This is a genomic window from Verrucomicrobiia bacterium (genome assembly GCA_019634625.1).
In the GTDB taxonomy this organism is placed as follows: Bacteria; Verrucomicrobiota; Verrucomicrobiia; order Limisphaerales; family CAIMTB01; genus CAIMTB01.
Genome location: JAHCBA010000036.1, coordinates 1 through 57,671 on the forward strand (window position 1 = coordinate 1; position 57,671 = coordinate 57,671).

Sequence of the window (57,671 nt, forward strand, 5' to 3'; positions counted from 1 at the left end):
CAATGATCTACCTTCTCGACGCCAACGTGCTGATCGCCCTGATCGATACCACCCACGCCCATCACGCGGCAGCGGTGCGCTTTTTCCCCATCGCGCAGAGAACCGGGTGGGCAACCTGCCCGATCGTCGAGAACGCCTTCATCCGCATCTTCGGTCGTCCGGGCTACCGGAACGGGCCGGGCACCCCGGATCTGGCCCGGACGCTCCTCGCCCAATACTGCGCTGCCCCGGGCCACCGATTCCTACCGGACGACGCCACCCTCCTCGACCTGCCCCGGTTTCCGTCGCTACGGGGATCCATGTCGCTGACCGACCTCTACCTCCTCGGCCTTGCCGTCAAACACGGAGGGCGCTTTGCGACTTTCGACGCCGGCATCGACGCTTCGCTGGTCCCGGGCGGGGAAACGGCACTCTTGAAATTGTGAAGGAGGGACGATCGGGAAAAGGCCGCGCGACATCGCACATCGACGATTGCCGTTCCGATGCCACCGCCCCGGCTCGATCCAAAGTGTCGAATGTGCAGGTTTGACCCCAACTCTGCCCCGGGGTCAGATCTCTGAATTTGACATTCTCCTCGCCCGCCCGATCCCGGGCCTGATTTGTCAAATTCACAGATCTGACCCCGATCACTCCTCGACAACCCGGGGATGCGCCGGGATGGGAGCGATGGATTGCGCATTGGGGCGGCGTATGCGTATCTAGCGGGGCATGCCACGCCCGGAAGCTCCGCACAGCCGCCTGCGCCGCAATCGGTTCTTGCCATTCACCGACGCACCCCTTCCTTTGGGGGGGAACACACGCGACGCCGCCATGGGTACGAAGAGGATTTCGGATTGGTGCTGGAGCCGGGTTTGGAGTCGGGCGTTTCCGGGGTGGGTGGCCGGGGTGCTGGCGGCCGCCGCGGCCGGGTTGTCGCACGGGGCGGCGCATGGGGCAGGTCTGCCCCCCGGGGTTTCGCCCTGCTTCACGTCCTCGATCCCGAGCGGGTACGGAACGTTCGTGTGGGTCAGGGGAGGGTTGTATCAGCAGAGCGGCGACACCGCGCCGGTTCCGGCGGCCAGCGGGGCGGGCTTTGCGAGTCTGGAACTTTTATCTCCCTCGGCGTTCGCCGTATCGAACGTGGTGGTGAGCGGGCCGGGCGGGTTTCAGGCGCCGTTGACGGCGCGACCGGGCGGGATGTCGGAGTGGAACGCCACGTACGAATCGGAGCCGGCCGTGGAGGAGGCGCTCCGGGCGGGATCGTGGATCACGCGGTTTCAGGTGATCTTTCCGGGCGCAGACCCGTTCATCGGCTTTTTTCCGTTTCTCATCGCCTCGAACACCCCGCCGGTGCCGCAGGTGGCCAATCTGGCGGCGGCTCAGGCCATTCCCGCGGGAGGGGCGTTTGCGTTGAATTGGGTGCCCTGGGCCGGATCGGGGGCTGCGGATCGCGTGGCGGTGGCGTTGACGGATGGGGCGGGGAACACGGTGTGGTCGGCGGCGACGGATTGCGGAGGCGAGACGCCCATCGTTCCGGGGGCCACCTCGGTGGAGATTCCGGCCGGGCGCCTGGCGGCGGGGACGACCTACACGGGGCACCTGACGTTCGGGGGCTCCGTGCTGGCCGCTCAGGACGAAAGTTCACTGCTGGTGGAGCGGGGATTCCAGACGCGGACCACGAGGTTCACGGTGCGGACGACGGGATCGGGCGGAGGTCCGCCGGCCAGCCTGGGTGGTGTGAGGGTCGTGGATGGCAGTCTGGTGCTGACCCTGACGGGCGGGCCTGGAACGAGCTACCTGGTGCAGTCGTCGCCCGACTTCACGGCCTGGACGGACGAGACGACCGTGGTTGTTCCGGCGGGCGGGAGCGTGGAAGTCACGCTGCCGCTGGCGGCGGACGGAGGACCGCGCTTCCTGCGGGCGATTGCGCTGGGGGGAGGAGATCCTTCCGGGGGCGAAGCGGCGCAACTGGTGCTGGCGGCGACGGGCGCGGGGGAGTTGGCACTGACGTTGACCGGAACCCCCGGTGCCACGTACACGATCGAGTCCAGCAGCAACTACGTGGCGTGGGCGACCGTTCGCGAAGTCACAGTGCCGGCCGGGCAGTCGAATGTGGTGGTCGCGGTGAGTGTCGTGGCGGGTCGGCCGTTGGAGGTTTTTCGGGCGGTGTCGGCCGCTGGACCGCCACCCCCGCCGCCGCCCACGGGAGAGCAGCCCACGTTGGTGCTGGCGCGCGACGCAGGGGGAGGCTTTCGGTTGACGGCCACGGGGGGGGATGCCAACCGGACGTATGGGATTCAGCGGACGGATGCGACCTTCGGGACATGGACGGATGTGGCGGAGACGCTGACGACCGATGCCAGCGGGACGGGTTCGGTGTTGCTGCCGGCGGCCGGCGAGTTGAGGGAGGGGTTCTTCCGGACGATCGGGCGGTAATGGGGGGCGGAGTTCGGGGGGCCGGCTGAAGCCGGGACACCGAACGCTTGGGGGCGGGGTGTCCACCCTTTGCCATCGCCAGGTGGGGAGGGGTGGATAAAGTCGGGCGCATGCCGAGTTTCGACATTGTTTCGGAAGTGAACTCGATGGAGATCGAGAATGCGGTGAACCAGGCGAAGAAGGAGTTGTTGAACCGGTTCGACTTCAAGGGCAGCCCGGCGGAGATCGTCCTGGAGAAGAACGAGATTCGGTTGAGCGCCCAGGATGCGTTCAAGATCAAGGCGTTGGAGGAGATTGTGATCGGGAAGATGGCCAAGCGATCCATCAGCCTGAAGAACGTGGATCGTCAGGACCCAGAGATCTCGCCGCTGGGGCATGCGCGCCAGACCCTGCGGATCAAGCAGGGGATCGAGGCACCGGTGGCGAAGGAGGTGAGCGGGTTTGTGCGGGGTCTGGGGCGGAAGGTGACGGTGCAGATTCAGGGGGAGGCGTTGCGGGTCACCGGCAAGAGCCGGGACGATTTGCAGGCGGTGATGGCGGCGGTGCGGGCGGGGGATTTTCCGGTCGAATTGAGTTTCACGAACTTCCGGGACTAAGAGAACGAGGGGCGTGGGCGGTGATGGTTTGGAGGCCTGGCAATCCCATGGGGAGGCGCTGTTGGGGATCGTTACACGACGGGTGTCGGAAATCTTGACACTTTTCCGGGTGGCTGTTCTGGATTCATAAGATCCTTGAGTTGAGGAGGATGGAGAAGTGGATCAATGGGTTAGGTGAATTGACTACGTCAGATTTCATTACAACCCTTGGCTTAGGACCTTGGGGGGATTGGTAGATCCACCGAGTTTATAAGGTGTTTGCTGGGAGAGGGTTGGGATGCGGTTTCGGGTTAGTTTTGGCCTTTTGGCATTGATTGTGCTTGCCCGGGCTTGGTCCACAGAAGCGCGGAATTCAACTCCACCCATCTGAACCAAGGCTAGTGCAATGAAATACCTATCCAAACTGATGCTTGTAACGGGCGGATTGGGGATGCTCGGGACGGCGGTTCTCGCCGACTCGATCTCCCCGTCCGTGTTCACCGCCGACCTGAACGTCGGCGAATCGGTCACCGTGCGGAAGACCGTCACGGTGGATGAAGGACGGCCCACCACCTCGAAGGTTGATGTGTACTTCCTGGCGGACACGACAGGGAGCATGGGCGGTGCGATCAACGGGGTGAAGGCCTCGGCGGGAGCGCTGCTGGCTTCGATTTCGGGCCTGGGCGACGTGCAGTTCGCGGTGGGCGAGTACAAGGATTTTGCCATCAGCCCATATGGCAGCCCCGGCGACTTTCCGTACCGCCTGAACACGCCCATGACGGCCAATCAGGCTTCCGCCCAGGCTGGCATCAACATGTGGGGTGCCTCGGGCGGGAACGACTGGCCGGAGAGCAACCTGCATGCGTTGAAGACCCTGGCTGAAGATCCTGCGACCGGATGGCGGGATGGATCCAAGCGCCTGGTGGTCTGGTTCGGGGATGCGTATGGGCATGATTCCGTGGCCCATCCCGGGCCCACGGAGGCGGCCACCATCGCGGCACTGCAGGCTGCCAGCATCCAGGTCGAGGCGATCGATGTCGGCTCGGCCGGGTCCGGGCTGGACGCGACGGGTCAGGCGACCCGCATCACGGCGGCGACCGGCGGACACAAGTACACGGGGCCCAACAACGCGGCGATTGTCGCCGTGATTGCGGATGCCATCGAAGCGGCATTTGCCACGTACAACACGGTGACCCTGGACCTTTCCGAGGTGCCCGCCGGGTTGCTGGCGTCGATCGTGCCCGGTTCGTATGTCGGGGACTACGATCGTGAGGAGACCCGAACCTTCGAGTTCGATCTGACCTTCACCGGGGTCGCGCCGGGCGACTACAGCTTCAACGTGTACGGCCTGGTGGATGGCGGACGCGTGGCGACGGAGTCGGATCGGATCCGGGTGTTCAACGGCACCCCGGTTCCCGAGGGCGGGATGACCCTGCCGCTGCTGGGCATGGCGGCGGTGCTGTTCGGGCTGCTGCGCCGGGCGAAGTAATCCGGGATTGCCCGAGACTCCATCGGGGTCCATGGGAGTCCATTCGAGCGAGGGACAGGGGTTGTGCGGCCCTGTCCCTTTTGCTTTTCTCGGGGACGTTCCGGACAGCGATGACTGTCCGAACGGGGCGCCGAGGGAGGGGTGGCCCGGGCACGGGATGAATCCGTATGCGACCCGACTTCCGCGGCATGGATGCCGGGTGGGGAATCGAGGAACCCTTCGACGTCAACTTGAATCAGGAAACCGCACCATCTGCCGATGCCAACCGGAGCCTCCGAGTGCGGGCGCGCGACCTTTTGATCCACCATGAAACCGACTTCGATCCCTGCGGTGATCTGCCTATCGATCCTGACCTGTTTGCCGGCCTGCCTGCCCGGGGGTGTGGGCGTGGCGGCGCGGGCGGCGGAGATGGACCTGCTGCGTGAGCCATTGAGTGCCGAAGTGGCGGAACCGTCGGCCCTGCCGGAGATCATTGCGGAGCTGGCGACGGCGGCGTTGCGGGAGGCGTATGCGCGGGTGCAGCAGGGGGATTTCGACGGGGCGTTGAGCGCCGCACGGCGGGCGGCATCGGCGGACCCGAGGTCGGCACCGGCGGCGGAGTTGGTCGGGGTGGCCCTGGCCAAGCGGGGGGAGCTGGACGATGCGCTGCGGTGGTTTCAGCGGGCCGTCGAGATCGATGCGAGGCAGGGCACGGCGTGGACCAAGATCGGGGACGTGCAACTCAGTCGTCAGGATGGGGAGGCGGCGCGAGCGGCCTACATTCGGGCCTTGGAGGTCAACCCATCGGATCGGCGGGCGCACCAGCGGTTGGGTCTGCTGCTCGAACAGGATGGGGATGTGGCGGGGGCGATCCGGCACTTTGAGCGGGGGCTGGTGGGCACGCCGGCGGATTACGTGGGGATCAAGGTCAATCTGGGGCGGCTCTACAACCAGGTCCGGGCCTACGACCGCGCGGTGGCGCTGCTGGCGCCGGTGGTGCCGGCCGGGTATCCGAGCGCCACGGCCCACCTGGTGCTTGGAACCGCCTATCTCGCCATGGGTCGGAACGCCGAGGCGATCGCGGCGTTCGAGCGGATGCGCGAGGTTGAACCCGGAACCGCGGTGTCGGAACTGGCATTGTCGATGGCCCACCAGCGTTCCGGCGAATGGCGGCGGGCGCTGGAGACCGTGGAGGGGCTGATCCGGCGGCAGCCGGAACTGGGGGACGCCTACGTGCAGCGCGCGGAGATCCGGCTTTCGATGGGGCAGACCAACCAGGCGATGGCCGACCTGACGAAGGCGATCGAGACTTCGGCCCGGCCGGTGGGCGTCCGCCATCGCCTGGCCGAGGTATGGCTGGCCCAGGATCGGCAGGAGGAGGCGATCGCGATCTACCGGGCGATGGTGACGGATGGCAGCGCCGTGCCGGGGACCTACGATCGACTGGCGTTGCTGCATCAGGTGCGGGGCGAGATCGGGCTGGCGGAGGAGGCGATCGAAGCGGGTTGCCGGGCCTTTCCGAGGAGCGGCCTGCTCCGGCTGCGGCAGGGGCTGCTCTATGGATTCATCCAGCGGTATGATCGATGCCGCGACGCGCTGCTGGAGGCGGAACGATTGTCGCCCGGGGATCCGCGGGTGGGCAAGGCACTGGCCGGCGCCTATCTGCGGCTGGGTGACCGGACGGAAGCGGTTCGCTGGGCGCGGCGGGTGGTGGAGATGGCGCCGGAGAGCGTGGACGACCGGTTCTTCCTGGGCGGGTTGCTGGAGGAGCAGGGGGAGCTTGAAGGCGCGATCCGGGAGTACCGGTGGATTCTGGAGCGGCAACCGAGGCACGTGGCGGCGTTGAACAACCTGGCCTCCGCCCTGGCCGCGGCCGGGCGTATGGAGGAGGCGCTGGGACCGGCGGGGGAAGCGGTGTCGCTGGCACCCGGGAGCGCGACGGTTCTGGATACGCACGGATGGATTCAATTTCGGCTGGGGCGGTATGCGGAGGCGCGACAGACGTTGGAACGGGCGGCCGGACTGGCGGATGTCCGACCGGTGCATCGGTATCATCTGGGGCTGGCGCGGTGGAAGGCGGGGGATCGGGTTGGGGCGATTGAAGCGCTGGAACAGGCACTGGCGGACGGGACAGCGTTTCGCGGGCGGGACGACGCCGAGCGTGTGCTGGGGTCGTTGCGCTGAGGAAGGTCAGATGCGGGCGACGAGGGGTTCGCGGCGGGAGCGGCGGAGTTCCTGGAGACGCTGCATGCCGGCGAGGCGGTTGGAATCATCGAGGTCGGGGCGGGCCACGGTGAGGGTCAGGCGGGCGATTTCGCGGTCGATCCACCTGTTTCGGAGGCTGAGGGCGAGGTCCTGCGGGTGGCGGTCCGGGTCGAAGGTGATGTCCTTCCGGGCGAAGCGGGTGCCATCGAGGTTTTCGCTGAGGGGGCGGACCAGGGCGACGATGCCGAGGCGGCGGCAGGGTTCGTCGTCGAGACCATCGAGGAAGGCATGGGCGCCGGCCCAGTTGCCGGAGGCATGGGACTCGATCAGGGCGGCGAAGATTCTTCGGACCTGGGGGTGGAGGATCCATTCGGGATCGACGTGGAGGCCGAGCCAGCCGACGACGACATCCATGGTGAGGGCCATTTTGAGGAGGAGAAACTCCTCGTCGGGGATGCCCTGACGCGGGTCGGCGTCGGGTTCTGACCGGGAAGAAGCGTCGGGGTCGGGATCGGGTTCGCGAGGGGTGGGGGCGGGGCGTTCGGGGCGGCGCAGGCGGCGATGGAATTCGGCACGGACGGCATCGGGGGACAGCGGGACGCCACCGGAAGCGGCGAGGACCATGGCGGTTCGTTGGGCGTAGCGATCGAGGAGGACCTCGTTGCCGGCCTTGCGAAGCGCGGTGGCCATGGCTTCGAGGAGGCCAAGGCGTCCGCGGTCGGTGCGGACGTCGTGCCGGGTGGTCAGGTGATCGAGGTAGAACTCGAAGAAATCGCGGGCGTTGGCGGCGAGCTGGCGGAAGGCCTCGGGGCCGTGGGCCTTGATGTAGCTGTCGGGATCGTGGGGGGCGGGGATGGCGATGACGCGGAGGGTGAGGCCGCTGGCGAGCAGTTCATCGAGGGCACGGGCGATGGCCTTTTGTCCGGCGGCATCGGAATCGAAGCAGAGGATGATTTCCTTGGCGTAGCGGCGGAGGACGCGGAGGTGCTCTCCGGTCAGTGCGGTTCCCTGGGGGGCGACGACATGGCGGACGCCGGCGGCGAAGCAGGCGATGAGATCGAGCTGGCCTTCGCAGAGGATGACCGAGCCGGCGTCGAGGATGGCGCGTTTGGATTTGTCGAGGCCGTAGAGGACGCGGCTCTTGGAAAAGATCGGGGTTTCGGGGGAGTTGATGTACTTGGCGGTCTTTTCCTCGGGTTTCAGGGTGCGGGCGCTGAAGCCGATGATGCGACCCTGTTCGTCGGCGATGGGAAAGACGAGGCGTCCGCGGAAGCGATCGTAATGGCCGCGGGACGGGTCGTTGGGGTCGCGGGGCAGGACGAGGCCGCCCTGTTCGAGCAGGGGGGTATCCCAGTTCCTGGACCGGGCCCAGCGGAGGGTGTCGTCCCAGGCGTCGGGGGCATAACCGAGGCGGAAGAGGCGTATGGATTCCGCAGTGACGCCGCGTTGGGCGAGGTATTCGCGGGCGGGTTCACCGGCGGCATCGTTGCCGAGGGCCTGCTGCCAGCGCTGGGTGATCTGCTCATGGAGATCGAGAAGCCGGTCGCGGAGGCGTTGCGCATCGCGCTGGCCGGGGGACTCGTCGAACTCGATGCGGATGCCGGAGCGTTCGGCGAGGCGCCGGGCGGCCTCGACGTAGGTAAGGCCCTCGTGTTCCTGGAGGAATCGGAAGACATCGCCGCCCTTGTGGCAGCCGAAGCAGTGGAAGGCCTGGCGGCCGGGGCTGACGTGGAAGCTGGGGGTCTTCTCCTTGTGGAAGGGGCAGAGGGCGACGTAATTGGTGCCCGATCGGCGGAGGGGCACGTACGCGCCGATAACCTCCACGATGTCATTGGCGGCGCGGATCTGTTCACGGACATGGTCTGGGATCATCGCCATCGCCGCGCCATTGCTACCGGCAACGCGTGGAGGGTTCGATTCTTTCTGCGGGAGGGCCACTGCTTTGACCGCTGAGCGTCAACAATTAAGTGACTGACAGACTATTTGGAACCGGGGTCGGGTGTTCTGGAGGCATCAACAATGAAATGCCTGACCTAATATTGAAATCGTCAACAAATGGGGTGCCTGACCGACTATTTGGAAGTGTCAACAATAGAGGGCCTGACCGACTATTTGTGTCGATGTCCCGGCTTCCGTCGGCCACAGACATGACCCAGAGCATTGCTCTCATTGCCGGCCCCGAGACGCTCAAGCGTGGACGCCCCAAATGGGAGATGATCGATCGTTGGAAGACGCATCCGGAAACGCATTTCCCCGATGCTCGCCAAGGATTCAGGGAAGGGTTGCCTTTGCGCTTTGCGGGTGGCGCGGACGCCGCAATGATGGCGCCAGTGCCATTTGCCATCTGCAACGAGATCTATCGGGATTGGTCCCTGGCCGACGCGTGCGCGCATGCGGCGAAGGTGGGGTATGACGCGATCGAACTGGCGCCGTTTACGCTGGCTCCGCGGATCACGGATTTGTCGGCGACGGAGCGGGGAAGGATTCGGGAGACGGTGGAGCGGGCGGGTCTGGAGGTGGCGGGACTGCACTGGTTGCTGGCGCAGACGGAGGGGTTTCATGTGACCCATCCGGACGCGGGGGTGCGGGCGCAGACGGCGGCGTACCTGCGGGCGCTGGTGGTGGCGGGCGGGGAGATGGGGGGGCGGGTGCTGGTGTTCGGGTCGCCGAAGCAGCGGAGTCTGATGCCGGGCGTGAGCCCTGAGCAGGCGTGGGGATGGGCGACGGAGGTGTTTCGGGATGCGGTGCGGGAGGGGGAAGATCGCGGGGTGACGCTTTGCATGGAGCCGCTGGCACCGTCGGAGACGGATTTCATCAACACGGCGGCGGAGGCGCGGCGGTTCGCGGCGCAGTTTGGGAGTCCGGCGATGAAGATCATCCTGGACGTGAAGGCGATGAGTTCGGAGGCGACGCCGCTGGAACAGATTGTGCGGGAGTCGGCGGGGGTCTTCGCGCATTTCCACGCGAACGATCCGAATCTGAAGGGGCCGGGGTTCGGGGAGGTGGATTTCAGGCCGATTGCCTCGGTGCTGAGGGAGGTGGGCTACGGGGGTTATGTGTCGGTGGAGGTGTTCCGCTTCGAGGAGGGGGCGGAGGCGATCGCGGCGCAGAGCCGGGAGAATCTGCGGGCGGCCTTTGGGGAGTGAGGAGGAACGGGCGCCTTACGACGCGATGGCCTCGACCCCACCGGACGATCTGCTGGACCCGCAGGCGCTGGCGCATGCGGAGTTGCTGGGCTTGCATGCGCGGCAGGTGGTGGAGGGGTATCTGGCGGGGGAACACCGGTCGCCGTACTTCGGGTTTGCCACGGAGTTCGCTCAGCACCGGGAGTATTCGCAGGGGGACGATCCGCGTCATCTGGACTGGAAGGTGCTGGGCCGGACCGACCGGTATTATGTGAAGCAGTACGAGCAGGAGACGAACTTCGTGGCGCAGGTGCTGCTCGATGGGAGCGAATCGATGCGGTACGGGTCGGGGGCGGTGACGAAGCTGCATTATGGGAAGCAACTGGCGGCGTGCCTGGCGTACCTGATCTTGTTGCAGCGGGATGCGGTGGCGGTGGGGTTGTTCGATGCGGCGTTGAGGCGCTATCTGCCGCGGAGCAACAACCGGGCGAACATTCATCTGATCATGAGCCAGCTGGCGGCGTTCGACGGGGGCGAACGGACGCAGATCGGGCCGGTGCTGCACGAGATGGCGACGCAGACGCCGCGGAAGGGGATGGTGGTGTTGATCAGCGACCTGTTCGACGAGGAGGCGGCGATTCTGGAGGGGATCCAGCATCTGCGGTTTGTGGGGCACGAGGTGATCGTGTTTCACGTGCTGGACCCGGCGGAGCTGGAGTTCCCGTTTCGGGGGAACATCGAATTTGTGGGGCTGGAGGGGCTGCCACCGCAGCAGACGCGGGCGGCGGAGATACGGAAGAGCTATCGGCGGGAGGTCGAGGCGTTCTGCGGGCGTCTGCGGGAGGGTTGCGAGCGGAACCAGTCGCATTACGTGCTGGTGAACACCGGGGAACCGCTGCGTGAGACCTTGAGCGGGTACCTGGCCTTCCGGAGGAAGACCGGCCGGGTGCGACGGCAGGGGTATTGACGTCGCGATGTCGTTTCTGAATCCAGTTCTGCTTGCGATGACCGCCGCGGTGGCGGTGCCGATCCTGATCCACCTGTTGAACCGGCGCCGTTTTCGCCGGGTGTCGTGGGCGGCGATGCGGTTTCTGCGGGCCAGCATCGAGAAGAACCGGCGCCGGATGGAGCTGGAGGACTGGATCCTGCTGGCGCTGCGGTGCCTGATGGTGCTGTTGCTGGCGCTGGCGCTGGCCCGGCCGGCGTTGCGGTCGGCGGCGGCGTTTCTGGAGACGGGCCGGGCGGCGGCGGTATTGGTGTTGGATCGTTCGGGGAGCATGCAGGCGGGGGATGGGGTCCGGACGCGCTTCGATCTGGCGAAGGAGGCGGCGGAGGCGGCCCTGGAGGCGTATCCGGCGGGATCGACGGTGGCGATGGTGCTGGGGGCGGACCGGTTGGAGGAGCCGGTGGGGGAACCGGCGTTCGATCTGGCGCGGGTCCGGCAGGCGGTACGGGAGGCGACGGTGAGCGAGTTGGGGACGGACCATGCGGTGGGACTGCTGCGGGCGCTGGAGGTATTGGGGGGGCAGACGGCCTTGCGGAAGGAGATCGTGCTGGTGACGGACCGGCAGGGCTGGGGATGGCGTCGGTGGCCTGAGGTGGAGGCGGCGCTGTTGGAGGTGGCGCAGGACACGCGGTTGCGGGTGGTCCTGGTGGGCGCGCCGGTGGAGGAGAACCTGTCGGTGGTGGAACTCAGCCGGTCGGCGGGGTTTGCGACGGCGGGTGAGCCGGTGCGGTTCCAGGCGGAAGTGGCCTACCGCGGGGGGCAACCGATGCGGCAGGTGCGGGCGACGCTTCACGTGAACGGGGGGCCCGCGGTGGACGAGGCGTTGGCGGAGGAGATGATGCCTGGAGAATCGCGGCGGCTGACCTTTTTCGCGCGGCTGCCTTCGCCGGGCTGGCATGCGGTCAGTGTGCGGCTGCCGGCGGATCGGATGCCGGCGGACGATGGGGGGACGCGGATGGTCCGTGCGGTGGAGCGGGTGCGAGTCCTGGTGGTGGACGGGGATGCGGAGTCGAACGGGGCGTTCTTTCTGAGGCAGGCGTTGCAGCCGGTTCCGCGGGAGGTGGCGCCGGAGTATTTCCTGCAGCCGCGGGTGGTGGCGGCGGGGCAACTGGCCTTCACGCGGCTGGGGGATTTCGATGCGGTGATCCTCTCGGATGTGCCGCCGCTGGCGTCCGGGGCTGTGGACGCGCTGGCGCGATATGTCCGGGAAGGCGGGGCGCTGATCGGGTTTGCCGGGCCGCAGGCGCAGGAGGCGTTTTATCACGGGGAGCTTCGTGACCGGACGGGGTTGCTGCCGGCGTCGCTGGGGGGGCTGAAGGGCAATCCCGAGTCGGAAGAGGGGGTGTTGCACTGGGAGCAGGGGCCCTACCGGCACCCGGTGTTGACCCTGTGGAACGAGGCGGGTGCGGGGACGCTGGCGGGGGTGCGATTCCTGGCGGGCTGGGAATGGGTGATGCCGTTGGCGGAGGCGGGGAGGGCGGGAATGGACTCGGAGGTGATTGTGCGCTGGGCGGACGGGACTCCGGCGGTGGTGGAGCGGCGGTTGGGCCGGGGACGGGCGATGTGGTTTGGGAGCACGGCGGGGACGGGGTGGAACGACCTGGCGGTCCGGCCGGCCTTCGTGCCGTTGTTGCACCGGGCGGTGGGGTTGCTGGCGGAGACGGCCGAGGCGCAGCGGAATGGCCGGGTGGGGATGGCGATGGGGGTGCGGATGGCACCGGAATGGACTGGGAGGGACGTGGTGGTGACGGTTCCGGGGGTGCCGGAGCGTCGGGTGACGCGGCTGGTGGGGGCGGGGGAGGACGGGGCACAACTGGTTTTCGAGGAGACGGTTCGGGCGGGGGTGTACGGGGTGGCGGCGCCCGGGGATCCGACGGTGCTGGCGCAGTTCGCGGTGTGGCCCGATCCGGCGGAATCGGATCTGACGGACTGGACGCCGGAGCAGCGTGAGGAGGTGGAGAAGCGGGCCCAGGTGATCGACTGGGAGCCGGGTCAGGATCTGCGTGCGCTGTTCGAGCGGGAGCGGGTCGGGGTGGAGATCTGGTGGCCGTTGATCCTGGGGGTGCTTGTGTTGGGGTGTGTGGAGAGTTGGCTGGCGCAGCGGTTCAGCCGTTCCAAGTGAGGGAGCCCTGGCGATGAACGATTTGTTTTTGCGATGGGCGGGGACGGGGTTGGAACCCGGGGGCGAGGTGGTGGGGATGCAGTTCGGGCTGCACCCGGCGGTGGGCTGGGGCTGGTTTGCGCTGCTGGTGGGGGTGGCCGGGGCGGTGGCCTGGGGGAGCTATCGTCGGCGGGATGTGGAGCTGACGCCTGGCCGGCGCCGGGTGCTGACGGGGTTGCGGGCCCTGGCATTGCTGGCCATCGCGGGAGTGCTGCTGCGTCCGGGGCTGGTGTTGAGCGTCGAGGGGTTGGTGCGGCAGGGGCTGGTGTTGCTGGTGGATCAGAGCGCCAGCATGGCGCTGCAGGATCCGCGGACGGAGGAGCGGGACCGGTTGCGGGCGGCGATGATGGACGGGCGGGTGTCGGCCCGGGGGGGGTGGGAGCAGTCGATCCCGCCGGGGGAGGAGCGAAGGCCGGCGCGGGTGGAAATGGTACGGGCGGCGCTGACCAACCGGGAACTGGCGCTGGTCGAGCGCCTGGGGCGTGGTTTCGAGGTGCGGGCGGCGGGTTTTTCGGGAGCGCTCGAACCGCTGGCGGGCGGCGAGCCGGAGGCGGGGACTCAAGGGACGCCACGCGGAGCGGTGACCGGGGAGGGATTGGCGTTGCAGTTGCGGGCGGACGGCCGCGAGACGGCCCTGGGGACGGCCTTGCGGGAGTTGCTGGAACGGGAGCAGGGACGGCCCTTGGGCGCGGTGGTGATGTTCACGGACGGGATTCGGAATGCCGGGATGGATCCGAGGGAACTGGCGGAACGGATGCGTGAGGCGGGGGTGAGGATCTACCCGGTTGGCGTGGGGACGACGGCGCCGCGGGATTTGCAGGTGGTGGAACTGGGGGCGCCGGAGGTGGCGTTTGCACGGGACGAGGTGCCGGTGACGGTGCGGGTGCTGGGTCGGGGGTATGCGGGCCAGACGACGCCGGTGAGGCTCCTGTTGGACGGGGAGCGGGTGGACGAGCGGGACGTGACCTTCGACGGGGAGGGCGAGGTGGAATTGACGATGAGGCTGGCGCCTGAGTCGGTGGGAGATTTCGAACTGGCGGTGGAGCTTCCGGTGCGGGCCGACGAAATTCTGGGCGAGAACAACCGGGAGGCGCGGCGTCTGCGGGTGGTGGATGACCGGGTGCGGGTGCTGCTGCTCGACCAGTCGCCGCGGTGGGAGTTTCGATATCTCCAGGCGCTGTTGCTGCGGGACCGTCGGGTGACGCTGAAGTGTGTGTTGTTTGACGGGGACCCGGCGATTGCGAGGGGACCGGACACCCCGTACCTCGACGGGTTTCCGAGCCGGCGCGAGGAGTTGTTCGAATACGACCTGGTAGTCTTCGGGGATGTCGATCCGAGGAACTTCACGGCATCGCAGTTGGAGATGGTGGCGGAGTTCGTGTCCCGCACGGGCGGGGGATTCCTGATGGTGGCCGGGCGGCGGTTCAGTCCGTGGTCCTACCGGGACACCCCGATCGAGCGGTTGCTGCCGGTGGAGTTTGACCGGCCGCTGGTGGACCACGCGGGGACGGCGTTGCATGAGCGGCCGGTGATGTTGGGGATGACGGCGGCGGGTCGGGCGAGCCGGTTCTTCCGGGTGAGCGAGGACGAGGAGGAGAACGAGCGGCGGTGGGCGGCGCTGCCCTCATGGTACTGGGTGGCGCCGGTGGGGAGGGCCAAGCCGGCAGCGGAGGTCCTGTTGATCGACGAGGGACGGTCGGGTCCGGGCGCGCCGGCCCCGGTGGTGGCTCGGCAGCAGTATGGGGTGGGGCAGACGATGTTCATCGGGACGGACAACGTGTGGCGGTGGCGTCGGAACGAGGGGGAGGCGTTCTATACGGCCTTCTGGGGGCGGGTGGTGCAGAGGATGTCGATTCAGCATCTGGTGAGCGGGAGCCGGCGCACGCAACTGGCGCTGGACCGGGCGGCGGTGACGCCGGGGGAGAGGGTGGGGGTGACGGCGCGGATGTATTCGAGCGCGTTCGAGCCGCTGACCGAGGATTCGGTGGTGGCGCGGATCGAGCGGGATGGGGAGGACGTCCGGCTGATTTCGGAACTGGTGCTCAGGGCGGTGCCGGATCAGGCGGGGCTTTACCAGGCGGATCTGGTGGCGCCGGGGCCAGGGCGGTACCGGCTCCGGTTGGGGGACGAGGCTCCGGCGGCGGTGGATTTCACGGTGGACGAGCGGCGGATCGAGGCGGGAGAGACGGCGTTGCAGGAGGGATTGCTGCGGGAGCTGGCGGAGATGACCGGGGGGGGGTTCTTCCGGGAGGAGGATCTGCACCGGTTGCCCGATGTGGTGGAGAGCGGGGCGGACCGGGTGCGGTCGCGCCGGGGCGTGGATCTCTGGTCATCGCCGTTGTACTACCTGGCGATCCTGGGGTTGCTGGCCGTGGAGTGGGTGTTGCGGAAGTGGTGGCAGCTCAAGTGAGCGGGGGGCGGTGCATCCCGGAGTTGGGGGGAGGTGCGAGCTCCGCCAAGCGGTGCTTCGGGGGGCCGAGTTCCACGAGGCCGCAACGGAGTGGAGCGTTGGATTGAGGACTCGCGGAGCTCGTCCCTCCGATTTGCTGCCTCCTCACCCACAACTTCGGGATGCACGGGAGCTGGGGGGGGTGACGGGCCGTGTCTTGGCTCCTTGTCGGGGCGGTTGCTAGCATGGGGGGGTGCGGGCGGTGATGCGTCATCCGATTCGGGTCCTTCGGCGGTTGGGGGCGTTCCTATGGATTACGACGGGTGCGGTGATGGGGCAAAGGAAGGAGCGGCGTCGCGTGGAGGGGAGGGACGAACCGGCGCGGCGCGCTGCCTGGATGCACGGGACCAGCCGGCGGGTGTTGCCGGCGATGGGGATGCGGATGGAGCATGCGGGTCGGGTGCCGGGGCGGGGGTTGGTGGTCTGCAATCATCTGGGCTACCTGGACATTCCGGTGCTGGCGGCGACGGGGCCGATGGTGTTTGTGTCGAAGGCGGAGGTGCGGTATTGGCCCGGGCTGGGGACGCTGGCGCGCTGCGGGGGAACGTTGTTTCTGAAGCGGGAGGCGCGGGGGCAGGTGGCGGCGATTGGCCGGGCGATCGAGCCGATGGTGGAGGCGGGCACGGTGGTGACGTTGTTTCCGGAGGGGACGAGCACGGGGGGGGACCGGGTGCTGGCGTTCGGGTCATCGCTGCTGGAACCGGCGGCGGCGCGGGGGTGGCCGGTGACGCCGGCGTGGATTTCGTACGAAGTGGATGAGGGGACCGTGGCGGAGGATGTCGCGTACTGGCGGGACATGACGTTTGTGCCGCACTTTTTGAACCTGCTGGCACGGGGGCGGGTGGTGGGGCGGGTGCGATACGGGGAACCGCTGGTGGGGGCTGGGGACCGGAAGGCATTGAGCCGGGGATTGCACGAGGCGGTTTGCCGGCTGCGGGAGGAGGGTTGGGGCGGGGTGGGGGCGGTTGCGGGCGGGAGCGGCGCCGCGCTCTAAAAACGCCCAAACTTTCGTGCATATGCACGAAAGTTTGGGCGTTGAGGGGGTCCGTTTTTGGGCGGCAGGGGATGGAGACGGGTGGCGATGGCGATTTCGATCAGAGCTGGCGGAGGGTACGGACGCCGACGGCGCGGAGGTATTGGGCGCGTTCGAAGGCGGAGGGGTCGGCGCAGTATTTCTGGCTGAGGCTGCCCTTGAGTTGTTCCACGGAGCTGTATTCGTGTTCGTTCATCCACTCGCGCATTTCCTGTTCGATGACGCGGAGATGTTTGATGCCGTGGCGGAGGAGGGCGGAGCAGAGCATGGCGACGCTGGCGCCGGCCATGAGCATTTTGAGGGCGTCGGTGCCGCGGTGGATGCCGCTGGTGGCGGCGAGGTCGGCGCCGACGCGTTCGTAGAGGATGGCGATCCAGCGCATGGGGAGGCGCATGGCCATGGGGGTGGAGTACATGACGTGGGGGACCACCTCGAGGGATTCGAGTTCGATATCGGGCTGGTAGAAGCGGTTGAAGAGGACGAGGCCGGCGGCGCCGGCGGCATCGAACTGGGCGGCCATGTGGGCGAAGTTGGTGAAGAAGGGGCTGACTTTGACGGCGACGGGGATCTGGACGGCGGCTTTGACGGCGCGGAGGACCTCGACGTACTGGCGTTCGATATCGGCGCCGGGCTGATCGGGTCGGGTGGGGATGTGGTAGAGGTTGAGTTCGATGGCATCGGCGCCGGCCTGCTGGATCTGGCGGGCGAAGTCGGTCCAGCCGCCGAGGGTGGAGCCGTTGAGGCTGGCGATGATGGGGATGACGGTGGCGGCCTTGGCGCGCTGGATGTGGCGGAGGTAGTCCTCGGCGCCGATGAAGAGTTCGGCGGGATCGGGGAAGTAGCTGAGGGCCTCGGGGTAGCTTTCGGTGCCCTGGGTGAGGTGATGATGGAGTTCGTGGCGTTCGAGGCGGATCTGTTCCTCGAAGATGGAGTAGAGGACGATGGCGGCGGCGCCGGCGTCCTCGAGGCGCTTGATGTTGTCGAGGTCCTCGGAGAGCGGGGAGGCACTGGGGACGAGGGGGGATTTGAGGCGGAGCCCGAGGTAGCGCGTGGCGAGGTCCATGTGGGGAGGGGGTTGGCGTTGGAGGGATGGGAAGGGGGGTGGGGGGTTGGGGTTCAGTCGGCGCCGGGTTCCTGGGGGTTGTCGCCGTTGCCATTGCCGGTGCCCTGGGGGGAGGCGGCGTCAGGCCGGACGGGGGTGAACTCGCGGGAGGCGAGCTGGCGGTAGAGGGAGAAGCGGGCGTGGGCATCGGCCTGGGCGCGCTTGAAGAGGTCGCGTGCGGCGTCGGGGTGGCTCTTGGAGAGCATGCGGAAGCGGTTTTCGGACTGGAGGTAGTCGCCGAGGGGGAGGTGGGGTTGGGGGGAGTCGAGGTGGAGGGGGTTGGTGCCGTTGGCGGCGTGGTCGGGGTGATAGCGGTAGAGGAGCCAGTGACCGGTCTGGACGGCGGCTTTCTGGTGGCGGAGGCCGGCGGCCATGTCGATGCCGTGGGCGATGCAATGGCTGTAGGCGATGATGAGGGCGGGTCCGTCGAAGGCCTCGGCTTCGAGGAAGGCGCGGAGGGTGTGTTCGTCCTTGGCGCCCATGGCGACGGAGGCGACGTAGGCGTGACCGTACTGCATGGCGATCATGCCGAGGTCTTTTTTGCCGAGGGGTTTTCCGCCGGCGGCGAACTTGGCCACGGCGCCGCGCGGGGTGGATTTGGACATCTGGCCGCCGGTGTTGGAATAGACCTCGGTATCGAGGACGAGGATCTTGACATTACGACCGCTGGCGAGGACGTGGTCGAGGCCGCCGTAGCCGATGTCGTAGGCCCAGCCGTCGCCGCCGACGACCCAGACGCTTTTGCGGACGAGATGGTCGGCGAGGGCGGCGAGGCGGATGGCCTCGGGGGAGTCGAGGGACGCGAGGACTTGTTTGAGGGCGGCGACGTTCTCGCGTTGGTCGTGGAGGTCGGCTTCGTCCTTCTGGGGGTTGGTGAGGAGGCGGCGGGCGAGGGCGTCGCCGATTTTGGGGGCGAGATGACCGACGAGTTCGAGGGCGAACTCGCGTTGTTTATCGAGGGAGACGCGGAAGCCGAGACCGAACTCGGCATTGTCTTCGAAGAGGGAATTGGACCAGGCGGGGCCGCGTCCTTCGGCGTTGGGGGCGTAGGGGGTGGTGGGGAGGTTGCCACCGTAGATGGAAGAGCAGCCGGTGGCATTGGCGATGATGAGTCGGTCGCCGAAGAGCTGGGTGAGGAGTTTGAGGTAGGGGGTTTCGCCGCAGCCGGAGCAGGCGCCGGAGAACTCGAAGAGGGGTTCGGCGACCTGCATTTCGCGGACGGAGGCGGTGGAGAGGCGGCGCCGGTCGAACTCGGGGAGTTTGAGGAAGTAGTCCCAGTGCCGGTTGCCGGCATCGTGATCGGGATCGAGGGGCGTCATGTGGATGGCTTTTCGCCGGGCCTCGGACTTGCTGCGGGCGGGGCAGATATCGACACAGAGGGCGCAGCCGGTGCAGTCCTCGGGAGAGACCTGGAGGGTGAACTGGAGTCCCTTCCAGATGGGGATGCGGGAGGGGGCGGCGAGGAAGTCGGGCGGGGCATCGGCGAGGCGTGCGGGATTGCAGACTTTGCTGCGGATGACGGCGTGGGGGCAGACGAAGACGCACTTGCCGCACTGGATGCAGATGGAGGGATCCCAGACGGGGATTTCGAGGGCGAGGTTGCGTTTCTCCCAGCGGGCGGTGCCGGTGGGGAAGGTGCCGTCGGCGGGGAGGGCGCTGACGGGGACACGATCGCCGCGGCCGGCGATGATGGGGCCGAGGACATTGCGGACGAAGGGGGGTGCTTCGGGGGGGACGGGGGGGCGCAGGGTGGCGGTGGAGGAGGGGGTGGCGGGGAGGGGGATTTCGAAGAGGTGATCGAGGGTGCTGTCCACGGCGCGTAGGTTCATCTGAACGATCTCCTCGCCTTTGCGGCCGTAGGTATGGCGGATGGAGTCCTTGATGGCGTGGATGGCTTCCTCGCGGGGGAGGACCCCGGAGACGGCGAAGAAGCAGGTCTGCATGATGGTATTGATGCGACCGCCCATGCCGGCATCGCGGGCGACGCGGGTGGCGTCGATGGTATAGAGGCGGGCGCGGCGGGAGATGAGGCCTTCCTGGAGGGGGCGTGGGAGGTGGTTCCAGACGTCCCCGGGGGTCCAGGGGGTATTAAGGAGGAGGGTGCCGCCGGGGGCGAGGGCTTCGGTGAGGTCGAAGCGTTGGAGGAAGACGGGCTGGTGGCAGGCAACGAACTGGGCCTGGGAGATGAGGTAGGTGGAGCGGATGGGGCGGCGTCCGAAGCGGAGGTGGGAGATGGTCACGGCGCCGGACTTCTTGGAGTCATAGACGAAGTAGGCCTGGGCGTAGTGGTCGGTGTTTTCGCCGATGATCTTGATGCTTTCCTTGTTGGCACCGACGGTGCCATCGGCGCCGAGGCCGTAGAAGACGGCGCGGCGGACGTCATCGGGTTCGATGGAGAGGTCGGGATCGACATCGAGGCTGGTATGGGAGACGTCGTCGAGGATGCCGACGGTGAAGGGGTTTTTGGGTTCGGGGTGGGTGAGGTGATCGAGGACGGCATGGACCATGGCGGGAGTGAACTCCTTGGAGGAAAGGCCGTAGCGCCCACCGACGACGCGGGGGAAGGGGGTGGAGCGGGAGGGGTTTTGGAAGAGGGCATGGACGACATCGAGGTAGAGGGGATCGCCGGCGGCGCCGGGTTCCTTGGTACGATCGAGGACGGCGATGGCGCGGGTGGAGGCGGGGAGGGTGGCGAGGAAGGCGGCGGTGTCGAAGGGGCGGTAGAGGCGGACTTTGAGGAGGCCGACTTTCTCGCCGCGGGCGACGAGGTAATCGACGGTTTCGTGGGCGGTTTCGCAGCCCGAGCCCATGAGAATGACGACGCGTTCGGGGTCCGGGGCGCCGACGTATTCGAAGAGGCGGTACTGGCGTCCGGTGAGGCAGGCGAAGCGGTCCATGGCGGCCTGCACGATGCCGGGGCAGCGCTGGTAGAACGGGTTGACGGTTTCGCGGGCCTGGAAATAGACGTCGGGGTTTTGGGCGGTACCGCGGAGGACGGGGCGGTCGGGGGAGAGGGCACGGGCGCGGTGATCGCTGACGAGGGATTCGTCGATCATGGCGCGCAGGACGTCGTCGGGGAGGGTTTCGATTTTGGCGACCTCATGGGAGGTACGGAAGCCATCGAAGAAGTGGAGGAAGGGGATGCGGGATTCGAGGGTGGCGGCGTGGGCGACGAGGGCGAGGTCGTGGGCTTCCTGGACGGAATTGGAGCAGAGCATGGCCCAGCCGGTGGAGCGGGCGGCCATGACATCGGAATGATCGCCGAAGATGGAGAGGCCCTGGGCGGCGAGGGAACGGGCGGCGATGTGGAAGACGGCGGGGGTGAGTTCCCCGGCGATCTTGAACATGTTGGGGAGCATGAGGAGGAGCCCCTGGGAGGCGGTGAAGGTGGTGGCGAGGGTGCCGGTCTGGAGGGCGCCATGGATGGCTCCGGCGGCACCGCCTTCGGACTGCATTTCGATGACGGAAGGGACGGTACCCCAGAGGTTGGGTTGATCGGCGCTGGCCCAGGCATCGGCCCATTCGCCCATGGGGGAGGACGGGGTGATGGGGTAGATGGCGATGACCTCGCTGAGGGGGTAGGCGACGCGGGCGACGGCCTCATTGCCGTCGAGGGTGTAGAAGCGGTTGGGGGTCATATGGGGATGGGCGGTGGGCGGTTGGGTTGGCGGGGACCTTAGAGCGGGAGTTCGGCGAGGCAATCGCTGTCGCCGGGGCGATGGCGGATGCGGAATCCGAGTTTGCGGCAGACGTGCTGCATTTCGCGATTCCCGACGAGGATATGCCCGAAGAGGCGGGGGAGTTTCTCGTCGCGGGCGATCTGGATGAGGAGTTCGAGGAGTTGACGGCCGAGGCCGCGGCCCTGCCAGGCGTCGGAGATGACGATGGCGAATTCGGCCTGGTCGAGGAGGTGTTCCTTGCTGAGGCGGCCGATACCGATGATTTGGGCGGGGGCGGCGGGAGCGGGACGGAACTCGGTGACGAGGGGGATTTCGCGATCGTAGTCGCTGAAGCAGACGCGGACGAGGCGTTCGTGGGCGATGCGTTCGCTGAGCTTGAGGGGGACGAAGTAGCGATTGTAGACGCTGCGGTCCGAGAGGGTCTTATGGAAGGCGACGATGCGGGGTTCGTCCTCGGGGAGGATGGGTCGGATGACGACCGGGGTGCCGTCCTTGAGGGAGCGTTTCAGGACGTATCGGGAGGGGTAGGGGCGGATGGCGGGGCGTGGGAGGGAATCGAGGTCGGTGCCGGGCGGATGAAGGACGATACGGGCATCGGCGGCGGCGAGGGTATCGGCGTCGGCGATGAGGGGATTGATGTCGATTTCGGCGATGCGGGGTTGTTCGAGGACGAGGTAGCTGAAGCGGACGAGGAGGGACTGGAGGGCGGGGAGGTTGACGGGGCGCCGGGTGCGTTGGGCACGGAGGCCTTGGAAGGCGCGGGTTTGTTCGATCCAGCGCAGGGCGAGGGTATGGGTGAGCGGGGGGAGGGCGAGGGCGCGATCGCGGAAGACATCGGTCCAGGGTCCGCCGGTGCCGAAGACGAGGACAGGACCGAAGTCGAGGTCGAGGCGGCTGCCGAGGAGGAGTTCGCAGCCGTTGTGGACGACCATGGGTTGAACGGTGACGCCGAGGAAGTCGTTGCGGTGGGCGCGTTCGATGACGTGGGTTTCGATGGAGCGCCAGGCTTCGCGGACGGCGACGGGATTGCCGAGGTTGAGCTGGACGCCGCCGACCTCGGTTTTGTGGGTGAGGGTTTGGGAGAAGAGTTTAACGACCACGGGGTAACCGATGCGGTTGGCGAGTTTGACGGCGTCACTGGCGCTGAGGGCGACCTGGGTGGGGACGACCGGGATGCCGTAGCTGGCGAGGACGGCCTTGGATTCGACCTCGGTGAGGAGGGTACGGTCGGCATGGAGGGCTTCGTCGAGGATGACGGTGGCGCGACCGCGGTCGGTGGGGGCATCGCCGGGGGCGGCGGGATCCTGGAGGGGCGTTTCGTACAGGGACCGGAGGTGGTAGCTGTAGCGCCACATGTGGCAGAAGGCGGCGGCGGCGGCGTCGGGGTAGTCGGTGGTGGGAAAGCCGGCCTCATTGAGGGCACGGCGGGCGCCTTCGACGGTGCGGCCGCCCATGCAGTTTACGAGGACGGGTTTGGAGGGGGGGCGGGCGGCCTTGCGGATGGCCTTGGCGGTGCCCATCGGGTCGGTTTTCCACTGAGGGGTGAGGATGACGAGGACGCCGTCGTTGCCGGGGTCGGCGGCGACGGTTTCGAGGGCACTGGCGAAGGTTTCGGGGGTGGCGTGATTGCGGAGGTCGATGGGGGAACCGGGTGCATCGAGGGTGGCACCCAGGGATTCGAGGGCGACCAGGCTTTCCGGATTGAGGGCGGCGGGTTCGCCACCGGCGGCGAGGAGGGCATCGTTGGCGAGCACGCCGGGGCAGAGGGCATTGGTGAGGATGGCGAGTCTGGGGCCGGCGGGGCGCGGTTGTTTGCCGAGGGTTTCCGCCATGTCGAAGAGTTCGGCGAGGGTGGGGACGCGGAGGATACCGACGCGGCGAAAGGCGGCATCGAGGACTTCGTCGCCCTGGTGGAGGGTGGGGTACGAGGCGGCGCTGTGGGTGTCGGGAAGGGCGGTGCCCCGGCCGGTCTTGATGGCGATGACGGGTTTGGCGAGGGCGACTTCGCGGGCAGCGGAGAGGAAGCGACGGGCGTCCCCGAGGGGGCCCATGCAGAGGACAATGCTGCGGGTATGAGGATCGTCTCCGAAGTAATCGATGAGGTCACCCCAGCCGACATCGATCATCGAACCCATGGAGACGACACCGCTGAAACCGACGTGTTCCCGCTGGCTCCAGTCGAGCACCGAGGCGCAGAGGGCGGCGCTTTGGGTGAGGAAGGCGACATTACCGGGGCGGGCCTTTCCGGGGAGGAGGGAAGCGTGGTATGAACGGGAGGGGATGAGGATTCCGAGGGCGCTGGGGCCGAGGATCCGCATGCGGGCGGGGCGTGCGGCGCTGCGGATGGCCTCATGCCACTGGGCGGGCGGGACGTGGGGTTTGGGGGATTCCGGGGTGAGGATGAGGGCGGCCCGGACCTGAGTGCGGGCGCAGTCGGCAATGGTCTCCGGGACGGTGCGGGCAGGGGCAACGACGATCGCGAGGTCCACGGGTTGACCGATGGCGGAGACGCGCGGGGCGCAGGGTCTTCCGAAGACGGACCGATGAGCGGGGTGAACGGGGAAGACGGAGCCGGGAAAGGAGGCGAGGTTGTTCCAGAGCGCATGACCGGGGCTATCGGGACGTTCCGACGCGCCGACGAGGGCGATGGTGCGCGGGGCCAGCAGGGCATCGAGGGCGCCACCGTGTCCATTCGGGATCTCGATGGGATGCGGCGCGGGCGATGGGGGGGCGGCCTTCACCTTGGGGGAGGGGTCACGCGGGCCATGCGCGGGATGGGGCGGTTGGGATCGTGGCACCGCCGGGTTGAGGGTGAGTGGCGTGCGCGCATCGGGACGCTCTGGCAACCGTCCGGGTGAGGTCCGACCCTGACGGCGGGAGGAGGATCGGTGTGAAAGCCGGGGCGGGCTCTACCGGGATTGTTCAACCCTGACCGGAACTTGCGGTGCACGGATCGACGGGGCGGGATGAGGGAGGGGTTAGGCTTCAGGTCTTCCGGGCTTCCGGGCTCATCGGTCCGACGTGGTGGAGCACCTGCGTTTGCGGTGGTGCATCCCGGAGTTGTGGGTGGGGCGGCAGCGAATTGGAGGGACGAGCTCATCGAGTCCGCAATCCATTGCACCAACTCCGCAGCGGGCTCGTGGAAGTCGGCCCTCCGAGACGACGTTTCGCGAAATGCGCACCTCTCCCCACAACTTCGGGATGCATGACGTTTGCGGTGACCGATCCCGGCAATCTTGACGCCTCACGGCCGCCCGATTCATGGATGGGGTCATGAGTCCTGCTGCGCTCCGAAGGATGCTTGCGGTCGCGGTCATCACGGTCCTGCCTTCCCTTGCCTCCGGCGCTGTCGAGGCCGGGCGATCGAACGGACTTCCGGCGATGGCGTCGTCCGTGACCGGGGCGATCCACACGTTCGACGCCACGCAATGGCGGCGGATCGATCTTGAAGACGAAGCCGCGAGGCGAGACGCGTGGGACAGCCTGCATGTTCTGGCGGCGCTTCAGGGTCTCGCGAACCGGGGTCGGCCGAGCCTGTATCTGTTCTTCTGCCGCGAATGGGGGATCGAGACCGACCGCTTCTGGTGGGACTGGTATCGCGAGCCCGGCGGCTGGCTGGCGGACGCCGACGTGAGGCCCCTTGCCGATCTCGATGCGGTGCTGGACACGTTTCGAGAGGTGTATGAGGGGCTGGTGGTGTACGACGGCGAGGTTCCGGCGACGTCCAACCTCGCGTCCACGGCTGCGGGCATCGAGGGTCTTCTGCCGGTCCGCTGGGATCCGCATCCCCAGTCCCTGTACCAGCGCCTGACACGGGATCGCGGCCTGCCGGTACGCCGCTGGTTGGTGGAACCGGACGGTTCCCCACGTTTCAAGGGGCCAAGCCCGAAGAATGATGCATACCGATGGGCTCTTGAGACATGGCTTCATCCGCGACATCCCCAGGCGAATGCACTTGGGGCTCATTACCTGGACGCATGGTGGCTGCGCGAGGCCCGTCGAGCCGGGGCCGACATGCATACCCTGTCCAACCACGACTGGTTCATCTCCCGCCAAGCCTTCTTCTTCGATCTATGCCCCTGGGGCGATGAAACGCCCATCGACGAACCGTCGCAGCCGATTGGGTCCGACCGCGAAACCCTGCTGACCATTCTCGGTCGGCTCCACGACCGCGCCGGCGGGGGCATCGTGAAGATCGGCGGGTTTCCTCCATGGCCCTTCAAGTACACGACCCACGGTGGGGCTGGCAGGCACGAGCCGGTTCCCACGGAGTGGGAGTTCACCCGTCTGATCTCCCAGTTCAATGCCTACAAGGAGGCCGACGCCGCCGGGCTGGGAGCCATGGCCAACGCCTCATTCCACACCCACTTCCCTCTGCTCCCCCGGTATCCGCAGCCTGCCCGTCCCCCTTCGGAGGACGATATGCGGAGGCGTGGATGGATCGATGCCGATGGGCGTATGGCTCCCCGCTTTTTTGTCGGCCACTACGTCGGCGACTACGACGCGCCCTCCTGGCTGTACAAGTCCGTGCCTGCCTTCTTCCACGACCCGCACCTTGGCGAGGTTCCGCTGGGCTGGGCCTTCAATCCTGGCCTGGCCGATCGCGCCCCGCAGGCCCTTGCCTACGCCCGCGTCCGTGCCACGACCAACGACTATTTCATCGCGGGCAATTCCGGGGCGGGGTACCTCAACCCCAGGGCTCTGACCCACCGCCCGGACTCCGGGTTGCCCCCAGCACTGGCCGCGTGGGAAGCCTACTGCCAACCCCGTTTTCGACGATGGGATCTCAGCATCACGGGGTTCATTCTGGACGGTTCGGCGGGAGCCTCCACCGACGTCGAGTTCGCCCGCTTCCGATCGTTCAGCCCCGACGGTTTTGGCACGCACTTCGATCCGGGTCCCAGATTGCGCGCAGGTGTCCCTGCGTGTCCCGAGCGGGATCTTCCGGATGGCGTGGACGCCGCCGTCCGCGTTGTTGTCGAGAGCGCGCGCGCCCGCACCCCAGGTCAACCCGGGTTTCTTTGGGCTCGCAGCATTCTCAAGTCGCCGCGCTGGTACGCGGAAGTGTCCCGCCGTCTGCGCGAAGATCATCCGGATCTGCCGATCGATGTCGTCGATCCCTTCTCGTTCTTCGCCCTGATCCGTCACCACGTTGGCTTCGACCGGATGGACCCGACTGGGCGATGAGGGCACAAAAAAAGGGCGCCCTGGGGAAGGGCGCCCTCGATGGGTTGATCGACCCCCGGGGAGGGAACTTCAGTTGATCGCTTCCGTCGCCTTGAAGCCACTCGCCTCGATGGCCGCCATCACTTTCGCCGCCGAGATCTTGTTCGGATCGAAGTCCACCACGGCCTTCTTGCCTTCGTGGGAGACCTTGGATTCCACGACGCCCGTCACCTGGGTGAGGGCCTTGCTGACCTTGGAGGAGCAGGCACCGCAGGCCAGGCCGTTCACGGCGTAGGTGACACGTTGCGCTTCCACCTTGTAGCCGGCGTCCTTCAGCGTGGCCATGATCTTGTCCGTGCAAACCTTCTCCTTGCTGAAGGTGACCTTGGTGAACTTGCTGGAATCGCAGGTGGCCACGTCGCTGACACCGTCGAGGCGGGTCAGGTTCTTCTTCAGGGTCTCCGCGCAGTCAGCCCCTTTGACCTTCAACATCACGTGCTGACCCTTGGAGGCGTCGCAGGTGGCGGCGTCCTTCGCCTGGACGGAGGTTGCCTCGGTGGCAGAGCAGTCGGCCTTGGCTTCGGCGGAGGTTGCCTCGGTGGCGGAGCAGTCGGACTTGGCGGAGGTGGCTTCAGTCTTGGCGCAGTCGGCCTTGGCTTCGGCGGAGGTTGCCTCGGTGGCGGAGCAGTCGGACTTGGCGGAGGTGGCTTCAGTCTTGGCGCAGTCAGCCTTGGCTTCGGTGGAGGTTGCCTCGGTGGCGGAGCACTCGGCCTTGGCGGAGGTGGCTTCGGTCTTGGAGCAGTCGGCCTTGGCTTCGGCGGAGGTTGCCTCGGTGGCGGAGCAGTCGGACTTGGCGGAGGTGGCTTCGGTCTTGGAGCAGTCGGCCTTGGCTTCGGTGGAGGTTGCCTCGGTGGCGGAGCACTCGGTCTTGGCGGAGGTGGCTTCGGTCTTGGAGCAGTCGGCCTTGGCCTCGGCGGAGGTCGCCTCGGTGGCGGCGCAATCGGACTTGGCAGCGCAGTCAGCCTTGGCGGAGGTGGCCTCGGTCTTGGCGCAGTCGGCCTTGGCCTCGGTGGAGGTCGCCTCGGTGGCGGCGCAGTCGGACTTGGCAGCGCAGTCAGCCTTGGCGGAGGTGGCCTCGGTCTTGGCGCAGTCGGCCTTGGCCTCGGTGGAGGTCGCCTCGGTGGCGGCGCAATCGGACTTGGCAGCGCAGTCAGCCTTGGCGGAGGTGGCCTCGGTCTTGGAGCAGTCGGACTTGGCCTCGGCGGAGGTCGCCTCAGTGGCGGCGCAGTCGGACTTGGCCGCGCAGTCAGCCTTGGCGGAGGTGGCCTCGGTCTTGGAGCAGTCGGCCTTGGCCTCGGTGGATGTCGCCTCGGTGGCGGCGCAGTCGGCCTTGGCTTCGGTGGAAGTCGCCTCGGTGGCGGCGCAGTCGGACTTGGCCGCGCAGTCAGCCTTGGCGGAGGTGGCCTCGGTCTTGGCGCAGTCGGCCTTGGCCTCGGTGGAAGTCGCCTCAGTGGCGGCGCAGTCGGACTTGGCCGTACAGTCGGCTTTGACGGAGGTGGCTTCAACGGCCGGCTTGGCATCGGGACACGGAGCCGGATTGGCATGGAGGCTAACCTGGAGGGCCAGGAAGGCCGCCGACGCCAACGCGATCGACAGGGGCTTTTTCATGGTTTGTATCAGAACTGAGTTCAGGACGACCCGTTCGTTGTAGCGTGCGGGTTGGGAGAATCAAGCGGCGTTGTTGGATGTCAGCGGTTTCCTGGTGGGTAGCCGGAGCCGGGAGCTGCAGCGGGGCTGTGGCCGGCTGAAGCCGGGACACCGAACGGGGAGACACGGGACTTGGTCAACGGCCCTCGATCCGGAGCTTCTGGCAAGGACGCGGACCTTCAAACCGTGCATCCCGGACTCGCGGAGCTTGTCCCTCCGAAAGGTGGAGCCGGGTGGGTACATCTGGAGGGCCGGGTTCGAGGAGGCTGAAGGGGGGCGGTGCCGTGGATGGAGGACTCGCGGAGCTCGTCCTTCCGAGAGGTGTGCCTGCGGGTTCGAGGGCGGGGACGAGTACCGTCCTTCGGGCTGGGCACGAGTCCCCACGAGGAATGGCTTGGGCGAGTTCCAAGAACCTGGGATGCGCCCGCCTTCCAAGGGGGGGCAGCATTTTGATGGCAGGTGGGCGGGGCGCAGCGGCAATGTCCGGGCATGGACCGACGCAAATGGATTTCTGGAACCGGACCCGGCAGGAGACTGATTGGGATGGGACTGATCATCGGACTGGGGTTGGGGATGAGTGCGATGTCGGAGGAGCCGCGGGTGGTGACGCCAGGGGCGACGTTCAGTCATGGGGCGCCGCCGCCATCGGACGCCGTGGTGTTGTTCGATGGGCGGGACCTGTCGGCGTGGGTGGGGCCGCGGGGCAGTGCGCCGGCGTGGAAGGTGGAGAACGGATACGCGGAGGTGCGGGGCGGGGGGATCACGACCCGGGAGGAATTCGGCGACATCCAACTGCACATCGAGTGGGCTGCGCCGGCGGAGGTGACGGGGCAGGATCAGGGGAGGGGGAACAGCGGGGTGTACTTCCAGGGGCGGTATGAGATCCAGGTGTTGGATTCCTTTGAGAACCCGACCGCGCCCACGGGGCAGGCGGCGGCGTTCTATGGAATTGCGGCACCGCTGGTGAACGCCTCGAAGCGGCCGGGGGAATGGCAGACGTACGACATTGTATTTCGGGCGCCGAAGGTGGGAGAGGACGGCGCGGTGATTCCCGGATCCTTCACGGTGTTCCACAACGGCGTGCTGGTGCTGGACCGGGTGCCGATCACGGGCGGTGCGACGACGGCGGCACCGGGACGCGGGGTTGTCGCGAAGGGCCCGTTGCATCTGCAGGACCACGGCAACCCGGTCCGGTTCCGGAACATCTGGTTGCGGAAGCTGGAATGAAGGGGTGCCGCCATGGGCCAAGCCGACCTTTTTGCCGCTTCGCCGACACCGGCGCGACCCGCCGGGACAGGGGCGGGGGGCGGGCCGGAGGCTGGGGCATCAGGAGGGTTTGAGGGGGGCGAGCGGCGGACGGCGCGTCCGGCACCCTTGGCGGCACGGATGCGGCCCCGGACGCTGGAGGAGTACGCGGGGCAGCGGCACATCCTGGCGCCGGGCCAGTTGTTGCGACGGGCGATTGAAGCGGACCGGGTGCAGTCGGTGTTGTTCTACGGTCCGCCGGGGACGGGGAAGACGTCGCTGGCGCAGATCATTGCGCGGCAGACGCGGTGCCGGTTCGAGCGGTTGAGCGGGGTGGAATCGAACGTGGCGGACATCCGGCGGATTCTGGCGACGGCATCGAACCGTCTGGCGAATGCGGGCGAATCGACGCTGCTGTTCATCGACGAGATCCACCGGTTCAACAAGGCGCAGCAGGACGTGCTGCTGCCGGATGTCGAAGCGGGAGTGGTACGGCTCATCGGAGCGACGACGCACAATCCTTTCTTCTTCGTGAACGCGCCGCTGGTGTCGCGTTCGCAGATCTTCGAATTGCGGCCGCTGGACGAGGAGGCGATCCGGGGATTGCTGGAGCGGGCCCTTGGGGATGAGGAGAGGGGATTGGGACATCTGCGGGTGCAGGCGGATGCCGGGGCGCTGTCGCACCTGGCGCGGGTATCGGACGGCGACGGCCGCAAGGCGCTGAACTCGCTGGAGATTGCGGTACTGACCACGCCGCCGGACGGGGAGGGGATCATCCGGGTGGATCTGGCGGTGGCGGAGCAGTGCATCCAGCGGAAGGCGGTGGTGTACGACGGGGACGGGGATGCGCATTACGACACCATCTCGGCCTTCATCAAGTCGGTGCGTGGAAGCGACGCGGACGCGGCGCTGTACTGGCTGGCGAAGATGATTCATGCGGGGGAGGACCCGAGGTTCATCACGCGGCGGCTGATGATTCTGGCGGCGGAGGACATCGGGCTGGCGGATCCGATGGGACTGATGGTGACGGTGGCGGCCCATCAGGCGGCGGAGTTTGTGGGGTGGCCGGAGGCGCGGATTCCGGTGGCGGAGGCGACGGTGTACCTGGCGACGGCGCCCAAGAGCAACTCGTCGATCGTGGCGATCGATGCGGCGCTGGAGGACGTGCGGTCGGGCCGGACGCTGCCGGTGCCGGAGCATTTGAGGGACGGGCATTATGCGGGGGCGGAGCGGCTGGGCCATGGGGTGGGGTACGCCTACGCGCACGGGCACGAGGGACATTTCGTGGCGCAGGATTACCTGGGGTCGAGCCGGCGTTACTACGAGCCGACGGAGCAGGGATTCGAGAAGAAGATCCGGGACCGGGTGGCGCAATGGCGCGCGCAGTTCGAGGCGGCGCGGGGGCAGGGGGGGCCGGGTTGAGCGCTGGCGCGATGGGGGGCGTTGCCGAGGCGAAGCGGGCGTTGCGGCAGGCGATGCGGGAGCGTCTGTCGGGGATGGGGTTGGAGGAAAGGCGGGACGGATCCGCGGCGGTCTGCCTGCGGCTGCAGGGATCGGAGGAATGGGCGGGGGCGGGGGTGGTGCTGGGGTATCTGGCGCTGCCTTCGGAGCCGGAGGTCACGGAGGCGATGCGGGCGGCGGTGGCGGGCGGCAGGGTGGTGGGGGTGCCGCGATGGAACCGGGACCGGGGCGAGTACGATGCGGCGCGGTGGACGCCGGACGCGGCGTGGCAGCGGGGTCCGGACGGGGTGATTGAGCCGGCGGCGGAGGCGGAGGCGGTGAACCTTGAACGACTGGACTTGGTGTTGGTTCCGGGCCTAGCCTTCGACTTTGGCGGGCGGCGACTGGGCAGGGGCAGAGGGCATTTCGACCGCCTGTTAATCCGTGCGCGGCGGGCGCGCCGCTGGGGCGTCGGTTTTGACGGACAACTCGTGGCCGAGGTGCCGTCCGAGCCCCATGACGTGAACGTGCAGGTGGTGGTGACCCCCGGGCGATGGTGGACGGTGAAGCCTGGCGGGTGCTGACGAACCATGGATCCGGCGGTATCGGTCAACCTGCTGATAGGCGGCGCCGGGCTTCTGGCGGCGGGCTCGGTGCTTCTCTTCGTGCATCACCGTCGGGAGACGGTGCGACTGCGGCGGGAGATGGAGGAGAAGGCGGAGGGATTGCTGGCGGCGGCGCGCAAGGAGGCGGAATCGATCACGCGGGAGGCGCGGCTGCTGGCGAACGAGGAGGTCCACAAGCTGCGGGAGCAGGCGGATCAGCACCAGGCGCGGCGTCGTCTGGAGCTCGAGGATATTGACCGGCGGATCGGGGAGCGGGAGCGGCTGGTGAACCAGCAGTTGGAACGGCTGGCGGTGGAGGAGGAACGGTTGCGGGGTCGGGCGGAGGAGTTGCACCGGCAGCGTCTGGAACTGGACCGGCGGGCGGAGGATCACGGCCGGCTCTGCGAGCAGTTGAAGGAGGAACTGGGGCGGGTGGCGCGCCTGACGCCCGAGGAGGCGCGGGAGCGGGTGATGGAGCGGGTGCAGAGCGAGGCTGAGCGCGAGGCGGCGGAGCGGGTCCGGCACGTGCTCGAGGAGGCGCAGTTCCGGGCGGAGGAGAAGGCGCGTCGGATTCTGGCGACGGTGGTGCAGCGTTATGCCGGGGAGTACACCTTTGAGAGCACCACGACTTCGGTGGCGATCCACAGCGACGAGGTGAAGGGGCGCATCATCGGGAGGGAAGGCCGGAACATCCGGGCCTTCGAGACGGCGACGGGGGTGACGGTGCTGATCGATGACACGCCGAACGCGGTGGTGATCTCGGGGTTCGATCCGGTGCGGCGGGCGGTGGCGCGGGAATCGATGTCGCGGCTGATCGCCGATGGACGGATTCATCCCACGCGGATCGAGGAGGTGGTGGCGCAGGTCCAGAAGGAGATGGAGGACAGCATTCTCCGGCTGGGGGAGGAGGCGGTCACGCGGGTGGGGCTGGCGCCGCTGCACGTGGAGACGATGCGGTTGCTGGGGCGGCTGCGGTTTCGTCACAGCTACTCGCAGAACATCCTGGATCACTCCATCGAGGTGGCGCACCTGTGCGGATTGCTGGCGGCGGAGCTGGGGGTCGGGGTGGAGGCGGCGAAGCGGTCGGGACTGTTGCACGACATTGGGAAGGCGGTGAGCCACGAGGTCGAGGGTCCGCACGCGCTGGTGGGGGCCGAGTTGCTGCGGCGGCACGGAGAGGATCCCGCGATTGTGAACGCGGTGGCGTCGCATCATCAGGAGGTGGATTCCGAGGGGCCGCTGGGAGTGCTGGTGAGCGCGGCGGATGCCATCAGCGCCTCACGTCCCGGGGCGCGATCGGAGACGATGGCGACCTATTTGAAGCGGGTGGAGCATCTTGAACGGCTGGGCCGGTCGTTTGAGGGCGTGGAGAAGTGCTTTGCGGTCCAGGCGGGTCGGGAATTGCGGGTGATCGTGCGGTCGGAGGTGGTGGACGACACCGCCAGTTTCCAGCTGGCGCGAACGATCTGCCGGAAGATCGAGGACGATTTGCAGTATCCGGGGCAGATACGGGTGACGTTGATCCGGGAGACGCGTTGCGTGGAGTACGCGAAGTAGGCGGGGAGGTGGGTTCGTGGAGGGGGTTGGTGTGGGGAGGTGGGAAGCGGACTCGCGGAGCTCGTCCCTCCGGGGAGGTGGGAAGGTGGGGGGGTCAGGCGAGGAGTTCGGTGATGATATTGCCGTGGACGTCGGTGAGGCGGAAGTCGCGACCCTGGAAGCGGAAGGTCAGCTTGAGGTGATCGAGGCCGAGGAGGTGCAGGAGGGTGGCATGGAGGTCGTGGACATGGACGCGGTCGCGGACGACGCCGAAGCCGAGTTCGTCGGTTTCGCCGTGGACGTGGCCGGCCTTGACGCCGCCGCCGGCCATCCAGGTGGTGAAGGCGTCGATGTGATGGTTGCGGCCGGTTTTCTCGCGGCTTTCGCCCATGGGCGTGCGGCCGAATTCGCCGCCCCAGATGACGAGGGTGTCATCGAGGAGACCGCGGGCCTTGAGGTCGCGGACGAGGGCGGCCTGGCCCTGGTCCACGTCGAGGCAGACTTTTTCGAGATCGTCCTCGAGGTTCTCGCCGGGGCCGCCGTGGCTGTCCCAGTTGGTGTGGTAGAGCTGGACGAAGCGGACGCCGCGTTCGACGAGGCGGCGGGCGAGGAGGCAGTTACGGGCGAAGGAGGGGCGGTCGTCCTGGATGCCGTAGAGGTCGAGGGTGGCCTTGGATTCGCCGGCGAGGTCGGTGGCTTCCGGGGCGCTGGTCTGCATGCGGTAGGCCATTTCGTAGGCGGCGATGCGGGTGGCGATTTCCGGGTCGCCGGTTTCGACGAGGCGCTGGAGGTTGAGGTCGTTGATGGCCTCGATGGCGCGGCGCTGGCGGTCGGGTTCGACGCCGTCGGGGGTGGTGAGGTTGAGGATGGGTTCGCCGCGGCTGCGGAGGGGGACGCCCTGGTAGGCGGTGGGGAGGAAGCCGCTGCCCCAGTTGACGCCGCCGCCGCGGGGCCCGCGTGGACCGCTTTGGAGGACGACGAAGCCGGGGAGGTTGTCGGCCTCGCTGCCGATGCCGTAGGTGATCCAGGAGCCCATGCTGGGGCGGCCGAACTGGGCGGAGCCGGTGTTGAGGAAGAGTTTGGCGGGGGCGTGATTGAAGGCGTCGGTGGCGCAGGAGCGGATCAGGGTGATGTCATCGACGATGCGGGCGGTGTGGGGGAAGAGTTCGGAGACCCACATGCCGGAGTCGCCCCATTGGCGGAAGGCGCGTTTGGTGCCGAGGAGGGTGGACTTGTTCTGGAACGAACTGTCCATGAAGGCGAAGCGTTTGCCTTCGAGATAGGAGTCGGGGATGGCCTGGCCGTTGAGGTCATTGAGGCGGGGTTTGTAGTCGAACAGCTCGAGCTGGGAGGGGCCGCCGGCCATGAACAGGTAGATCACGTTGCGCGCCCGCGCGGGGAAGTGTCCGGGGCGGACGGCGAGCGGATGATCGGCGGCCGGGGGTGCGGCGAGCAGGGAACGACGGTCGAGGAGGGAGGCCAGGGCGAGCGAGCCGAGACCGAGACCGCAACGCCCGAAGAAGTGCCGGCGGGTGACGCGGGCGAGGGCGGTTTCGAGGGAGGGGAGGGGGGCGGACGGGGTCATTCCGGGGGACTATTCGCGGGTGATGGTTTCGTCGAGGTTGAGGAGCACACGGGCGACGGTGTCCCAGGCGGCGGAGGGGCCGTGGTCGCGGGATTCCAGTGCGAGGAGATCGCGGAGGCGATCGAGTTCGGTGGGGGAGGGTGGACGGGCGAGGCAGAGGCGGAAGGCGTGGGTGAGGCGCTGGTCGTCGTGTTCGGCGGGGAGATGGCGGAGACGTTCGGCGAGGGCCTGGGCGAGTTCGACGAAGGCGTGGTCGTTCAGGAGGGTGAGGGCCTGGAGAGGGGTGTTGGAGCGGGGACGGCGGGTGCAGGCGCTGAAGGAGTCGGGGGCGTCGAAGACGGTGAGGGCCGGGTGCGGGGTGGCGCGCCAGAAGTAGGTGTAGAGGCCGCGCCGGTAGCGGTCGGGACCTTCGCTGGGGGTCCAGGGGCGGCGGGACTGGCCGAGGTTCATGACGCCGTCGGGTTGGGGCGGGAAGACGCCGGGGCCGCCGATGGCGGGATGAAGTTTGCCGGAGGCGACGAGGGCGACATCGCGGATGATTTCGGCATCGAGGCGGAGGCGTTTCTGGCGGGCGAGCAGCCGGTTGGAGGCGTCGATGTCGGCGAGGTCGGGCCGGGCGCGGGAGGACTGGCGATAGGTGGCGGAGGAGACGATGAGGCGGTGCATGGCCTTGAGGCTCCAGTCGCGGGATTGGAACTCGATGGCCAGCCAGTCGAGCAGGTCGGGATGGGAGGGGGGCGAGCCCTGGGTGCCGAAGTCGTTCTCGGTCTCGACGAGGCCGCGCCCGAAGTACTGCTGCCAGACCCGGTTCATGGTGACGCGGGCGGTGAGGGGGTTGGCGGGATCGACGATCCAGCGTGCGAGGTCGAGGCGGTTGGGGGGGCGGGCGGAACCGTCGTGGGTCGGGTTGGGCCGGAGGGGATGAAGGATGGCGGGAGTGCCGGGCTGGACATCGGGGCCGCGCCGGGTGAAGTCGCCCTGGATGTGGATGTAGGATTCGCGGGGTTCGGCGCGTTCGGTGAGGACCATGGTGGTGGTGACCGGCGGGGCTTTGCGGCGGAGCGCGGCGAGTTGGCGTTCGAGGGCCTGGCGACGGGTGGCGACGTCCTCTGCCTCGTGCTCGGCGAGGGCGGCGAGGGCGGCTTCGAGTTCGCTGACGTGGCGGCGGTGATCGGCGAGGGCGGCCTGCTGGGCGGGGTTGGGCAGGGGCAGTCCGGGTTCGTCCTGGTTATTGAAGAAGGCGAAGAGCTGGAAGTACTCGCGGTGGGAGATCGGATCGAACTTGTGGTCGTGACACTGGGCGCAGGCCACGGTGAGGCCGAGGTAGGCGGTGGCGGTGGTGTTGACGCGGTCCACGACGGATTCGATGCGGAACTGTTCGGGATCGATGCCGCCCTCCTGGTTGATCTGGGTATTGCGGTGGAAGCCGGTGGCGACGCGCTGGTCGAGGGAGGCATCGGGGAGGAGATCGCCGGCGAGTTGCTCGACGGTCATGCGATCGAAGGGGAGGTCGTCGTTGAAGGCGCGGATCACCCAGTCGCGCCAGGGCCAGATCGAGCGGGGCGCGTCGATGCTGTAGCCGTGGGAATCGGCGTAGCGGGCGACATCGAGCCACCATCGGCCCCAGCGTTCGCCGTAGTGGGGGGAGCGGAGGAGGGAATCGACCGCCCGTTCGTAGGCGTCCGGCCGGGAGTCCGCGAGGAACGCATCGACCTCTTCCGGGGAGGGCGGCAGGCCGGTGAGATCGAGGGCGACGCGGCGCAACAGGGTGATGCGGTCGGCTTCTGGCGAAGGATGGAGCTGGCGGGATTCGAGGCGGGCGAGAATGAAGGCGTCGATGGGATTGCGGACCCAGGCGGTGTCGCGGACGGGTGGGAGCGGCGGGGGCGTGGGGGCCTGGAAGGCCCAGTGCGTCCGGCCTCCCGGGGTTTCATCGGCGGGGGCGGGGGCACCGGCGGCGATCCATTCTCGGAAGACTTGGACAATGTCAGGGGACAGCGCCGGTCGGCGATAGGGCATCCGGGAGATCTCGTCGTGGGAATCTTCGAGGACCTGGATGAGGAGACTGTCCGACGGGTTGCCGGGGACGTAGGCGGGTCCGAATTCGCCGCCGGCGAGGGCGGCGGCGGCGGTATCGAGGCGGAGGTCACCTTTCTGCTGGTCGGTGCCGTGGCAGCCGGTGCAGTGCTCGGTGAGGAGGGGCTTGATCTGGGAGAGGTAGTCCGGGGCTGCGATTGCGGATGCGAGGTTGAGGCCGAGCCAGAGGCTGCACCACCGGATCAAGGGCATGATGGGAATCACCTTAGAAAGAGAGGATCCGAAGGCAACCCCGGATCGTCCGGTCATTCGGAGAAATCGGTGTCGCGTTCGGTGAGGTCGAGTTCGCGGATCCAGATGTTGCGGTAGCGGACGTCGTGGCCCTCGGCCTGGAGTTTGAGGCCGCCGGGGGTGTCGGTGATGCCGCGGCCGCCGTCGTTGCCGCCGTCGATACCGGAGCGGGGGCCGCCCCAGACCTGGTTGATGGGCTGGTTGGTGTGAACCTTGATTCCGTTGAAGTACATCGTCACGAGGGCGGGTTCGGTGCGGCGCCCGTCCTGGAATCGCGCGGCGCGGAAGGTGATGTCGTAGGCATTCCATTTCCCGACCCCGTTGTAGGCGTGATAGGGGGAGGGGGTTTCGTTGATGACGGCGCCCATGCCGTGCTGGGTGCGGTCGCCGTCGAGGATCTGGATTTCGTAGCGGTTCTGGAGGTACACGCCGCTGTTGCCCCGGGGCTGCATCACGAGGAACTCGATATGGAGGCGGAAGTCGCGGAACTCCTTTTGGGTCACGATGTCGGCGGCGCCGTAGCGGCCCCCGGCGGCGGCGGGGTCATCGCTCATGACGACGGTTCCGGGGTCCACGGGGTCTTCGACGATCTTCCAGCGGATGGGGAGGGAGGAGGCGAAGCCGGGTCCCTGCCAGTAGGTCCACTTCTCGTCCAGCATGGCGCGGGAGCCGTCGAAGAGGACCTCGGCTCCGGGCGGGGGCGGGGCTCCGACGCCGAGGGTGGCGGGGGCGGCGGCAGTCGGGAACGAAACGTGGAGGGCGTACGTCAGGGCAAAGAGGATGGCGGCGCGTGCGGTGTGGAGGGAACGGCGGCCCTCGAAGAGGGGGGAGGGAGAAGGGATGCGGGGCATGGAGGCAGCATGGCGACGTGGCGGGGTGCCGGTCGAGTCCGGAGGTGACGCCGTGTGGAATCCGTGCCGGATCAACGGGCCGGGAAGGCGCCGAGATGGAGGGTATGTTTGGCGCGATGAAGCAGTTCGGCGGGAAGCTCAATGGTCGTCTTCATGGGCAGTGGATACAGGCATGTGGCCGCATTATCAATTCAGGCGCCAGCGGAGGGTGAACCGCATTTGCAGTCCGCGTTTCTGCTTCAGCCTGCCTTCGATCTTGGAGATCCGTCCCTCGCGTTGCTGGTGCATCTTGTTGCGGTCCTCTTCGCCCACGACGCGGGAGGAACGGTGCGCGGCGTCGCGCGCGTGACGTCCTGAAGGGCGACCCCAGATGGAAGAATGCTGCCCTGCCCCTGTGCGACCTCGTTCTCCACGAGAGCTGCGAGGTGCGAGACGATCGTCCTGGTCTCCTCCGCCTGGGCTTTGAGTTCCTCGGCGGCGCTGGCCGTCTCCTCGGCGCCCGAGGCATTGCCCTGGGTGACGCGATCCATTTGGGCGACGGCCGTGTTGACCTGGGAGATGCCCTGCAACTGCTCGCGGGAAGCGGTCGCGATCTCGGCGACGACCCCGTCGAGCTGCTTCGCCTTTTCCGCGATCCTGGCCAGCCGTTCGGCGACCTGCCCGCTGAGGCCGGCGCCATGGGAACTTTTCTCGATCGAATCGCCGATGCGCTCGGCGGTTTCTCGGGCGGCCTGGGCGCTGCGCTGGGCGAGGCTGCGCACTTCGTCGGCGACAACGGCGAATCCCTGACCGGCCTCTCCGGCCCGGGCCGCTTCGACGGCGGCGTTGAGGGCCAGGATGTTGGTCTGAAAGGCGATCTCGTCGATGGTCTTGATGATGCGCGAAATGTTGTCGCTGGACGCCTTGATGGCATCCATGGCGGCGGTCATTGCCGCCATTTCCCGGGTGCCCGCATCGGCCTCCGAGCTGGTGCTTGCGGCGAGCGACTTCGCGTGGTCGGCGCTGTCGGCATTCTTGCGGGTCGTGCCCGCCATCTCCACGAGAGAGGCGCTCGTCTCCTCCAGCGAGGCCGCCTGCTGGCTGGCTCCTTCGGCCAGATTCTGGCTTGCTCCGGAGATCTGCGCCGCAGCGGCCAGGTTCTGTTCGCTGGCCCCCCGTATCCGGGCGATGGCATCACGCAAGGGAGCGACGATCATGCGGCGGTTGAGAAACATGAAGCCGAGCCCGATGCCGCCGGACAGGGGCAGAACCCAGAACAGACTCTGCACCATGCCTGCCGCGACGACTTCGTCCACGCGGGCGAGGTCCGCCTTCAGGACAAAGGCGCCATGCACCTCGCCGGCCTTCCAGTTTTCCATCGCGAATCCGAGGATGTCTTTGCCGTCGCCGGTCGGACTGGTGGCCGGGTCGCCATGGCAGGCCAGGCAATCCTGGGTGAGCCGGATGGGGCGCGCGTACACGATCTGGTTGGCTTCCCGGTCGATCTTCACCAGTTCGGGTACGTCCCCGCGCTCGAGAATGTTCAGGATCTCCCTTTCTGAAGCGGTGGGAGTGTTTTCGGGATTGCGCGCCTGGTTCTTGGGCACGCGAAACTCGAAGCCGGACTCCTCGGCGGCCTTCGCGATCGCCTCCCACGCCGCAACGACTGGAATCGTCCGGTAGATTGTCGAGCCGCGCAGGTCGCCGGATTGCCGGTATTCCTCGAGGAGCTTGCGACGATCGAAGGCACCGCGTTCGCCGAGCAGGGAGATGCTCTCGCGGACGTTTTCCGCTTCGACGACGGCGGCACGCATGGCCTGGACCGTGAGATCGACGCCCTGTTGCTCGATTACAAATTTTTGCTTTAGCAGGGTGGCCGATACGGCCAGGGCGACGGCGCCCAATGCAGCGAAAACGACCTTGGTTCCGAGTTTCATGCGATTCGATCGGTGCGGAATGTCATGTGTTGAATCGGAGGTTCTGAGGTCTTCCTGTAGTTTCAGCGGCGGTATCGACGTGCCCCAAATGGGGGCAGCAACGCCGTGCGCCTTCGGGGCGTTTGTATCGATATCTTCCGCCCAAGACCGTGCGTTCGAGGGGCTTATGGCCATGATCAACGGGAGTCAATTTCAGGAGGGCATGGCCGCCACGATCCGCCCGGTGCTGATTCGCTGGTAAGAAAGACTGGGTTTGGTGCTCGAAACGTGATGGACGAGGAAGCCTCTCACGGAGGCACGAAGACACGGGGAAGGATGAGAATGAGATGGAGACCCTTGGGGTCGGCGGGGTGGCCGGGGTGTGCCTGCGGGTTCGAGGACGAGGACGAGTACCGCCCTTCGGGCTGAGTACGAGTCGGCTCGGATCCCGCGGATGGGTGCTGCGACCCCTGGCGGGGTCGTGTGCGAGGTGGGACTTCTGCCCGGGGGTCGAACCCGCAGAGCCGGGTCCGACCCCCGGCTAATCTCTGGAAACCCTCCGGGTTTCCGGGACCTGATCGAAGGGGAAGTTGCCAGGCTCGTTGTGCTCGGGCGCAGCTGCGAGTTATCGGAAGGCGTGTCGGAATCGGTAGCGACAGGAGAGACGAAGGTTCGCTCATCCCCGGGGTTCGTTCCGGTTCGATTCCGATACTGATACCGACGCCGACGCCGACGCCGACGCCGACGCCGACGCCGACGCCGACGCCGACGTTCCCCGCGTCGTAGCTGTCGACTGAGCGCATGTCCGACACCATGGAGATGCGCCCGCCTTGGAACGGGAGCGTGCTGCGGGCTGGACGGGCACCCGGGGGTTGCCCACGCTGCCTGCACACCGGAAATCCGTCCCGACCCAACCTTCCTCAGGACTTGGATCCGCACTGAAGACCGCCTGTCGCTGGGTGGTGGGATGGCGGACCGGTTCCGTGAGGATCGTTGTCGGAACCCATCAGGATCGAGCCAGCGATGAGTGCCCCGTCTTTCTCCACGAAGCACAAGGGGGCGATGTCCGCCTCCGACCCGAGGGATGGGCGGCGTCGGAACTGGGAGGTGAACCGGGCCCGGCTGCGATGGTTTGGGGCGGGGTTGGCGGTGTTGCTGGTGTCGGGAGGGTGGTTTTGCTGGCTGCAGCCTCCGCTGCCGGTTGGCCTGGTTCGTGCGGGGTTTCCTTCGTGGAGTTGGTGGTGGCAACCGCGTGAGGAGCATGCGGCGATGCGGCTGCCCCGGCTGCCATCGGCCCGATACAACGCCTCTTTCTTCATCAAGAGGTCGGGCTGGGTGGTGGGGGAGGCAGGGTTGCTTGTCCGTACCATGGATGGGGGCCGGTCCTGGACGGTTCCGTCGGAGGTCACGTGGGAGGCACCTGCGGGCGTGGAGCCGGAGGCAAGCGCAGCCACAGAGGCATACGGCGAGAAGGCGGGAGACATGCCGCCGAACGTCGAGCAGCGTTCCTTGCCGGCGGAGCAACGTGGGGTCCGGCAACCGGACGCCGAAACACCGCGGGGACCGCGAGACTTGTATGCGGTGCATTTTGCCGATGAGCAGCGCGGCTGGGTGGTGGGGGACGGGGGGGTAATTCTGCGGACGGAGGATGGCGGGGCGACGTGGCGGAGGCAGATGTCGGGCACCGATGCGGATCTCCGATCGGTGTCCACGGTCGATGGAACGAATGGCTGGGCAGTGGGCTGGGATGGGATCGTTCTGCGAACAGCGGATGGGGGGGCGACGTGGGGAGCGCAGACCTCGGGGATCAGGGAGCGCCTATTGTCCGTGGCGTTCGCGGATGGTCAGCGAGGCTGGGCGGTGGGCGAGGCGGGGACGATTTTGCGGACGGAGGATGGCGGGGCGAGCTGGCGGGAGCAGACCTCGGGCACCAAGGAGTATCTGATGTCGGTGGCAGTGGCGGACGGGCAGCGCGCCTGGGCGGTGGGTGGGGGAGGGACCCTTCTGCGGACGGAGGATGGCGGGGAGAATTGGAGGGTGCCGACTTCGGGTTCGGGCGCGAACGAAGAGTTCCGTTCCGTGGCGATGGCCGATGGAACGAATGGCTGGGCGGTGGGTTGGGGCGGAACAATCCTACGGACGGAGGATGGTGGCGCGACGTGGCGGGCCCAGACTTCGGGCACCCGGGAGCGTCTGGTTTCGGCCGTGGTGGCGGAGGGTCGGCGTGGCTGGGCCATGGGGCAGGGTGGGACGATTCTGCGGACGGAGGATGGCGGGGCGACGTGGTGGGCACAGACCGCGGGCCCCAGGGAGGATCTCGAGTCTGTGGCGTTGGCGGACGGGCAGCGCGGATGGGCGGTGGGGAGGGGCGGGACGATTCTGCGGACGGAGGATGGCGGGGCGACCTGGCGGGCCCAGGCAGCGGGCATGGTGGAGAATCTCCGGTCTGTGGCGTTGGTCGATGGGCGGCTGGGTTGGGCGGTGGGTGAGGCGGGGACGATTTTGCGGACGGAGGATGGCGGGGCGAGCTGGCGGGCGCAGGACTCGGGCACCGCGGTGAGTCTATCGTCCGTGTCGGCGGGGGATGGGCGGCGTGGCTGGGCGGTGGGTTCGGGCGGGACGATCCTGCGGACGGAGGATGGCGGGGCGAACTGGCGGGCCCAGGACTCGGGCACCGTGGTGGATCTACCGTCCGTCTCGGCGCTGGATGCTCTGCGTGGCTGGGCGGTGGAATCGATCGGGCGAATCCTTCACACCGATGACGGCGGTGGAAGCTGGCGGGTCCAGTACGCGGGAGTGGGGCAGATCCTGCGGGCCGTGTGGATGGCGGATGGGCAACGCGGGTGGGCGGTGGGAGAGGAGGGCGCGATTCTGAGAACCGAGGACGGCGGGGCGAGCTGGCAGGGGCAATCGTCGGGCACGCTTCAAACGCTCCATGCCGCCGCACTGGTGGATGGGCAGCGCGGCTGGGTGGTGGGCAATGGCGGCGCCATCCTGCGGACGGAGGATGGTGGGGCGAGTTGGCGGAAGCAGAATTCGGGCACGGTGGAGGATCTCCGATCCGTGGCGGTGGCCGATGGGCAGCGGGGATTGGCAGTGGGCAGGGGCGGCACGATTCTGCGGACGGAGGATGGCGGGGAGAACTGGCAGCGGGTGGAGATGGGGCGCTACCGCCGATGGCCTGCGCCGGTGTTCTGGGTGAGCCTGGTGGCCGCGGCGGGACTTGGGTGGGTGGGCTGGCGGGTGCCGCCGACGGATGCGAGCCGGCGCCGCACCACGGCCATCGAGGATTTTGCCGCATCGGATCGGCCGCTGCGGGCCGGGGAATTTGACGCGCTGAATCTGGGGCCCCTGGCCGAGGGCATTGCCAATTTCCTGCGACACGAAAAGACGCTGGGACCGCTGACCTTCGCGGTGGAGGGACGATGGGGTTCCGGGAAGAGTTCGCTGATGGGGCTGTTGCGGTCGCGATTGGAGCGGCACGGCTTCCGCACCGTCTGGTTCAACGCGTGGCATCACGAGAGCGAGGCCCAGGTGCTGGCGGCGCTGCTGGAGGCCATACGCAACGAGGCTGTGCCCGCGTGGATGTCATGGGAGGGGTTGCGATTCCGGTGCCGGCTGATCCATCGGCGGCTGATTCGACGCTGGGCCATGGTGCTGGCGGGGGTTGGAGCCGTGGCGGCCCTGGGGGCGGTGGTCCACACCTTCGGGCCCGACTGGCGGCGGTGGCTGGAGGCGTTGGAGCAATCGACCGCGATCATCCTGGGCGGCAAGCTGGCGGTGCTGGCGGTGGGGGTTGCCGCGGCGGTGAAGACGCTGCAGGGCCTGCGGGCCTTTGGGGTGGACCCGGCCAAGCTCATGGCGTCCATGACGAACAAGGCCCGCGTGTCGGATCTCCAGGCACAGACCAGCCTGCGGCACCGGTTTGCGGAGGAGTTCGCCGACGTCACCGAGGCGCTGCAACCGAAGACGATGACGGTGTTCATCGACGATCTCGACCGTTGCGAGCCGAAGCAGGTGATGGAGGTCATGCGGTGCCTGAACTTCCTGGCGTCGTCGGGCGAGTGTTTCCTGATCCTGGGCATGGAGGAGCAGGTGGTGACCAACTGCGTGGCGTTGTCGCTGAGCGACCAGTTTGTGATGGAGGACGGGCTGGTGGTGGACAACAAGGGCGCGATGGCGAGGCACCGGCGGGATTACGCCAAGCAGTGGATGGAGAAGTTGATCCAGATCCGCATCCCGGTTCCGGCCGCCGATGACGCCCAGTTGAAGGCCCTGCTGCGGGGTCCGAAGGAGGGCGGGACCCTGGAACGGAAGGCGTCGGTGGCGGAGGCCCGGGACTGGCCCGACCTGCTGCGACGGTGGGGCGCCGGGGGGTGGGAGCGGGTGAAGCCGGTCGCGCCGTGGGTGGCGGCGGTGCTGACCGCGTCGGTGTGTTTCGGCCTGGTGCACGGGCAGTTGAAGTCGGCGTCCGAGAGGAACCGGAGGCAGGCGGAGGCCAGCGCGGCGGCCCTGCGGGACGCTGGCCGGCCCCTGGCGACCTGGCCCACGCAAGGCGTGCTGCAGCCGCAGCATCTTGCCGGGCTTGCGCTTGAACTGGCCGAACCGGCATCGGGAAAGGCCCTGATGACCAACGAGGCGTTGACGGGATGGCTCTCGACGCAGCGGTGGACGGTGCGGATGGAGTTCCAGCCGGGCACGGGCCTTCTGGCGGCTCCGAGGCTCCCGGAAACGGCCCGCGATCCTGCGAATCAGGGGCCTGTCGTTCGCGACCCGGACCGTGAACGCGATCCGGCTGAGCGGGTCCGGGAATGGCAGGTCGTGCCGGGACTGACGGATGAGGGTTGGAAGTGGTATCGGGTGGGCCTGGCGGTGGTGCTGGTGCTGGCGGCCGGTGTGAGTGCGGCACGATTGCTGGACTGGCTGCAGGAGCGAATCGAGGACTCCGAAGATTTTCGCGTGGCGCTGGACGACTGGCATCCGGAGATCGCCCGGCGGGAGCCGACACCGACGCCGCGTGCGGTCAAGCGCCTGCTGAACAAGCTGCGCTTCTACTCGATGTTGTTGCGAACGTTGTCCGGGCCGCGCGGACGGCCGGTCCTGAGCGACCGGATCATTGTGGCCTTCGGGATCCTGGAGGAGGAGCACGACGACCTCGGGTCGGTGAGGCTGACCGATCCTTCGGAGGCGCAGGTGGCGGATCTTGCGGCGCTCCAATCGGCCTTGCGGGAACACGCGGGCGTCTTCGGATTTCTCCAGAGGAGTGTGAGGACCGGCCCGCCGCCGGGGTCGCGACCGGGGTCACCTCCAACGGCCTGATCCAGCACGCCAGGAACGATGCGTGGAGGGGGTTCTCACGGAGGCACGAAGACACGGAGAAGGATGGGAATGAGATGGGGACTGGTGGGGAGAGGTGGCAACTCCGCGAAGCGTCGCCTCGGAGGGTCGAGTTCCATGAGGCCGCAGGGGCGGGGTGCGACGGGAAACTGGAGCGCGATGCATTTCCAAACGGGGTTGGGTGGGGTACTCGTTTCCGGGCCGGTGGGACGCCGGCGCATTCTTGGGAACGCATGATGATGAAGCACTGGACCGGACTGGCGGCGGCAATCGTGATGATGACGGGGGCGGTATCGGGGGCGGAGACGCTCTTCCCGCGAGGGGGCGAGTGGCGGTACCGGCTGGGGACTGCGGAGGCGTCGGCGCCGGACCGGACGGCATGGCGGATGCCGGGGTTTGACGACTCGGGTTGGGCGCGCGGCGTCACGCCGATCGGGTACGGGCCCGGGGTGGCGACGAGTCTGGGCAGCAGCCAGGCGGGCGGGTTTCTCACGGTGTACCTGCGGCGGGAGTTCGAGGTGGAGAATCCGGCGGATTATGGGCGGCTGGAACTTCCGGTGCGGGTGGACGACGGATACGTGATCTGGTTGAACGGGGTGGAGGTGGGGCGGTTCAACGTGCCGGAGGGCGAGCTGGCGTTTGACAGCGTGTCGGTGACGTTCACTTCGGATCCGGTGGAGGCGCCGGTGACGATTCCGAATGCGTGGGAACTGCTGCGGGAGGGTCCGAACGTCCTGGCGGTTCATCTGCTCAATGTGAACTGGACCAGCAGCGATCTGTATTTCGACACCGCGCTGGTGGGGAGCCTGGACACCACGGTTCCGGTGGTGGCGGAGGTGCGACCGCCGGCGAACGCGTGGGTGCGCCAGTTGGGGGTGGTGGAAGTGCGGTTCAGCAAGCCGGTGACCGGGGTGGAGGCCGGCGATCTCCTGATCAACGGGGTTCCGGCGACGGGGGTGTCGATGGGCGAGCCGGGGCAGTTTGTGTTCGAGTTTGAGGAGCCGGCGGCGGGCACGGTGACGATGGCGTGGGCGGAGGGGCACGGCATCACCGACCTGACCCAGGCGGCGAACCCGTTCGGAGGGGGCCCGTGGCAGTACAGTCTCGATCCCGATGCGGCGCCGCCGGGGGTGATGATCACCGAATTCATGGCCTCCAACGGCGGGACCTTGAACGACGACGACGGGGACCGTTCGGACTGGATCGAGATCCACAATGCCGGCGAGGTGGCGGAGGATCTTGGGGGGTGGTTTCTGACCGACGACGCGACGGATCCGGCGCAGTGGCGGTTTCCGCCGGTCACGCTGCTGCCCAACCAGTACCTGCTGGTGTTCGCATCGGGGAAGGACCGTCGCGATCCCGGTGCGCCGCTGCACACGAATTTCCGATTGTCGGCGGAGGGGGAGTACCTGGCCCTGCTGGATGCGCGGACGAACGTGGTGTCGGAATTCGCACCGGAGTTCCCGCCGCAATTCACGGATGTTTCGTACGGGCGTGACCGGGCGGATTCGCGGAGGCTGGGTTTCTTCTCGGTGCCGACGCCCGGAGCGCCCAACGCCAGCAGCGGGGCGGGGTTTGCGTCCGGGGTGCGGTTTTCGCGGGCCGGGGGGCTGTTCCGGCAGGCGTTTGCGGTGACGCTGACGGCGGAGTCGCCGGGGGCGCGGATTCACTACACGACCGACGGGACGGTGCCCACCGAGGTCTCGCCGCGGTACACGGGGCCGATCACGGTGGGGTCGCGCACCCAGCTACGGGCGCGGGCCTTCGAGGACGGGCTGCTGCCGGGGCCGCCCGGGACGGAGTTGTACCTGCCGTTGGGAGAGTCCCTGGCGGGGTTCAGTTCGAACCTGCCGGTGCTGGTGTTCGACAACTTCGGGGCGGGCGGCGTGCCGGGAAGTCCGGTCACGCCGCGCCAGTTTGTGGCGGTGGCGGTGTTCGAACCTGGGGAATCGGGGCGGGCGGGGCTGACGGACGAGGCGGCGTTCTGCGCGCGGGCGGGCTGGAATGTGCGGGGATCGAGCACGCGCGGACTTCCGAAGTCGAGTTACCGGCTCGAGTTCTGGGACGAATTCGGGGACGGGATGGACCGTGAGTTGCTGGGGATGCCGGCGGAGGAGGACTGGGTGTTGTATGCGCCGAACCAGTTCGATGTGCCGCTGATCCACAACCCGTTCGCCTTCCAGTTGAGCAACGACGTGGGCCGGTATGCGCCGCGGACGCGGATGGTGGAGGTGTTTGTCAACACGACGGGCGGGCCGTTGTCGGGTCCGCTCAGCGCCGGGCATTACCGGGGGGTGTACGTGCTGATGGAGAACATCAAGCGCGGGTCCGACCGGGTGGCGATCGAGCGGCTGGCGCCGGAGCACCGGACGCCGCCGGAAGTGACGGGGGGCTACCTGCTGAAGATCGACCGGCGCGATGCCAACGAACGGGACTTCAATGCGGCGGCCTTGAGCCTGATCTACCGGTATCCGGACGGGCTGGAGATGGTGACCCCGCAGCGTTCCGCGCAGGCGACGTACCTGCGGAACCATTTCAATGCGTTCTACGCGGCGCTGACGGGTCCGAACCCGGACCATCCGGTGTCGGGTTACGAGGCGTACATCGATGTCGAGTCGTGGATCGATCATCACCTGGTGAATGTGGTGACGTTGAACGTCGATGCGCTGCGGTTGAGTTCGCATCTCTTCAAGGGGCGGGAACGCCGGATCGAGATGGGGCCGGTGTGGGATTTCGACCGGGCGATGGGGACGAGCAAGGGTGGGGATACGCGGCCGTTCGCGCCGCGCAACTGGCGGGGACAGACCTGGGACGAGGGGACGGACTTCTTCAATCCCTCGGGGGTGTTCTCGAACCCGTGGTACAGCCGGCTGTTCCAGCGTCCGGATTTCTGGCAGCGGTACATCGACCGGTACCAGGCATTGCGCGAGACCGTGTTCTCAGACCGGCACATGGGTGAGTTGGTGGACCGTCTGACCGAGCCGCTGCGGGAGGCGCAGGTGCGGGAAGTGGCACGATGGGGCGGGAGCGGGGGCTCGGACACGCGGCCGCGCTCGGGGACCTTGTCGTACAATGGGTACAGCCATGCCTTTTCCGGAACGTTCCAGGGCGAGATCGACTTCATGAAGCGATGGCTGGCCGACCGGCTGGACTTCATGGATACCAACTTCCTGGCGCGTCCGGTCGTGAGCGAGGCGCCGGGTTCGTCCGGGATGGAACCCCGCATCCTGTTGAGCGGGCCGGCCGGGGCGACGCTGTATTACACGGTGGATGGTACGGACCCGCGGCTTTCCGGGGGCGGGGTTTCGGGAGCGGCGCGGGTGTACGACGGGGCGATTCCCGTGCCGGGTAACACGCGCATTCAGGTGCGGGCCCATGATTCCCGGCACCGGAATCTGACCGGCGCCAATCGCCCGCCGATCTCGTCGTCCTGGTCCGGGCTGACTGCGGTGGATGTGATTGTGGAGGTGCCGCCGCTGGTGATTTCCGAGATGATGTTTCATCCGGCGGAACCGACGGAGGCGGAGTCCGCGTTCGGGCGGGAGGACTTCGAGTATCTCGAGTTGTACCACCGTGGAGCGACGCCGTTGAACCTCGACGGGTTCCGCTTTTCGCGGGGCATCGACTACACGTTCGGGGCGGTCACCGTGGAACCGGGGGGCCGGCTGGTGCTGGCCAAGGATCCGGCGGCCTTCCGTGCCCGGTACGGGTCGGAGATCCCGGTGCTGGGACCTTATGGCGGGCAGCTCGACAACGCCGGGGAATGCGTGGCGATCGTCGGACGGCTCGACGAGACGGTCCTCGAGTTTTGCTATGCGCCCGAGTGGGAGCCCCTTGCCAGAGGATTTGGGTTCGCCCTGGCGATCCGGGACGAGCAGGGTCCGATCGAGGCATGGAACCAGAGGGAGGGTTGGCGGTTGGGGAGCGTCTGGCAGGGAACGCCGGGGCGGGCCGAACCGCCGCCGCCCGCGTTGCCGGGCGTCTGGGTCAACGAGGCGCTGGCGCATACCGACCTTCCGCAGACGGACAGCATCGAGCTGCACAATCCCGGCACGACCCCGGCGGACATCGGAGGCTGGTATCTGACGGACCGGTTCAGTGATCCCCTGCGTTTCCGGATCCCCGACGGCACGGTGATCCCGGCGGGCGGCTATGTGGTCTTCGATGAGGGCGACTTCAACACGGGCGCGCCGGGGAGCTTCGCGCTGAGTTCTCTCGGGGAGGAGGTGTATGTGTTTTCGGGGGATGCCGGGGGCCGCTTGACGGGGTACTTCCACGGGTTTGAATTCGGCGCCTCGGAAAACGGCGTGTCATTCGGGCGCCACGTCAACTACGCGGGCACGGAGCAGTTCGTGGCCCAGGCGGCAACGACGCTGGGCGGGCCGAACGCCGGGCCGCGGGTTGGGCCCGTGATTCTCAGTGAGCTGATGTACCATCCGCCTCCTTTCGCGGGCACGGAGAACAACACGCGGGACGAGTACATCGAGCTGCACAACATCACGGATCAGCCGGTGCCGCTCTTCGATCCCGAGCATCCTGAGAATGGCTGGCGTCTGCGCAGCGCGGTGCGGTTCGATTTTCCGTCGGGGACGGTGCTGCCGCCGGGCGGGTTTCTGCTGGTGGTGGGATTCGATCCGGCGACGGCATCCGCGGACCTGGCGGCGTTTCGGGCCCGGTATGGACTGTCCCCGGCGGTGCCGATCCTGGGACCCTTCGACGGGCGCCTCAACAACAGCGGCGAGCTGACCCGGTTGTTGCGGCCGGACCATCCTCAGAACGCGGTGGAGGGCGAACCGGGAGAGGTGCCCTACATGCTTGTGGACGCGGTGGACTACACCAACCGATCGCCGTGGCCCGACGAGGCCAACGGAACGGGACGTTCAATCCAGCGGCTCGTGGCATCCGTGCACGGCGACGAACCGTACAACTGGCAGGCGGCGGATCCGACCCCGGGGGCGCCCAACCTTTCCTCGAACCGCGATTCGAATGACGACGGACTTCCCGATGTTTGGAAGCTGAGCCACGGCCTGAGCCCGGTGTCCACGCTCGGCGACGACGGACCCGACGGGGATCCGGACGGCGATGGATTCGACAATCGCAGCGAATTCCTGGCGGGAACGGATCCCCGGGACCCGGACAGCGTCCTTCGAATCGGGACGGTGTCGTGGCAGGGGGGCGTGGCGCGGATGGGCTTCCGGGCCATGGCCGGGCGCGGGTATCGGGTGGAGTTCCGCGATGCCCTGACGGGGCCGGACTGGCAGGTCCTGGCGGAATTGCCGGCGCGGGATGCGCCGTGGGACGCCGTGGTGGAGGACGCAGCGATTCCGGTGGGCGGGCAGCGCTGGTACCGGGTGGTGCTGACGGCGTGGTGAGCAATGGCGGAGCTCCGCCATTCCCAGGCAGCGTGCTGGCCGGTTCAGTCCGACGCGGAAGGAGACTGGGTGTAGTCCACCACCCGCAGCTTTGGAACGCGCTTGTATTCGTCCGCGTTGCGGGTCAGCAGCGGCAGGTCGTGTTCGAGCGCACAAACCGCGATCCAGAGGTCGTGGACGCCCACCATTTGGCGGTTTCGTGCGAGTGCGGCCCACGTTTCAGAGTAGAGGTGGAGCGTCTGCTCTGTGGGCCACACGACGCGATAGCGATCTAGGAACTGCGCGACGACCGTTGCCGAATGCCCAGCCAATACCGCGCCGCGGAGGAACTCGCCCTTCACGACCCAGGGGAACGCAAGCGCCGCGCCCGGATGCTGGTCAATGAACCGCTGCTCAGGGCTGGCAGCCCCCTCGCGCCAGCGTCCGACCAGAAACGTCGTGTCGCTCAGGTAGTCCAAGGATCCCTCCAGTTCTTCCAATCGTTGGCCCAGCCGATGGTCTCCTCCATAAGCCCTGCCTGGTTCTTTGTGAGCGGCGGCAAGCCATCCATCTCCTTGGCCAAGTCGGCCAGCGTGCCGCGCTTTGGCACCAACTTCAGCACGACCGCCGAAAACGATTCCTTGGGAGAACTTTTCCAGTCGGCAAGGCGGCCGTAGGCCTCGTCGGTAAGCGTAATCGTCTTCATGTATGCACGATGACATGGTGCATGTTGTCGTGTCAAATGATACACGGGTTAGCCTATAATAATAATAAAATAATAAACCTGGCATTATTTGTTGACGCGCTTTTTATATTAAACCTGGCAGTATTTATTGACGAACCGCAGTCAGGTCGTCCTAGGCGGTCAGAATGGGATTCCTTGGGGAGTTCCGGGCAGGAACATGCTGGCAACAATAAAATATAAAATGCCTGACTTAATGACTATTGATCCGGGCGACTCCGATTTCGATTCCACGAGGCCGCGAGGGAGTGGAGCGATGGGATGAGGACTCGCGAAGCTCGTCCCTGCGGAAGATGAAGCAGGGGGGGTGGACTCGGAGGGCCGAGTTCGACGAGGCCGCAGGGGAGTGGAGCGTTGAAAGGTTCGGATTCTGGCGTCCGCGCCTACAGGGGATGGAGGGGGTGCTTGGGATCCGGACTCGCGGAGCGCGTCTGTCCGAAGGATGGCGGCGGAAGACTTGCCTTGGTGGGTGCGAGTGGATAGGAGCTGTCCATGACCCGCCGCGATTTCTTCCGTCGCACCTCCTCCGCCCTGGCGCTGACCGCTGCGGCGAGCTATTTCCCGACCACCTTCGCCGCCGAGAAGCCGCGCCGTCTGGGACTGATTGGGTGCGGATGGTACGGGAAGAGTTCGCTCTTCCGGGCCTTGCAGGTTGCGCCGATCGAGGTGGTGTCGGTCTGCGACGTGGACCAGCGGTTGGTGACGGAAGCGGCGGACATGGTGGCCGGGCGTCAGGCGTCGCGTGGGAAGCCCAAGGTGTATCGGGATTACCGTGAGATGCTCAAGGAGCGGGATCTGGACATGGTGATGGTCTCGACGCCGGACCACTGGCATGCGCTGCCGTCGATCGAGGCGATGCAGGCCGGGGCCGACGTGTATGTGGAGAAGCCGATCAGCGTGGATGTGGTGGAGGGGGCGGCGATGGTGGCCGCCGCGAAGAAGTACGGGCGGGTGGTGCAGGTGAACACCCAGCGGCGCAGCACGCCGCACCTGGTCGAGGCCCGCGACCGGATTCTGCGCGAAGGCCGGCTCGGACAGGTGCGCCATGTCGAGATCTGCTGCTACTGGGGGATGGGCCGGGCCGGGAACACCCCGGACATCGATCCGCCCGAGCACCTGGATTACGACCTCTGGACGGGGCCGGCGCCCATGCGCCGGTTCAACCGGCGGACGCATCCGCGGGGCTGGCGGTCGTTCATGGAGTACGGGAACGGCATTGTGGGGGACATGTGCATCCACATGCTGGACATGGTGCGGTGGATGCTCGATCTGGGGTGGCCGCGATCGGTCTCCTCGACGGGCGGCATCCTGGTTGAGAAGGACAGCACGGCGAACACCACCGACACCCAGACTGCGGTGTTCGATTTAGGGGAGCTGCAGGTGGTCTGGAAGCACCGCACGTGGGGGCAGATGCCCGATCCGGATTATCCGTGGGCGGCGACGCTGTACGGGGACCGGGGGACCCTCAAGGCGAGCGTGTTCAAGTATGAGTTCTTCCCGGGCAACCAGCGGACTCCGGCGGCGCAGGGCGAGGCTTTGCTCGAGTACGAGCGGTATCCCGAGGACCGGACCGAGCGGGACCTTGAACGGCATGTGGCCTCGGCCATGCGCCATCACTGGCGGAACTTCATCGAGTGTGCAGACGCCCGGACCCAGCCGGTGGCCAACATCGAGGAAGGTTTCATTTCGAGCGCCGCCTGCATCCTCGCCAACCTGTCGGTGGATCTTGGCGGGCGGACCCTGGCGTACGATCCGGCTACGGGAACGGTGCGGGGCGATGCGGAAGCCACCCGGTTGCTGCGCCGGCCGTATCGTGCCCCGTGGGTGCACCCGGAACCGGACCGGGTGTAAGAGCTTGGGATCAATCGCCGTGGAGGGCGGTGAGGAGCGAGCCGCGCAGGGCGGCGCGGGTGGCGGCCCATGCCGTGAGCAGTCCGAGGACGACAACTCCGGCGAGGGTCAGGGATAGCGAGCGGATGGGGAGGGCATCGCCGGGGGCGGAGAGGAGGGCGGGCAGGATGGCGACGGCGGCGCTGACCAGTCCGATGGCGAGACCGAGGGCGAGGAGGGCCCCGTGTTCGAGGAGAACGAGGCGTGCGAGGAGGCGGCGGTGGAACCCGACGGCGGTCATGAGGGCGAGTTCGGCGCGGCGTTCGAGGACGTTGCGGAGCACCACCACGCCGAGACCGGCGCTGCCGAGGAGAAGTCCGAGGCCGCCGAGGATCTGGAAGGTGGTGAGGTAGGTATTCTGGACGGCGTTGAATTCGGCGAGGCGGCGGGGGGCCGGCGTGAGTTCGAGTCCGGTGTCGCGCAGGGCGCGGGAGAGGGTTTCGGACGTGGCGGCGACGGCGTTGGTGGGGGCGTCGATGAGGAACCATCGATACCCGCTGACGCCGGGGAAGAGCCGGGCGAAGGCGGATTCGTCGATGACGAGATTGCCCTGGAGGATGGAGTTGGCGACGCCGCCGACGAGGCGGAGCCGGAACGGGCGTCCGGCTTCGTCGGTGAGATCGAGGGTTTCCCCGATCTTGCGGCCGAGGGCCCACTGGATGGAGGCGGCGTCGCCAATGGCGGGGAACTCGGGGATGGCGTCCGGGGCGGGCGGAGCTGTGACGGATGGAACGGGGCGCAGGGCGAGCCAGCCGTTGGTGACCTGGAGCCCTTTGGCGAGGGAGGCGAACCGGAATGCCTGGCGCCGGGCGAGGTCGCCGGGTTGCACGCCGAGGATTCGGGGTTGCTGGGCGCGATCGAGATTGAGGCAACTGGCGTCGTCGCCTTCGCGGACGCGGAACGGCACGAAGGAGACATCCGGGAGGTCCTCGGGGCTGAGCCCGAAGAACTCGAGGCCTGCGGCGGCATTGAGGTCGTGGTGGACGGGGAGGGCGGATTCGCCGAGGAGGGCGAAACCGCCGGTGCCGGCGTCGCGTTGCCAGGCATCGAGCTGGGCATCGAGCCGGAAGGCGCCGATGGAGGCGATGAGGAAGGCGCCACAGGCGAGCAGTCCGGCGGTGGCGAGGCTGCGGGAGCGGCGGCGGGTGGTGCCCCGGAGGGCGAGTCCGGGGACGCCGAAGGAGGAGGAGGCGGGCTGCCGGGCGAGGAGGCCGGCGGTGAGGGCGAGTCCGGATACGAGAAGGAGGCTGCCGGCCCCGAAGAAGACGCCGGGATTGGCGGTGTTGCCGCTGGCCACGGCGCCGCCAACGAGTGCGATGGCGAGGACGGCGGCAACGATGGCGATGGGAACGGCGGGGGCGCGGCGGCGGACGGACCCATGCGGGGAGGCGATTTCACCGGCGAGCAATTCGCGGGCCGGCCGTGTGAACTGCCGGCGCAGGGTGAGGGCGAGGGTCAGGGCGGCGACGGCGATGGCGGCGAGGAGTCCGACGATCACCGTGGGGCCGGTCAGGTGAAAGGACAGGGCATTGCCGGCGACGGCATCGCTCCAGAGGGTGGTGAGGCCATGGATCATGGCGCGGGCGTAGGCGATGCCGCCGACCACGCCGAGGAGGCTGCCGAGGGCGGCAAGGGCGAGGCCTTCGGTGAGCCAGAGCCGGCGGACCTGGCGGGGCTGGAACCCGAGGGCGAGGAGGGTGCCGATTTCGGGCAGGCGCTGTTCGAGTCCGAAGCGGAAGAGCAGCCCCATGAGGATGAGGGCGGCGAGGACGAGGAAGAAGCTGAAGCCGAGGAAGAGCTGGCCGAAGTCCTGTCCCGAGGTGGCGGCGCGGAGGGCCTGCTGGCGGACCGGTTGGAAGGCGAGGCCGACATCGGCGGGGCGGAGATTGGCGCGGAGGTTGGCGGCGACCGAATGGACAAAGGATTCGGGCCTTTCGTCCGGCGGCACGGCAAAGCGGATCGAGGTGGTGTCGCCGAAGCGGTTGCCCCAGAGGCGGCGTCCGGTGTCGGGATGGATGTAGGCCTTGGGAGTGCCGCGATGCTCCTCCCAGTAGGTTTCGTCCTGGTCGCGGATGGGATGGACCAGGGGAAAGCCGGCATCCCATTCGCTGGTGCTCTCGGCCTTGGCAAGGCTGGGGAACTCCGGCATCAGGGTGCGGTCGGCGTAGAGGCCGTCGAGGGGGACGATCGAGTGGACGGTGAAGACATTGGTGACCTCGACCAGGCGCGCGCCGGCTTCGGGATCGAAGTGGACCATCTCGATGCGGTCGCCGGGGCCCACTTGCAGATCCCGGGCCAGCCAGTCGGTGACGACGACATGGTTTGTGGCGAGGTCGGCCGGGGTCCAGGGAGGTCCGGCGGCGGTGACCATCGAGTAGGGTGTCAGGCGGTCGCCGGAGCGAAGGGAATTGGCGAGGTAGGTGACAAGGGGCGTGCCGTCGTTCATCCAGGACCGGATGGCGCGGTCGGCCTCAGGGAGCGCGGGATCCGGCCGGGTGGCGGCGGAGACGATCTCGGGGGAGAGAAAGACGCGGCGGGTTAGGATTTCGACCCTCGGGACGGACCCGGCTTCGACGAGGCGCACGTCGAGTTCGCCATCTTCGAGGCGCCAGGCCCGGGCGAGGGTGTTCTGGTAGGCCTCGAGGGTGCGCCGGGAACCGGCTTCGGACGGCGCTCCCGGCCCGAATGTGCGTCGGAGGATGCGGACGAACCTGTCAGGCATCCAGGGGGCCTGGGAGAGTCGCTGCCAGAGCGGGCTGGAGGAAGGACCGTTGGAATCGGGGGTGGTGCGGGCGACGACGAGGTTGACGCGCTGGGTGACGCCGCTGACACGCCAGAGTTCCTCGAGGTTGACGAAGGCATTGAGGGCGGGGCGTTGTCCGGAGCGGAGACTGAATTCGCCGAAGCCGTCGGCATCGAGGATGTCGTCCACAACCAGGCGCAGGGCGGCGGCGGCATCGTCGCGGGCGCTGAGGACGGAATCGGAGGAGAGGGAGGAGGGTTTGGCGAAGCGAAGGATGAGGGTGTCGCCGGGTTTGGCGTCGAGTTGTTGGGCGAGGGGCGCACCGAGCCGGACATGGCCGGGGGCGGGGCGGGTCCAGGTGGCCATGTGTTCCTGCCAGGTGTGGGCCTGGGCGGCGGAGGCTGTGGCCCAGACCTCGGGAAGCCCGGACAGGCCGGCGTTGCGGAGCCACCGATCGGCACCGGGTGACAGGGACCAGAAGTTGGAGTGGACCCCGTAGATCTGGACATCGTTGGCGCGGGCCGAGCCGTCCTGGCGGGCGGCGGTGCCCCGGAGGTGGAGGGCCCGGGCGTGGGGCGGGGTCAGCGGGTGCAGGAGTCCGTGGAAGGGGAGGTGATCGGTGAAGAGGCGGTCGCCTGAGGAGAGGGCGACCTCGACGCCGCCGAGCCGGGCCATGGCACGGGCCTTGAGGCTTTCGCGGACGGAATCGCCGACGGCGAGGGCGCCGATGAGGGCGGCGCTGCCGATGGCGGCGCCGAGGACCACGCCGAGGTGGGCCCTCCAGAAATGCCGGAGGCTTCGGAGGACCAGGGTGCCGGGTCGGATCATGGGAGGTCCTGGAGGGAACCGTCGATCAGTTCGACAGCGCGGCCCATGTCGCGGGCGAGTTCGAGGGAATGGGTGACCACGATGAGGGTGACCCCTTCTTCACGGTTGATGTTGCAGAGGAGTTGGGCGAGTTCGCGGGCGGCATGGCGGTCGAGGGCCCCGGTGGGTTCGTCGGCGAGCAGGAGTTTGGGTTGGTTGATGAGGGCGCGGACGACGGCGACCCGCTGGCGTTCGCCGCCGGAGAGTTGACCGGGCCGGTGGTCGCGACGGGAGGCGAGTCCGACACGATCGAGCAGGCGCAGAGCGCGGTCGGGTGCGGTCCGGCGGGCTTCCGGGTTGTCGCTGGCGAGGGTGGGGAGGATGACGTTCTCGATGGCGGAGAGGTGGGGAAGCAGGTAGTGGAACTGAAAGACGAATCCGATCGAACGGTTGCGCACGCGGGCGAGGGCCTCGTCGTCGAGCCGGGCGAGATCCTGTCCGTCGAGGGTAAGTTCGCCGGAATCGGGCCGGTCGAGGGTGCCGAGAAGATTCAGGAGCGTGGTCTTGCCGGAGCCGGAGGGGCCGACGATGGCGAGGGTATCGCCGCGGCCGATCCGGAGGTGGACATCCCGGAGGATGGACAGCGGGGGGCCGCCTTCGGAACCGGGGTAGTGTTTGTGGATGGCTCGCAGTTCCAGGAAGGCCTCGTTGCCCGACATGGGGGACAACCTTGGGGACGGGTGGGATGACGCAAGCGAAAACCGTGCGGAGGGCAGAGGGCGGAGGGCGGGGGGCGGAGGGCAGAGGGCCGGGGGGCAGAGGGCGGGGGGACCGGGGATTTTGGAGTTCAGATTGGAACGTGATCCAACCTGGATTCGAGCGAGGCGATGTCTTCGGTACAGCGAGAGAAAGACATGGACTCCTCCATCCAGCCGCCTTCGTAGAGTCGGGCAATGTCGGAGTCGGCCCCGAGTTCCCGCAGGTGTTCGATCCGGTCGAGGGATACCCGCCGGGTCTTCTATGTCCACATCCACCTCGATTCGAAACGCGCTGGTTCCGAGACGGGCGATCTCACGCAGGCCTCCGCGGATGCCATTCCATTCCCAAGGATGCGGCGGCGGCATGGAGGGTATTGCGCATGAGCATGGCGATGGTCATGGGGCCGACGCCACCCGGGTTGGGGGTGATGCGGCCGGCGACGGGCTGGACGGCGGGGAAATCGAC

At 67.7% G+C, this 57,671-nt stretch carries 32 protein-coding genes (1 of these 32 running past the window's edge); 18 read left to right on the forward strand and 14 right to left on the reverse strand.

All coding sequences use genetic code 11. The features are described 5' to 3' along the window. Positions 1-2: 2 nt before the first annotated feature. From KF833_18235 to KF833_18255, 5 genes are all read left to right on the forward strand, one after another. A complete protein-coding gene (locus KF833_18235; GenBank protein ID MBX3747251.1) occupies positions 3-425 on the forward strand; it encodes a PIN domain-containing protein in 423 nt (140 codons plus the stop codon). Between the two features lie 385 nt (positions 426-810). After that, positions 811-2,415 (forward strand): hypothetical protein, encoded by a 1,605-nt coding sequence (locus KF833_18240; protein MBX3747252.1) that lies wholly within the window; start codon positions 811-813, stop codon positions 2,413-2,415. Positions 2,416-2,525: 110 nt separating this feature from the next. After that, on the forward strand, positions 2,526-3,011 hold the full coding sequence (locus KF833_18245) for a YajQ family cyclic di-GMP-binding protein (protein MBX3747253.1): 486 nt from the start codon (positions 2,526-2,528) through the stop codon (positions 3,009-3,011). 406 nt (positions 3,012-3,417) lie between these two features. Beyond that, the gene (locus KF833_18250; protein MBX3747254.1) at positions 3,418-4,479 is read left to right on the forward strand and encodes a PEP-CTERM sorting domain-containing protein; all 1,062 of its coding nucleotides are present in this window, start codon (positions 3,418-3,420) and stop codon (positions 4,477-4,479) included. 306 nt (positions 4,480-4,785) lie between these two features. Further along, positions 4,786-6,642, forward strand: coding sequence for a tetratricopeptide repeat protein (locus KF833_18255; GenBank protein MBX3747255.1), 1,857 nt, complete (start codon positions 4,786-4,788; stop codon positions 6,640-6,642). Between the two features lie 6 nt (positions 6,643-6,648). Here KF833_18255 and dnaG read toward each other — a convergent pair whose 3' ends face one another. Further along, on the reverse strand, positions 6,649-8,541 hold the full coding sequence (gene dnaG, locus KF833_18260) for a DNA primase (GenBank protein MBX3747256.1): 1,893 nt from the start codon (positions 8,539-8,541) through the stop codon (positions 6,649-6,651). 443 nt (positions 8,542-8,984) lie between these two features. On the opposite strand from dnaG, the gene KF833_18265 reads away from it, so the two are divergent. From KF833_18265 to KF833_18285, 5 genes are all read left to right on the forward strand, one after another. Continuing rightward, complete coding sequence (locus KF833_18265) at positions 8,985-9,809, forward strand: sugar phosphate isomerase/epimerase (GenBank protein MBX3747257.1); 825 nt, start codon at positions 8,985-8,987, stop codon at positions 9,807-9,809. A gap of 25 nt (positions 9,810-9,834) precedes the next feature. After that, positions 9,835-10,755: a DUF58 domain-containing protein gene (locus KF833_18270; GenBank protein ID MBX3747258.1), complete on the forward strand. Its 921-nt coding sequence runs from the start codon at positions 9,835-9,837 to the stop codon at positions 10,753-10,755. Positions 10,756-10,792: 37 nt separating this feature from the next. Further along, on the forward strand, positions 10,793-12,916 hold the full coding sequence (locus KF833_18275) for a BatA domain-containing protein (GenBank protein MBX3747259.1): 2,124 nt from the start codon (positions 10,793-10,795) through the stop codon (positions 12,914-12,916). A 13-nt stretch (positions 12,917-12,929) separates the two neighbouring features. Next, entirely contained in the window at positions 12,930-15,365 is a 2,436-nt protein-coding gene (locus tag KF833_18280; protein MBX3747260.1) for a VWA domain-containing protein, read from the forward strand. A gap of 244 nt (positions 15,366-15,609) precedes the next feature. After that, positions 15,610-16,398 (forward strand): 1-acyl-sn-glycerol-3-phosphate acyltransferase, encoded by a 789-nt coding sequence (locus KF833_18285; GenBank protein ID MBX3747261.1) that lies wholly within the window; start codon positions 15,610-15,612, stop codon positions 16,396-16,398. A 100-nt stretch (positions 16,399-16,498) separates the two neighbouring features. On the opposite strand, the gene KF833_18290 is transcribed toward KF833_18285, so the two are convergent. Genes KF833_18290 through KF833_18300 form a run of 3 tightly spaced genes read right to left on the reverse strand, consistent with a single transcriptional unit; the run spans position 16,499 to position 23,924 of the window. Continuing rightward, positions 16,499-17,500 carry a dihydroorotate dehydrogenase-like protein gene (locus KF833_18290; GenBank protein ID MBX3747262.1) on the reverse strand — a complete coding sequence of 334 codons (1,002 nt, stop codon included), beginning with the start codon at positions 17,498-17,500 and terminating at the stop codon, positions 16,499-16,501. Between the two features lie 53 nt (positions 17,501-17,553). Then, a complete protein-coding gene (gene nifJ, locus KF833_18295) occupies positions 17,554-21,177 on the reverse strand; it encodes a pyruvate:ferredoxin (flavodoxin) oxidoreductase (GenBank protein MBX3747263.1) in 3,624 nt (1,207 codons plus the stop codon). Positions 21,178-21,215: 38 nt separating this feature from the next. After that, positions 21,216-23,924, reverse strand: a complete 2,709-nt coding sequence (locus KF833_18300; GenBank protein ID MBX3747264.1) for a bifunctional acetate--CoA ligase family protein/GNAT family N-acetyltransferase — start codon at positions 23,922-23,924, stop codon at positions 21,216-21,218. Positions 23,925-24,492: 568 nt separating this feature from the next. On the opposite strand from KF833_18300, the gene KF833_18305 reads away from it, so the two are divergent. Next, on the forward strand, positions 24,493-26,406 hold the full coding sequence (locus KF833_18305; GenBank protein ID MBX3747265.1) for a hypothetical protein: 1,914 nt from the start codon (positions 24,493-24,495) through the stop codon (positions 26,404-26,406). A gap of 69 nt (positions 26,407-26,475) precedes the next feature. On the opposite strand, the gene KF833_18310 is transcribed toward KF833_18305, so the two are convergent. Beyond that, entirely contained in the window at positions 26,476-28,053 is a 1,578-nt protein-coding gene (locus KF833_18310) for a cation transporter (GenBank protein ID MBX3747266.1), read from the reverse strand. A 621-nt stretch (positions 28,054-28,674) separates the two neighbouring features. Here KF833_18310 and KF833_18315 point away from each other — a divergent pair. Genes KF833_18315 through rny form a run of 4 tightly spaced genes read left to right on the forward strand, consistent with a single transcriptional unit; the run spans position 28,675 to position 32,939 of the window. Then, entirely contained in the window at positions 28,675-29,319 is a 645-nt protein-coding gene (locus KF833_18315; GenBank protein ID MBX3747267.1) for a DUF1080 domain-containing protein, read from the forward strand. Between the two features lie 12 nt (positions 29,320-29,331). Continuing rightward, complete coding sequence (locus KF833_18320; protein MBX3747268.1) at positions 29,332-30,759, forward strand: replication-associated recombination protein A; 1,428 nt, start codon at positions 29,332-29,334, stop codon at positions 30,757-30,759. An 11-nt stretch (positions 30,760-30,770) separates the two neighbouring features. After that, positions 30,771-31,361, forward strand: coding sequence for a 5-formyltetrahydrofolate cyclo-ligase (locus tag KF833_18325; protein MBX3747269.1), 591 nt, complete (start codon positions 30,771-30,773; stop codon positions 31,359-31,361). 6 nt (positions 31,362-31,367) lie between these two features. Further along, positions 31,368-32,939, forward strand: coding sequence for a ribonuclease Y (rny, locus tag KF833_18330; GenBank protein MBX3747270.1), 1,572 nt, complete (start codon positions 31,368-31,370; stop codon positions 32,937-32,939). 94 nt (positions 32,940-33,033) lie between these two features. Here the strand turns inward: rny and KF833_18335 are convergent, their stop codons facing one another. From KF833_18335 to KF833_18350, 4 genes are all read right to left on the reverse strand, one after another. Continuing rightward, positions 33,034-34,503: a DUF1501 domain-containing protein gene (locus KF833_18335; GenBank protein MBX3747271.1), complete on the reverse strand. Its 1,470-nt coding sequence runs from the start codon at positions 34,501-34,503 to the stop codon at positions 33,034-33,036. 9 nt (positions 34,504-34,512) lie between these two features. Continuing rightward, on the reverse strand, positions 34,513-36,792 hold the full coding sequence (locus KF833_18340) for a PSD1 domain-containing protein (protein MBX3747272.1): 2,280 nt from the start codon (positions 36,790-36,792) through the stop codon (positions 34,513-34,515). A 53-nt stretch (positions 36,793-36,845) separates the two neighbouring features. Next, positions 36,846-37,682 (reverse strand): DUF1080 domain-containing protein, encoded by an 837-nt coding sequence (locus KF833_18345; protein ID MBX3747273.1) that lies wholly within the window; start codon positions 37,680-37,682, stop codon positions 36,846-36,848. 239 nt (positions 37,683-37,921) lie between these two features. Beyond that, complete coding sequence (locus KF833_18350; GenBank protein MBX3747274.1) at positions 37,922-39,040, reverse strand: hypothetical protein; 1,119 nt, start codon at positions 39,038-39,040, stop codon at positions 37,922-37,924. Between the two features lie 1,560 nt (positions 39,041-40,600). On the opposite strand from KF833_18350, the gene KF833_18355 reads away from it, so the two are divergent. Together KF833_18355 and KF833_18360 are read left to right on the forward strand one after the other, a co-directional pair. After that, positions 40,601-44,896 carry a hypothetical protein gene (locus KF833_18355; GenBank protein ID MBX3747275.1) on the forward strand — a complete coding sequence of 1,432 codons (4,296 nt, stop codon included), beginning with the start codon at positions 40,601-40,603 and terminating at the stop codon, positions 44,894-44,896. 251 nt (positions 44,897-45,147) lie between these two features. Beyond that, complete coding sequence (locus KF833_18360) at positions 45,148-50,286, forward strand: CotH kinase family protein (GenBank protein ID MBX3747276.1); 5,139 nt, start codon at positions 45,148-45,150, stop codon at positions 50,284-50,286. 44 nt (positions 50,287-50,330) lie between these two features. Here the strand turns inward: KF833_18360 and KF833_18365 are convergent, their stop codons facing one another. Next, positions 50,331-50,744 (reverse strand): type II toxin-antitoxin system VapC family toxin, encoded by a 414-nt coding sequence (locus KF833_18365; protein ID MBX3747277.1) that lies wholly within the window; start codon positions 50,742-50,744, stop codon positions 50,331-50,333. Further along, positions 50,732-50,971 carry a hypothetical protein gene (locus KF833_18370; protein MBX3747278.1) on the reverse strand — a complete coding sequence of 80 codons (240 nt, stop codon included), beginning with the start codon at positions 50,969-50,971 and terminating at the stop codon, positions 50,732-50,734. Before KF833_18370 ends, KF833_18365 begins: the two co-directional genes overlap by 13 nt. A 528-nt stretch (positions 50,972-51,499) precedes the next feature. On the opposite strand from KF833_18370, the gene KF833_18375 reads away from it, so the two are divergent. Continuing rightward, on the forward strand, positions 51,500-52,858 hold the full coding sequence (locus KF833_18375) for a Gfo/Idh/MocA family oxidoreductase (GenBank protein MBX3747279.1): 1,359 nt from the start codon (positions 51,500-51,502) through the stop codon (positions 52,856-52,858). A 10-nt stretch (positions 52,859-52,868) separates the two neighbouring features. Here the strand turns inward: KF833_18375 and KF833_18380 are convergent, their stop codons facing one another. The 3 genes from KF833_18380 to KF833_18390 form a co-directional block, all read right to left on the reverse strand. Continuing rightward, positions 52,869-56,468, reverse strand: a complete 3,600-nt coding sequence (locus KF833_18380; GenBank protein MBX3747280.1) for an ABC transporter permease — start codon at positions 56,466-56,468, stop codon at positions 52,869-52,871. After that, entirely contained in the window at positions 56,465-57,166 is a 702-nt protein-coding gene (locus tag KF833_18385) for an ABC transporter ATP-binding protein (GenBank protein MBX3747281.1), read from the reverse strand. Before KF833_18385 ends, KF833_18380 begins: the two co-directional genes overlap by 4 nt. A 352-nt stretch (positions 57,167-57,518) precedes the next feature. After that, positions 57,519-57,671 carry the 3' portion of a bifunctional 5,10-methylene-tetrahydrofolate dehydrogenase/5,10-methylene-tetrahydrofolate cyclohydrolase gene (locus KF833_18390; protein ID MBX3747282.1) on the reverse strand. It continues 756 nt past the right edge of the window, so only the last 153 of its 909 coding nucleotides appear in the window; the start codon falls outside the window, past its right edge; it ends in the stop codon at positions 57,519-57,521.

Coding starts and splice junctions, on each gene's coding strand:
- KF833_18235 (MBX3747251.1), top strand. CDS start 3: ATGATCTACCTTCTCGACGCCAACGTGCTGATCGCCCTGATCGATACC.
- KF833_18240 (MBX3747252.1), top strand. CDS start 811: ATGGGTACGAAGAGGATTTCGGATTGGTGCTGGAGCCGGGTTTGGAGT.
- KF833_18245 (MBX3747253.1), top strand. CDS start 2,526: ATGCCGAGTTTCGACATTGTTTCGGAAGTGAACTCGATGGAGATCGAG.
- KF833_18250 (MBX3747254.1), top strand. CDS start 3,418: ATGCTTGTAACGGGCGGATTGGGGATGCTCGGGACGGCGGTTCTCGCC.
- KF833_18255 (MBX3747255.1), top strand. CDS start 4,786: ATGAAACCGACTTCGATCCCTGCGGTGATCTGCCTATCGATCCTGACC.
- dnaG (MBX3747256.1), bottom strand. CDS start 8,541: ATGGCGATGATCCCAGACCATGTCCGTGAACAGATCCGCGCCGCCAAT.
- KF833_18265 (MBX3747257.1), top strand. CDS start 8,985: ATGGCGCCAGTGCCATTTGCCATCTGCAACGAGATCTATCGGGATTGG.
- KF833_18270 (MBX3747258.1), top strand. CDS start 9,835: ATGGCCTCGACCCCACCGGACGATCTGCTGGACCCGCAGGCGCTGGCG.
- KF833_18275 (MBX3747259.1), top strand. CDS start 10,793: ATGACCGCCGCGGTGGCGGTGCCGATCCTGATCCACCTGTTGAACCGG.
- KF833_18280 (MBX3747260.1), top strand. CDS start 12,930: ATGAACGATTTGTTTTTGCGATGGGCGGGGACGGGGTTGGAACCCGGG.
- KF833_18285 (MBX3747261.1), top strand. CDS start 15,610: ATGCGTCATCCGATTCGGGTCCTTCGGCGGTTGGGGGCGTTCCTATGG.
- KF833_18290 (MBX3747262.1), bottom strand. CDS start 17,500: ATGGACCTCGCCACGCGCTACCTCGGGCTCCGCCTCAAATCCCCCCTC.
- nifJ (MBX3747263.1), bottom strand. CDS start 21,177: ATGACCCCCAACCGCTTCTACACCCTCGACGGCAATGAGGCCGTCGCC.
- KF833_18305 (MBX3747265.1), top strand. CDS start 24,493: ATGAGTCCTGCTGCGCTCCGAAGGATGCTTGCGGTCGCGGTCATCACG.
- KF833_18310 (MBX3747266.1), bottom strand. CDS start 28,053: ATGAAAAAGCCCCTGTCGATCGCGTTGGCGTCGGCGGCCTTCCTGGCC.
- KF833_18315 (MBX3747267.1), top strand. CDS start 28,675: ATGTCGGAGGAGCCGCGGGTGGTGACGCCAGGGGCGACGTTCAGTCAT.
- KF833_18320 (MBX3747268.1), top strand. CDS start 29,332: ATGGGCCAAGCCGACCTTTTTGCCGCTTCGCCGACACCGGCGCGACCC.
- KF833_18325 (MBX3747269.1), top strand. CDS start 30,771: ATGGGGGGCGTTGCCGAGGCGAAGCGGGCGTTGCGGCAGGCGATGCGG.
- rny (MBX3747270.1), top strand. CDS start 31,368: ATGGATCCGGCGGTATCGGTCAACCTGCTGATAGGCGGCGCCGGGCTT.
- KF833_18335 (MBX3747271.1), bottom strand. CDS start 34,503: ATGACCCCGTCCGCCCCCCTCCCCTCCCTCGAAACCGCCCTCGCCCGC.
- KF833_18340 (MBX3747272.1), bottom strand. CDS start 36,792: ATGCCCTTGATCCGGTGGTGCAGCCTCTGGCTCGGCCTCAACCTCGCA.
- KF833_18345 (MBX3747273.1), bottom strand. CDS start 37,682: ATGCCCCGCATCCCTTCTCCCTCCCCCCTCTTCGAGGGCCGCCGTTCC.
- KF833_18350 (MBX3747274.1), bottom strand. CDS start 39,040: ATGGAAAACTGGAAGGCCGGCGAGGTGCATGGCGCCTTTGTCCTGAAG.
- KF833_18355 (MBX3747275.1), top strand. CDS start 40,601: ATGAGTGCCCCGTCTTTCTCCACGAAGCACAAGGGGGCGATGTCCGCC.
- KF833_18360 (MBX3747276.1), top strand. CDS start 45,148: ATGATGATGAAGCACTGGACCGGACTGGCGGCGGCAATCGTGATGATG.
- KF833_18370 (MBX3747278.1), bottom strand. CDS start 50,971: ATGAAGACGATTACGCTTACCGACGAGGCCTACGGCCGCCTTGCCGAC.
- KF833_18375 (MBX3747279.1), top strand. CDS start 51,500: ATGACCCGCCGCGATTTCTTCCGTCGCACCTCCTCCGCCCTGGCGCTG.
- KF833_18380 (MBX3747280.1), bottom strand. CDS start 56,468: ATGATCCGACCCGGCACCCTGGTCCTCCGAAGCCTCCGGCATTTCTGG.
- KF833_18385 (MBX3747281.1), bottom strand. CDS start 57,166: ATGTCGGGCAACGAGGCCTTCCTGGAACTGCGAGCCATCCACAAACAC.